Consider the following 55,380-nt stretch of genomic DNA (forward strand, 5'->3'; position numbering starts at 1 on the left):
CGATCACGTTCAGTTTGCTGTCGACGACCAGGTCCTTCTTCACGACCCCGAACAGACCCCGCAGCTTGCCCAGGTCGTCGAAGACGCCCTGGGCCTTGAGCTTGTGGGTGACGGAGGAGAGGAACGCCTGCTGCCGGTGGGTCCGGTCCAGGTCGCCGCCGTCCAGCCCGTGCCGCTGGCGGACGAAGGCCAGCGCCTGCTTGGGGTCCAGCTCCTGGAGGCCGGCGGGGAAGTCGGCGCCGGAATAACGGTCGCGCACCGGGTGCTTCAGGCACACCTGGATCGGCTGGAGCACCTTGGCGATGTCGTAGAAGCCCAGCAGGTTGACCTCGGCGAAGTGGTCGATCGGCACCCCGAGGAACTTCTGCACGGTGGCCAGGGTCGCCTCCCGGCCCGACTCCCTGCTCCCCGCCTCCAGATCACTGCCGCGTACGCCCTCCCGGTAGAGCCGCTCCCGGGCACCGGTGTAGGCGTTGGAGTACGCCTCCTTGATCTTGAAGTGTCCCTGGGACGAGCCGTCGCCGTTGAAGGTCTGGACGTAGTCGTCCCGGGGGATGGAGAACGCCTGGACCTTTCCGCCGTCGGCGGGGATGTGCATCAGGATCAGGGTGTTGGTGTTGTAGTAGCCGATGTCGCTCGACCCCGCGTGGAGCTGGTCCTGGACGAATTCCTTCGGCAGGTCGTCGCCATTCATGTCCTTGCGGGAGTCGAGGCCTATGAGCAGCAGGTTGACGGAGTCGTCGAGGTGCCTCGGCGCGTTCCGCCCGACTCTGTCGAGGGCGTCGGAGGTGTGGAGACCGCCTGTGATCCAGCGGTACGCGGCCCAGGAGACCCCGCTGGTCGCCAGGACGGCGGCGGAGGCGAGGCCGGCGACGATCCGCCCCGCGACGACCGCGCGGGGCGTACGTCCGCCGCCCCGGTGCCGGGCAGATCGTCGACGGCCTCGCCTCCGCCCACCGACCCCGTCGACGCCGTGCCGCGCGTTGGCACCCTGCTCTTCACGCACCGTTCCTCCTCGTGCTCCGCCGGGACCGGATCCATCGCGCTGCCAGCACGGCAAGGAGGGCGGCCTCGGCCGCCGCCATCGCCGGGAAGGCGTCGACGGACCAGTGCACGGCCGAGGTCGCGAGCCCCTTGCCGTGGCCGCCCACCGCCCCGCCGGTCAGCCCCTCGGCGACCGCCGTGATCGGCGCCACCACCAGTGGCGGGGCGTACGCCACCCACCAGGCGCCCGCCCGCGAGCAGGTCACGGCCCCCAGAATCGCGGCGACGACCGCTGCCACCACGAAGGCCGGGCCGGGCGCGGAACCGGTCAGTCCGTCCACGGCGATCCCGGCCACCGGCAGCGCGAGGGCGGTGAGGGTGACAGTCAGAGGCCTTCTGCGGGACCGCGCCCGCGATCCGCCGCGTCTCCTGCCGTGCTGGGCGACCGCCGCACGGCCCCGAGGGGTCGGCACCCGCCGCGTCGTCCGTATGCGGGGGCGTGGCGGATCGGCCCTTTGACCTGCCGTCGGCATTCCGGATTGCATAGTTGCGCAATATAGCAAGTGTTGGTGCCGCCGAAGCGGACGGGTCCTGCCGCCCGCGTCAGACGTGCCGGGCGCACGGCCGCGGCTTCTTCAGAGCGGCCCCTTCAAGCAGGTGTGGACCGGGCCGGCGGGAACGCCTGTCGCATGCGCGCGAGGAGAGCCTTGGCCGCCGGGGCGGCGGGGCCGTCCGCCGGCCAGGCGAGGGCGACCCGGCCACGGAGCGCCGGATCGGTGACGGCGAGGGTGCGCAGGCCCAGCGCGGCGGCCTCCTCGGGCGGCAGCTCGGGGAGGACGGCCACCCCGAGGCCACGGGCGGCGAGCCGGGCCAGCAGCTTCGGCGCGGCGCCCTCGAAGGCGATGCGGGGCTCGAACCCGGCCTGCTCACAGGCGTGTTCGAGCACCGCGCGCAGGCCCGTCCCGCGCGGCAGGCTGATCAGTGAACGGTCGGCGAGCGCCCTCAGCGGGAGCGCGGCGCGACCGGCGGACGCGAGCAGCGGATCGTCCGGGGCCATGGCAGCGACCAGCGGCGTGTCGACGACGACCTGGAGGTCGACGCCCGGCAGGGGGCCCTGGCCGGCGAGGCCGACGACGGCGAGGTCGAGTTCGCCGAGGCGCAGGCCCGCGAGCATCCGCTCGGACGTGTCCTCGGTGAGCGCTATCTCGACCTGCGGGTGGTCCTCGTGGAAGTCGGCCAGCACGGAGGCCACTTCGAATCCGTCGGCGACCGCGCCCGAGACGAGCCCGATGGTGACCTGTCCCCGCATGAGCCCGGTGAACTCGTCCACCGTCTGCCGCAGTCCCTCGACGGCCGCGAGCGCCGCCCGCGCGTAGGGAAGGACCGCCTCGCCCACGGCGGTCGTGGTCACGGTGCCGCCGGTGCGGTCCAGCAGGGTCTGTCCGAGCTCTCGTTCCAGCTGCCGGATCTGAGCGCTCACTCCCGGCTGGGCGAGGTGGAGGCGGGCGGCGGCGCGGGTGAAGTTGGCCTCCTCGACGACGGTGAGGAAGTACTTCAGCTGGCGGAGCTCCATAAGCGGGGATTCTAGCGGCGAGAAGTACCCGCTCTTGGACTTCTGACCGGGGGCTCGCACAGGCTGGTGGTCATGACGAGCGTGACGATGGATGTCCGTACGGCGATAGCGTCGGAACGGCGTGAACTCGCCGATGTCCTCGACGGTCTGACCGAGGATCAGTGGAACGCGCCCTCGCTGTGCGCGGGGTGGCGGGTGCGGGAGGTCGCCGCCCATATGAGCCAGGGTTTCCGGTACTCGTTCGGCAGGACGGCGCTGGAACTCGTCCGGTCGGGCGGCGGTCTCCACAGGATGACGGACCGCCTCGCGCGCCGCGACGCCGCCGCCCTGTCCCGGCGCGAGATCGCCCAGGCGCTGCGGGACAACGCCCATCACCCCTGGACGCCTCCGGTGGGCGGGCCGCCGGCGGCGCTCGGGCACGACGTGGTCCATGGCCTGGACATCACCGTGCCCCTCGGCCTCGGCCGCCAAGTTCCCGAGGAGCGTCTGCGGATCGTGTTCCGGACCGTCCAGCCGAGCACGCTCCGGTTCTTCAAGGCGAAGCTCGAAGGCGTCGAACTGCGCGCCACCGACCTGGAGTGGTCGTACGGCTCGGGCAGGACGCTGACGGGACCCGCTCAGGAGCTCCTGCTGCTCGCGTACGGGCGCGAACTCCCGGCAGGTCGGTAACAGACCGTCACATCGACTCGCCTCGCAGCGGGTTGGGGACCCTCCAGGAAGGGTGGGTGAATGCCGTAAAGGTGACGCATCACATTTAACCCGTCACCCTTCCACCGGTCGGCAGTTAACTCGAAGTGAAAGTACGCCGGTCATACGTGCGCCGGCGTCGACTGGAGGGGAATCCTGTGAGCATCATCCAGCGGGTCGCCGCGGCCGCCACGCTCGTCGTCACCACCATGGGTGTCGGCTGCGGAACCGCCTCGGCCGCTTCGGCAGCTTCGGGGCACGGCGAGGGTTACACGAACATCTACTGCAACAACCCGTACAACGCCAGCCTGGTCGACGCCTCCGGCGGCACGGCGGTGGTGCGGCAGGCGCAGGACCTCCTGGGTGTCGGCGTGGGCGGTGACGGGACGGGCGGCTCCGGCGCCGGCGGCACGGGCTCGGGCGGCAACGCCTCCAGCGGTGACGCCAGCGGCGGTTCGGCGGGGGCCGGCGGTGGCGGCAGCGTCTTCGGCGGCGGCAGCCCGGACGCCTCGGGCGGCAGCGGCACCAGCGGCCCGGCCTCGGGCGGTCCCGGCACGGGCGGCGTCGGCGCCGGAGGCCCGGGCAGCGGCGGCTCCGGCTCGACCAACGGCGCCCAGCACCAGGGGGCGACGGCCAACGGCGGCAAGGGCGGCACGGCGGACCTCTCCAACGTGCAGCAGGCCAACCACAACCGTTGCGGGCAGACCTCGGAGTCCCAGGTCAGCAACACGGTCGACAGGAGCACCACGATCGACAACAGCACGTCGATCGACAAGTCCGTCAGGACGAACAACCAGCGCTACGACCGCGTCGGCCGCCACCCGCAGCACTGAGGCAACGCGCTGAAGCATCGCGCTGGGGCAACGCGCTGAGACGCGGCTGACGGGTCGACAGCGCTCCCCCGGGGGGTGTTCCGCCGTGACGAACACGGCGGAACACCCCCGCCTTCGTGGTCAGGCCGCGTCGACCCGCCACCACTGCTGGGACTGGAAGTTCTTGGCCCACAACTGCGCCTGGGCGCCGTTGCCGGGCACGTTGGTGTCCCGGTCCAGGACGGTGTTGCCACCGTTGTAGAACAGGTCGTTGTAGAGCGCGAGGTCGTTCCGGAAGCCGAACCAGCGTTGTTGTGCGGTTCCGTTGCACTGCCACAGCTGCACCCTGGTGCCGTTGCGGCCGCCGCCGTTGGTGTCGGCGTCGAGGCACATGCCCCGGAACCGGACGCTCTCCAGCGCCCCGTTGTCCCAGGAGATCCACGCCTGCTGGCCACTGCCGTTGCACGCCCAGACCTGCACCTTGGTGCCGTTGCCGCCCGCGTTGGCGTCCGCGTCGAGGCACTGGCCGGGAGTCCGCCCGTAAAGGCTGGCGATCCTGACGACCCCGGCCTGGACCCGTGCCCCGAGAGTGAGGGCGCCTTGATGGGCTCTCTGGAGCGAGGTCGCGGCGGCGGTGCCGGTGTCCGCCGGTCGTGTGTCGCGAGGTGCGGCCGTGGCCGTGGCGAGGCCTGTTCCGGTGAGCAGCGTCGTCGTCAGCGTGAGACCGATCACCGCGTGGCGAGGTGACATGGACGATCCCCTTCCTGATTCCGTCACGATTCCTGATTCCGTCACAGTTCCTGGTTCCGGCACGAGCGCGCGTCATGTCGTGGTCATGACTAGCCGCGCGGGCGGCGGCCGTCCATACGCAGAACCGGCCACCCGCGGAACCCGGCCGCCCCTAGCGCCCCGCCCGCAGCGTCGCCGCGCCCGCCAGAGCCGCGGCGGCGGCGAGGGTGAGGACGGGGAGCGGCGGCAGGACCGAGCCCGCGCCACGGCCGTCGCCCAGTTCGAGGGTGAGGGTGACGACGGCGATACCGAGGGCGGTGCCCAGGGCCCGGGCCGTGTTGACCATGCCGCCACCCGTGCCGGACAGCTCTCGCGGCACGGCCCGCATCAGGGTCTCGTTGTTGGACGGGGTGAACAGGCCGAGGCCCAGACCCAGCACGGCGAGCCAGCAGATCAGCCACCGGTCCACGGGGGTGGCGAACGCCAGTCCCAGCAGCCCCGCCATGGACAGCGCGGCCCCGGTCAGAGCGCGGCGCCGGCCGTCCCACCGCCGGGGAAGCAGGTGTTCCTGGAGGTTGGAGGCGAGCGCGAACGCGGCGGGCAGCGCGCCCAGCAGCAGGCCGGCCCGCATCTCGCTCTCCCCGTGCCGCGTCAGCACCAGGGGGACGAGCACCAGCGGCCCGAACAGGACGAGGTACCCGGCCAGGGCCCCCACGAGCCCCCACCCGACCCGCCGGTCCCCCAGCAGCGACAGCGGCACCAAGGGTTCGGGGGCGCGTGCCTCGCGCCGGGCGAAACCCCGGAACGCCGCCGCCGACACCGCGAGCAGCACCACGCCGGACCAGCCCGGCAGCGGCGTGCCGGAGAACACCGAGACCCCGCCCAGCAGCGCGGCCGACGCCACCGCGAGCCAGACCGTCCCCCGCAGATCGAAGCGGGCGCCGCCGGCCCTTTCGACGGTACGGGGCAGCAGGTAGCGGCCGAGCAGCGTCGCCAGGACGCCGACCGGCACGTTGATCCAGAACACCCAGCGCCAGCCCACCGTCGACACCAGCACCCCGCCCAGCGTCGGCCCGACCGCCAGGCCCAGCGCCTGTCCGCCCGCCTGCATGCCCAGCGCGGTGCGCAGCTTCTCGCGCGGGGCGACCAGGCTGACCAGGGCCACGCTGTTGCCCGCGAGCATGGCCGCTCCCAGCGCCTGTACGCCGCGGAAGCACACCAGGGTCGTCAGGTCGGGGGCCAGGGAGCAGGCGGCGGAGGAGAGCGCGAACAGGCCGAAGCCGTGGAGGTAGACCAGCTTGCGGCCCAGCACGTCCGACACGTGGCCGACCGCGACCAGCACCGCCGCCGTGACCAGCATGTACACCAGTGACACCCACTGGACGGCGGCCAGTCGCTCGCCGAACTCCCGCTCCAGGCTCGGGTAGGTGAGGGTGACGATGCTCGCGTCCAGCTGGCTCATAAAGCCGCCGAAACAGACCGTCAATACCGCCAACTGCCAGGAGACGGGCGACTCCCGCACCCATCGCGGCCGCGCGCGCTCACGCGGTATCCGCGTCCTCCACCCCGTGGGCCGGTCGTCCATGGAGAACACTGTCGGCGCGGGCCGGCGAGGACGGACAGCCGGGCGCACCCGTGGGCGCCGGGTTCACCGGATCGGCGCAGATACCGGTGTCGCGGCCGTCGGCTCTTCCCCCCTCGGGTGGTTCCTGGAACCCGCAGGCCACGACCACCCCGACTCTTGCTACATTGCGCAACTGTACAACTGACGAGTGGGGCGAGCCGGCCGTTCCTCCCGGTAGCCACGCGGACGAAAGCGCACATATGACAGGCACATCGGTGGCCCCGCGGCGCCAGAGCCGACAGGCCATCCGTACCCGGGAACGCCGTCGCGGCCGGGTACGGCTCATCACCGCCATATCGGCGTCCACGGTCGTACTGATGGCGGCCGCCGGGGGCTGGCTCTACTACGAGTTCGACGGCAACATCGACAGCTTCGGCGCGGAGGGCCTCTCGAAGGACCGTCCCGCCGCCGGCTTCGGCGGCCAGAACGTCCTGGTCATCGGCTCGGACTCGCGCTCCGGGGACAACGCGCGGATGGGCGGCGGAGGCGACGACTTCGGCCGCTCGGACACCGCCTTCCTGCTGCACGTCTACGGCGACCAGAAGCACGCCGTCGCGGTGTCCATCCCCCGCGACAGCCTCGTCGACATCCCCTCGTGCCGGCTCCCCGACGGCACATGGACGGCTCCGCAGACCGGTGTGATGTTCAACTCGGCCTTCTCGGTCGGGCGCACCACGAAGGGCAATCCGGCCTGTACGCAGAACACGGTGGAGAAGCTGACCGGTCTGCGTGTCGACCACACGGTCGTCGTGGACTTCGTGGGGTTCTCGAAGATGACGTCTGCCGTGGGCGGTGTCGACGTCTGCCTGCCCAACGACGTCTACCAGGGCGACCTGAATCCCAATCTCGGCTCCAAGGGCCGGCTGATCTTCCCCAAGGGCCCGCGAACGGTCTCCGGTCAGGAGGCCCTGGACTATGTGCGGCTGCGTCACGGCATAGGGGACGGCTCGGACATCGGCCGCATCAAGCGGCAGCAGGCGTTCGTCGCGAGCCTCGTCAAGAAGGTGAAGGGCCAGGGCTTCAGCCCCACCACCCTGCTGCCGCTGGCGGACGCGGCCACCAAGTCCATGACGGTCGACCCCGGCCTCGACTCGGCCCGCAAGCTCTTCTCCTTCGCGATGTCGATGAAGGACATCGACCTCCACGACACCAAGTTCGTCACCCTGCCCTGGCAGTACCAGGGCAACCGGGTCGCGATCGTCCATCCCGACGCGGACGCCCTGTGGGACGCGATCAGGAACGACCGCACCATCGACGGCCGGAACGCGCGCGGCAAGCAGCAGGACGACAAGCCGCACGCGCCGGCCACCGCCGGCCCGTCCCCCGTGTCCGGCTCGGGCATCAGCGTGGCCGTGCTCAACGGCACCGCGACGCCCGGCCTGGCCGCCCGTGCGGCCGAGATGCTCAAGGGCAGCGGATTCACCGTCACCGGCACCGCGAACAGCCGCTCCCATCAGGGGTCGACCACGGCCATCACCTACGGCCCCGGGCAGCAGGACCACGCCCGGACCGTCGCCCGCCTGTTCCCCGGGGCCGAACTGCGCCCCTCCGGCACACCGGGCGTCACCGTCACCCTGGGCCAGGCGTACGCGGCCGACCCGTCCCCCACCGGCTCCGCGCCTTCCACGCCGGTGCCCACGGCGGTGCCCAGCCAGGTGGCGGGCACGGCCCGGTCGGCGGACGACGACGTGTGCTCCAACCTGTCCTACGGGTGACCGGGAGCGCCGCCGCCCGTCGGCTCCGACGCCCCGGAACGGTAGGCGAGGCGAGCCTCGGCATGACAGGATTGCGGAGTTGCGCAACTGGGCAAGTGTTGTGCGCCGGGCACGCGATCGCACGAAGGGGGCGGCAGTTGGCGCAGGGCAGGACGACATCGACAGGGAGTACCGACTTGCGCCTCGGGTCGGTCGTGTCCGAGATCGAGGGACTGTACACCGCCCTCCGCACCACGCCCGGCGGGCCCCGACGGGACCGGATCCTCACCGACCTCGCCCAGGCGGGCCGGCGCCTCACCGCCCTCGCCCTCGATCCGCGGCGCGATCGCGGCGGCGTACCGCCCCGCTCCCGCTGGGAGCGGCGCCGTCATCTCGCCGCGCGGGGAGCCGAATTGGTCTCGGTCTTCCTCACCGGCTGGGCCGAGGGCAGGCGGGCCGGCGACAGGGAGGCGACGCACGCGCCGGGGAGCCGCCACCCCTAAGGGCGGTACGAGCACGGCGCCCCCTCCAACACGCCGCTCACACAACGTGCTCCGGGCCCATGTGCCGGGTGATGAGCTCCAGAAGGCGCCGCACGGCGGCGTCCGCGTCGGGCCGGTGCACGGCGGCGACGGTCGTGCGGAGGTACGGCGAGGAGTCCCGGAGCGGCACGAAGGCGATGCCCGGGACGGGGAAGTCGCGCAGGTCCTCCGGCAGAAGGCTGACGCACAGTCCGGCGGCCACGTAGCCGAGCAGGCCGCTGAGATCGTCCGCGTCGGCACGGCGGCGCGGCGTGAACCCGGCTTCCTGGCAGGCGCGTTGGGCCTGGAGGGCGAGCCCGGGCAGGGCTGTGGCGCTGGGGAGGACGAAGTCGTCGTCGCGCAGGTCCACGAGGGCGATCGACTCGGCACCGGCCAGGCGGTGTTCGTCCGGCACGGCGGCGACGACGCGTTCGACGGCGAAGGCGTGGGCCTCGAGGTCGTCCGGTATGGGTGAGGGGTCGCGGAGGAAGGCGAGGTCCAGCGTCCCGGCGCCGGTCATCTCCACGAGCGCGGCCGTGGAGTCCTGGCGCAGCTGGACGCGCAGGCCGGGAAGCTCGTCGGCCGCGGCGCGCAGCAGTCTGGGCAGGTGGCGGTGGCTGAGGATGCTCACGTATCCCACGCGCACATCGCCCTCCAGGCCGTGCGCGACGCGCCGCACCCGTTCGACGGCGGCGGTCCGCGCGTCGAGGAGCCGCCGCGCCTCGACGGCGAAGGCGGCCCCCGCCGGGGTGAGGCGCACGCCGCCCGGCCCCCGGTCCAGCAGCGTCACCCCGAGACCTCGCTCGAGGCGCTGCATCGCCTGGCTGAGCGGGGGCTGGCTCATCGACAGCCGTTCCGCGGCACGGCCGAAGTGCTTCTCCTCGGCGAGCACCAGGAACTGCTCGAGCAGGCGTTGGGTGAGCTCCATATGGCAGAGCATATCGAATCCGCTACAAACATATATTGGACAGAATCATGGCCGGAGGAGTGAGGTGGTTCCAGGCGCTGAAAGGAAGCCACCATGCACATGCACGACGTCGCCCGGCTGTTCACCACTCCGCTGGACGCCCCCGCCTTCGCCCCCACCCGGTACCGGTTCACCGACCGCGAGTACCTCAACATCACTTACCGCACCGACCCCGAGGCGCTGCGCCGGGTCGTCCCCGAGCCGCTGTCGGTTCCCGAGCCGCTGGTGCGCTTCGAGATCATGCGGATGCCGGATGTGACGGGGCTGGGCGACTACACCGAGGCGGGCCAGGTCGTCCCCGTCGAGTACGCGGGTGAGCGCGGCGAGTACAACCTGGCGATGTACCTCAACAGTGTTCCGGCGATCTCCAGCGGCCGCGAGCTGGGCGCCTACCCGAAGAAGGCCGGGTCGCCCAGGCTCTACACGGACTCCGACACCCTCGTCGGCACGCTCGACTACGGCTCGCTGCGGGTGGCCACCGCCACCATGGGCTACAAGCACCACCCGATGGACCTCGACGAGGCCCGCGCCGAGATCTGCGTCCCCACCTTCATGGTCAAGGCGCTGCCCGGCTACGACGGCCGGCCGCGCATCTGCGAACTGGTCCGCACGCAGATCACCGACATCACGGTCAAGAGCGCCTTTCGCGGGCCGGCGCGGCTGGAGCTGTTCGCCCACGCGCTGGCACCGCTCGCGGACCTGCCGGTCCTCGAGGTCGTCTCCGCCAGCCACATCCTCACCGACCTCACGCTGAGCCCGGCCGAGGTCGTCCACGACTACCTGACCAACTGACGAGCCCTCCCGATCGAGAAGAACGGGTGCACACCATGAACGCACACACATCGGCCCCGCGCCCCCGCGACCGCGTCACCGTCATCGGCGGCGGCGTGATCGGGATCTCCTGGGCCGGGCTGTTCCTGGCCCACGGCCTGGACGTGGTCGTCAGCGACCCGCGTCCCGAGGCGAAGGACCAGGTCCTGGCCGGGCTGGCGGAGATCGCCCCGGCCCTCGCCGAGCTCGGACTGCCCACCGAGCGGCTGACGGCCCGGCTCCGCTTCGAGCCGGACCTGGCCGCCGCGGTCGCGGAGGCCGACGTCGTCCAGGAGAACGGCCCGGAACGGCTGGACGTCAAGCGGGAGATCTGGCGGACCGTCGAAGCGGCCGCCCCGGCCCACGCGTTGCTGGCCACATCGACCTCCGGCATCCCCGCCAGCGCGATCGCCACGGCGCTGCGGCAGCCGGAACGCCTGGTCGTCGGCCACCCCTTCAACCCGCCGCACCTGGTCCCGCTGGTGGAGATCGTCCCGGGTGAGCGGACCTCTCCGGAGACCCTGCTGCGGGCCCGTGACTTCTACGCGTCGCTGGGCAAGAAGCCCCAGATCCTCCGCAAGGAGGTCCCGGGCTTCGTCGCCAACCGCCTCCAGGCCGCGCTCTTCCGCGAGTGCGTGCACCTGGTGGCCGAAGGCGTGGTCACCGAGGCCGAGCTCGACGACATCGTCACCGACTCCATCGGGCTGCGCTGGGCGGTCGCGGGCCCCTTCCGCACCTTCCACCTCGGCGGCGGCCCCGGCGGCCTGCCGCACTTCCTCCGGCACCTCGGCCGCGCGATGGAGGCGACCTGGCCCGGCCTGGGCGAGCCGTCGTTCGACGAGCCCACCGTCGCCCTGCTCACCGCACAGGCGGAGGAGGCGTTCGGCGGCGGGCCGGTCGGTGAACTCGCCGCCCGCCGCGATCGCGCGCAGCTCGCCCTGATGCGCGCCCTCGCCGCGACCGCCGACGGACGCCAGGCACAGCACGGACAGCGCGAACAGCCCGCACAGCACGGACAGGCAACAGCATGAACCTCACCGACAAGATCAATGCCGCGCTCGACAAGCCGGTCACCGGCGCGTCCGGGGACGACTTCGACATCCACGCCGCGCTCGACGACGTCCTCTGCGGCGTCGGCATGAGCGAGCGCGACGCGGGCGGCACGGTCTCCTTCACCGGGGCCGACCCGGTCGTCCCCTCCACCCTGCGACTGGCCGCCGCCCCCGCCCTGGGCCTGACCGCCAAGTCCGTCGCACTGGCCAAGCTGTGGCGGCACCGCGGCGGCCCCGGCCAGGACATCGCCATGGACCTGCGCAAGGCCCCGCACCGGCTGTGCCCCTTCTACGACGGGAAGTGGGAGAAGCTCAACGGCTACCCGATCGTCGCCCCCGACGATCCCTTCGCCCTGTCCTTCTACCGCGCGGGCGACGGCCGTTGGGTGATGCCCCTGAACGTCTACCCCGCGCTCAAGTCCCGCACCCTGAAGCTGCTGGGCACGCCCGACGACGCCCTCGCCGTCGCGAACGCCGTCTCCCGCTGGGACGGCGCCGAGCTGGAGCGGGCCGGAGCGGACGCCGGGGTCGTCATGCCCATGCTGCGCGGCACCCGGGAGTTCCTCGGCACCCGCCAGTACCGCGACGTCCTGGCCGACCTGCCCCTGATCGAGATCGAGAAGATCGGCGACAGCGACCCCGAGCCGCTGCCGCCCGGCGCCACCCAGCCCCTGGACGGTGTGCGCGCCCTGGGCCTGGGCCATGTCATCGCCGGCGCCGCCATCGGCCGCACCATGGCCCAGCACGGCGCCGACGCCCTCAACATCTGGCGCCCCGGCCAGTTCGAGAACGACATCCTCTACTACACCGCCCAGGTGGGCGTGCGTTCGTCCACCCTCGACTACGCGCGCGACCCGGAGGCCGCCGCCGTCCTGCGCGGGCTGCTGCGCGGCACCGACGTCTTCTACGCCAACCACCGCGCCGGCTACCTGGAGCGGATGGGCCTCACCCCGCAGGAGGCCGCCGCGATCCGGCCCGGCATCATCCACACCACCGTCAGCCTCCACGGGCAGCACGGGCCCTGGGCGAACCGCGTCGGCTTCGACCAGACCGCCGGCTGCGTCGCCGGCATGATGAACCTCGAAGGCACCGACGACAACCCGGCCCTCCCCCCGATCAAGGTCGTCAACGACTACCTGGTCCCCTGGCTCGCCACCACCGGCGTCATCGCCGCCCTCATGCGGCGGGCCACCGAGGGCGGCAGCTACCGCGTGCACGTCTCGCTCACCCGCGTCGCCCTGTGGATCCTCAGCCTCGGCGTCCTCGACAAGGACTACGCCCGCGAGCTCGCCGGCACCGGCGAACGCCATGCCTACCTCGACCCCGACACCTTCACCGCCGACACCCCCTGCGGCCGCTACCAGGGCGTCACCGACCAGGTCGTGATGTCCGGGACCCCCGGCGCGTTCCGCACCGTCCTCGTCCCACGCGGCTCCGGCCGCCCGGAGTGGCTCGCGCGGTAACCGACGAGCCTCAGGGGGCCGGCGATCCCGTCGCCGGCCCCCCTCACCACGCGGCCCTGCCCCGGCGTCAGTCCGGGGTCCTCGTCAGTTGCGCCACCGTGAAGGTCGTCAGCTCGGTGGCGAGCACGCTGTTCGCGAGCGGCAGCAGGCGGTGCGCCTTGCACAGCTGCGTCGGCAGCGCCGCGTACTCCTCCTCGACGATGTGCGTCCACGACGCGTCGAAGCGCACCCGGATGATCTGGTCCCGCGCGTCGTCGGAGACGATCGACGACGCCAGCAGCCACAGCACGGGTTCACGCCCGGTCCCCGGCCGTTCGAAGGCCAGGTGCAGCAGCGACGCCGAGCGGCCGCGCGCTTCGCGCAGCCGGTGCCAGGTGATGCTGCCGTCCTCGTCGATCCGGCCGAACGTGCCGGTCCCGGCCTTCTCCGTACCGAGGAGCACCACCCACACCCCACCGGGGCCGCTGATCAGCCCGACCGGGGTGCTGCCCCGCTCGGCGGGGACCGGCAGCTGCGTGGTGCGTCCGCTCCGGGGATCGATCCGCAGTACCGCGCTCGCGCCGTCCTGGCTGACGTAGAAGTCACCGCTGCCGGGGTGCCGCGCGGCGAAGATGGGATGCGGTTTCGCGTCGAACAGCCGGAAGCGTTCCGGCCGGGTGTGGTCCAGGGCCAGGACCTGGTCGCTGCCCTTCAACGTCACCCACAGCGTGTCGCCGTACTCGTTGACGTAGTGCGGGCCCCGGCCGCCGCCCGGAACGCCGATCTCCCGCTCGACGCGCGGCGCGGCGTCCGGCTCGTCCGCCCTCGGGTCGACCAGCAGCAGCCGGTTCCCGCCCTCGTGCGTGGCCCAGATCCGCCCGGGGTGACGCTCCGACACCGCCAGTCCGTGCAGCATCGCGTCCTTCGGGCCCAGCGTGAACGCCTTGACGCCGGTCACCCGCTCGGTGCCTGGATCCAGGCTCAGCTTCACCAGATGGCTGTTGGACATCTGCGACACCAGGACCACCGGCTTGTCCGGCAGTTTGACGAGCTCGTGGGTCTCCTCGGCGGGCGGCAGCTCGTACTCCACCACCGACCGCCGGGACGGCACCCCCTCGCTCCCCGGTCCGGCCCGGCGGACCGGCTCGGCAGCCGCGCCGACCGGTGTCACCGGCAGCGCCCCGGCCACCGTCAGACTCCCCAGCGCGAAAAGTCGGCTCTGAAACGTGCGGCGGTCCAACCGGCCCTCCCGGATGCGCGCCAATCCCCCACGACGCGTCCATGGAAGCGGCATCGCCCGACCATCAGATGGTACTTTCGGCGGATTCATCCGTGTGGGCGAACGAGACGACAGAAGGCCCCCACCGAACCGGTGGAGGCCTTCTGCTGTGGAGCCCCAAAACGGAATCGAACCGTTGACCTTCTCCTTACCATGGAGACGCTCTGCCGACTGAGCTATTGGGGCCGGCGACGAGAAAAAGCATACCCCAGGTCGTACAGGCTTTTGACCGCCACCGGGCCAGGCCCTCAGACGCCGCCGTCCTCCGCTTCCCGGGCCCGGCGGCGGGCCCGGCAGGCGCGGAGGTTGGCCGCGTTGCCGCAGGACTTGACGTCGTGCCAGACACCGCTGTTGTTGCGCGAACGGTCGTAGAAGGCGACGCGGCAGCGCGGGGCGCGGCAGGTCTTGAGGCGGTGCCACGTGCCGTCCCGCTGCGCCTCGAAGACCGCCACCAGGGCGAGGGCGGCCAGGCGGCGCCGGCCCGGGCCGCACGGCTCCAGGCGGACGACGCCGTCCTCGCCCAGTCGCAGCGTCACCGAGCCGTGGTGCGGGAGCGCCGCGCGGGCGCCCGCACCCGGCTCGTCCCCGGCGCCTTCCGTGATCAGCCGCCGCAGGTCGTCACGGAAGGCCCGCAGCTTCCCGGCCTCCTCGGCGTCGAGGAGCACCGGGGGCACCGGCCGCCCGGTGACGGCCGTCCACCGCGCGATGGCCGCGTCCGCCCACGCCCGCGCGTCGTCGAGGGCGGCGAGGAGGTCCACGGAACCGGGCGCCGGAGTGGCGGCCGTGTTCAGCAGGTCCTGGACGAGGCCGAGGCCGCCGGGAGCCGCCTCCAGACCGTAACGTGCCGTCGCGGGCCAGGTCATCGCGTGAACCGTCCTTCCGGGAAGCCGGCGCCCCGGTGTGCGCTCCGGTGCGTCAGACCAGTGTGCCGAGCTGCGTCACGTGGTAGGGCACGGCCTCGTGGAGCCGGTCGGTGAGGGCCTTGGCGGGCCACTCGGCGTCGGAGATGAGGGCCCGGCCGATGGCGACGGCGTCGAACTCGTCGCGCTCGAGGCGGTCCAGGAGCGGCTCGATGCCGGTCACTCCCGCGTGGTCGGGTCCGCCCGCCCGCACGCCTCTGAACTCCTGGTCCAGGCCCACCGAGCCGACGGTGATGGTGGGCTTGCCCGTGAGCTTCTTCGTCCAGCCCGCGAGGTTCAGGTCGCCGTCCTCGAACTCGGGCAGCCAGTAGCGCCGGGTGGAGGCGTGGAAGGCGTCCACGCCCGCCGCCGCGAGCGGGGCGAGCAGCCGCTCGAGCTCCTGCGGGGTCTCGGCGAGCCGGGCGTCGTAGTGGTCGGCCTTCCACTGCGAGAGGCGGAGGACGACGGGGAAGCCGGGCGAGACGGCGGCGCGTACCGCCGAGACGATCTCGGCCGCGAAGCGGGCCCGGGAGGTGTGGTCGCCGCCGTAGGCGTCGGTGCGCCTGTTGGTGCCGTGCCACAGGAAGGTGTCGATCAGGTAGCCGTGGGCGCCGTGGAGCTCGACGCCGTCGAAGCCGGCGCGCTCGGCGTCGGCGGCGGCCCGCGCGAAGGCGCCGACGACCGCGTCGATGTCGGCCCGCGTCATCTCCTTGCCGTGCGGACGGCCGTCGAGGTCGGTCCCGGACGGGGTGTCGGCCGGTACGCCCAGCGGCGCGGCGTCGTCGGGGCGCGCCACGCCGGTGTGCCAGAGCTGGGGCATGATGCGGCCGCCGGCCTCGTGCACCCGCTCGGCCACCCGCGCCCAGCCCGCCAGGGCCTCCTCGCCGTGGAAGTGGGGCACGTTGTCGTAGGCCGCCGCGGCGTCGCGGGCCACATAGGTGCCCTCGGTGATGATCAGGCCCACGCCGCCGGCCGCCCGTCGCGCGTAGTACGCGGCGACGTCCTCGCCCGGCACTCCGCCCGGCGAGAAGCGCCGCGTCATCGGCGCCATCACCATGCGGTTGGCGAGGGTGACATCGCCCAGGGCGAGGGGGCGGCCGAGCAGGCGCGCGGCTCGCGAGGGCAGTTCGGCCGGGCCGGCGGTCGTGGGTGTCGTCGTGGTCATGGGGGGATCGTCCTCCACTCGGTACGTCACATCGAATGACATAGGCGTAACCGGTGTTGGTTGTGTCGCATTCCCGGGGGGAGCGGAAAAATGCGAGGCGGGGCACGATCCCCCCCTTCGCCCGGCTCCTAGCCCTGGGTGCCGTTCTGGTCGACGGGGTACAGACCGAGCTTGCCCTCGGGGTCGGCCGGGTCGGCGCCCTTGACGTCACCGACGTAGAGGCTGATGCGCGCCTTGAAGCGGTCGAGTGCGGCGCGGTCGCTCATGAACCGGCCGAGGCCGAGCGGGTTCATGTTGTCGTAGTCGAAGATGTTCTTGCGGCCGGCCGGGGTGGCGACGTCCGTGCGGGCGCTCCAGCGGCCCTCCTGTCCCTGTTTCGACAGGAGCCAGCTCAGGTACAGCTTGGCCGCGGACTTGTGGGGGGCGTCCTTGAGGATGGCGCCGGTCTGCGGCCAGGCGACCCACGGCGACTTCTGCGGGGTGCTCGTCTTCGACAGGCCGCTGGAGCTGCCCGAGCTGCCGAAGTTCGCCACGTAGCCGTTGGTGCCGACGGTGGCGGAGGCATCCGCGGTGCCGCGCACGAACTTGGGGTTCTGGGCGAGCAGCTTGTTCAGGTAGTCGAAGCCGTACTTGTCCGTGAGCTGCTTGAAGTAGTAGAGGACGGCGTCGTCGTCGTTGGGGTAGGTGAAGACGAGCTTGTTCTTGAACTCGGGCTTGAGGAAGTCCGCGGCCTCGACGGGCGCGTTGTCGCCGAGCGTGGTGGCCGTGACGTTGGCGAAGGCGATGAAGAACAGGCCGGTGTAGTAGCCGTCCTTGTCCTTGATCTGGTCGTAGACCTTGTTCCAGCCCACCGGCTTGTACCGCATCAGCGCCCCCTCCTTCTTCCAGCGGGGGAAGTCGTCGAGGGTCTGGAGGTGGACGACGTCGGCGACGACCTTGTGCTCGGCTATCTGGTTGTCGAGGCGGGCGTCGTGGTTCTTGCTGAAGTCGACGACGGTGTCGACCTTCATCTTGGGGAACTGCTTGAGGAAGGCGTTCTTGAGGTAGTCGGCCTGGCCCGGCTTGTCGCCGCCGGCGTAGACGACCAGGCGACCGCCCTCGGCCAGAGCGTCCTTGTACAGCTTCTGCAGCTGCTCGTCCTCGCTCGCGCTCTTCGCCGCGGGGTGGGCGGAGGGGGTGGCGGCGGCGACGGTGGCTCCGCTCGCGGCGAGCACGCCGAGGGCGACTGCCGTGGCCCATGCCTTCCGGGTGGACTTCACAACGACTCCTTCGTGAGGGGGGAAGCCAGAGTTCTTGAAGTTTCAAGAACCGGCTCGCGGCTCACTCTAGGCCGATGTTCTTGAACTTTCAAGAAAAGGCTTCGCCACGCTCCGCGACGCGGCGGCGGACCTGGTCCTCCTGCGCGAGGCGGCGCAGCAGCTCCAGCACGGGGGCGGAGAGGGCGAAGACGATGACCGCCCGTTCGGCCACGGCCTCCGCGTCGTCACCGAAGGTGGCCGCGCGTTCGAGGTCCAGCCGGGCGATGGAGTTGGCCAGCTCCGCGTAGGCGGCGAGCTCACCCGGCCGGTAGTCCGCGTCGACCCGCCTGAGCGCCTTCAGCGCCTCGGTCAGCCCCCGTACGTGCGGGGAGGCGTCGGGCGTCTGCCAGTGCATGGCCGCGATCAGCTCGGCCACCTCCGCTTCGGCGGCCGTCTGGTCCGCCGCGCCCTGAGCGGAGTCCGCGACGGGCGAGTCCGCCACGGGCACCGGCAGGGCGTAGCTGATGGCGCCGAGCTTCCCCTCGGTGGTGTGGGCCTCGCCGACGGCCGCCAGCACGTCCCGGGTGGCGGCGATGGACAGCCCTCCCAGCGTGGTCAGCGCCTTGATCAGCCGCAGCCGCTGGACGTGCTCCTCGCCGTACTCGGCCAGCGTCGCGGCCGTCGCCCGGCCGGCGGGCAGCAGGCCTTCGCGCCGGAAGTACTTGATGCTGGCGACGGGCACGCCGGCCCTGCGGCTGAGCTCGGAGATCTTCATGCGGCTTCCTCGCTGGTGATGCGAACCGGGTATCCGGGTTCAACGATTGGACACCCCTGTTGGATACTGCCACTATCTAGCACCTGGATACCTTCGATATCTAGCTACTCTGCGTCATCACCCCGGAGCGATCATTGTCTTCCCTCCCGTCCTCGTCCGTGCTCCGCAGCCCACGGCTGTGGATCGGCTCGGGCCTCATCCTCGCGGTGGTCTCCACCTTGTTCGCCCTGCTGTACGTGGGCGGCAACGTCAACCCCAAGGGCAACCTGCGCGACCTGCCCGTCGCCCTGGTCAACAGTGACAAGGGGCTCGACGCCAACGGCAAGCACATGAACCTCGGCGAGCAGGTCGTCTCCGGCATCAAGAAGTCCGCCGAGGGCAACAAGAGCTTCGACTGGCAGGTCCTCAGCCGTCAGGAGGCCGACAAGAAGCTCGGCCAGGGCAAGCTCTACGGCGCGGTCGTCGTTCCGCAGAACTTCACCGCCGCGGTGACAGGGCTGACCAGCCCCCAGCAGACCCAGCCGGCCCGTCCGACGATGACGGTGCTCACCAACCAGTCGGCGGGCAGCTTCGGCTCCTCGATGGCGAGCCAGGCCACGCAGAAGGCCGCACACGCCGCCTCCGCGCAGCTCGGCAAGCAGCTCCTCGACCGCGCCGCCGCCCAGAAGGCCCCGCTCGCCCCGGCCGCCAAGCTGCTGCTCGCCGACCCGGTGTCCGTCCAGGTCGCCGACGGCCACCCGCTCGGCACCCACAGCGCCATGGGCCTGAGCGCCTTCTACTACGCGCTGGTGCTGGTCGTCTGCGGCATGCTCGGCGCCAACGCGCTCACCAACCAGGTGGACACCGCGCTCGGCTACCTCCACTCCGACTTCGGCCCCTTCCGCCTGCGGCAGCCCCTCCAGCACACCAGCCGCGTGCGCACGCTGGCCATCAGCTCCGTCCTCATGCTGGCCTTCTCCCTGGTGATGGGCTCCATCGTCGAGGCCGCCACCGTCGGCATCCTCGGCATGGACGCCTCCCACCTCGGTCTGCTGTGGGTCTACTCCGTGGCCACGATCGCCGTCGTCGGCATCAGCGCCCTGACGCTCCTCTCCGTGTTCGGCGTCCCCGGCATGCTGCTCTCGGCCATCGTCTTCGTCGCCATGGCCGTCCCGTCCTCCGGTGCCACCGTGCCACTGGAGGCGCTGCCCGGCTTCTTCCGCTGGCTCTCCGAGTTCGAGCCGCTCCGCCAGATCACCGGCGGCATGCGCTCCATCCTCTACTACGACGCCCAGGCCGACGCCGGCCTGACCCGCGCCTGGGTCTCCATGGGCATCGCCCTGGTCGTCGCCCTGCTCTTCGGCTTCGGCGTCACGCGCCTCTACGACCGCAAGGGCCTCCACCGGGTCCCCCGCCCCACCGAGCCGGCCGACGAGGCCGTGCCGGCGACCGCGGCGGCCTGATGTAGCCGACAGCACATGAAGTGAGGGCGGGGTCCATCCGGACCCCGCCCTCACTTTTTTCACGCCAACGGGAGGTTTTTCCAAGGCGGTTGAGAACGGGCCAAACTGTGTCGAAGGCGGCGGACCCCTTAGCTGCGCGTGTCCTCCGGCGCGCCGGTCCGGTACCGCCACGGCGGTGTCCTGTTCCCGGCACCATCCCCATGGCGCGGGGTTGAGCCGTCTCGGCGGGATCCGGGAACCTGGTCGGCCGCAGCCGAAGGAGGAGGCATCCATGCCCCGTACCACCGGCACGACCTTCAGCGCACAGCAGCTCGAGACCCGCTACCGGAATTCGTTCGGCCGGGCCGCCGGCTATCTGCCGAAGAACCGGGCGGCGCTCGACGCGTGGCTGGAGGACTTCAGCCGCGGCGTCCACGAGAGGCGCGCCCGGAACGCGATCGTACGGCGCCGTTCCGTCGACGACCTGGCCCGGCTGATCGAGCGGGACGGGATCGTCCGCATGTATGTGAGCCTGATGATCGACAAGGCGAACGAGCTCCACCCCGACGCCAAGCACCGGGTGAACGACATCCCCGACCTGCTCGATCACCTGGACTGTATCGTCACGTCCACTCCCGAGTACCACCCCCAGGGCGACCCGGACCGCAACTTCTTCCCCCTGTCGTCCCTGTTCGTCTACATGATGATGACGGAGCCCGGGTACGCGGTCTTCCGCGACCAGGGGTTCAACAGGGCGCTGCTCGGCATCCTGCGCGAGTGGTGCGCGCACCTCGACAGCGACGACAGCCAGGAAGTGGTGAACCGCACGGACGGCTGGCTGTCGCCGGCCGCCTGGGACGAGCTCGGCCTCGACCAGTTCCGGATCGACCCGGACGACCCCCACGGCGGGTTCCCCTCCTACAACGCGTTCTTCCACCGCGAGCTCAAGGACGACGCCCGTCCCATCGACGGCGACCCGAACGTGGTGGTCTCGGCGAACGACGGCAGGGTGGTGCGGATCCGGCGGAACATCGAGCACCGCGACGAACAGTTCTGGGCCAAGGGGCAGCTCTACTCCCTCGCCGACATGCTCGACGGCAGCGATCTGACCGACTCGTTCATCGGCGGCGACGTCTTCCAGTCGTTCCTCTCGGGCGGCGACTACCACCGGTGGCACGCACCCGTCACCGGCGTCGTCCGCAGCGCCCGGGTGGTGGAGGCCCTGATGTTCACGGAGCTGGAAGGGGTGGAGGAGCCCAACGCCGGTACGCAGTCGCAGGTCTACGGCGCCTCGGTCAACACCCGGGGGCTGGTGTTCATCGAGGCCCCCGCGCCGATCGGCATGGTGTGCGTCATGCCGCTGGGCATGACCGAGATCTCATCGGTCACGCTCACCGTGCGCCCCGGTGATCAGGTGACCAAGGGCGACCAGCTCGGCTACTTCAGCTACGGCGGCTCCAGCATGTGCCTGCTGTTCCAGAAGGGGGCCATCGGCGAGTTCCTCGTACCGGACAACACCACCGGCGACATGGAGAAGGGCGACCCGATCAAGGTCAACGCCGGGATCGCCCGCACCACCGGCAGGGCCTGAGAGCGGACGGGAGAGGAGACGGCCAATGGAAGCGAACGGCTGCGGCCGCCCGGCCACGGGCGAGGAACTCCACGTCTGCATGGGCCTCAACTCCTGCGCGGGCCAGGACGCCGACAGGACCGCCACCATGGCGGGCACCGGCCGGTGCGCCACCGTCCAGCACGTGTGCCACGGCGAGGGAGCATGCCGGGGGCAGGGCGGATGCGGTTACGCCGGTGACGACTTCGAGCAGTTCCACCCCGGCGAACAGGCCTGCTGCTACAACGGCAGTTGCGCCAGCCCCATCAACGAGAGCCGGGTCTTCTCCGGCGGACCGATGAAGGGCAGGAGCGTCTGGCAGCAGGCGCGCCGTCTCTTCGAGGCACGGATGTACGCGGCGGGCAAGGCGTTCGGCCCCTCCCCCGGGCAGGGCGTCCCGGACGAGCACATCCCCGCCTACGACCATCTCACCACCCCGACGGTCGGGGCCTCCGACAAAGTCACCGCACTGTTCCGCGCCTCCGCCGACAACCCTCGCCGGCACGAGGGGGTGCGGTTCCCGGACTTGCAGGCCATCGCCCGCAACAGCGTCGGCCGGCACCTCCCCGGCACGGAGATCACCTTCACCGTCCCCGACGGCGACTCGGCCCTCCTGTACTTCAAGCCCGACAGCGGGCCGCAGAGTGCGGCCTGCACGGTCACCGCCGACGACCAAGGGGTGGCCACGGCCGTCCCGCTCTACGCCGGGCACACGGCCACCGAGGACCAATGGGTCACCGTCACCGCCACGAGCTCCGACGGGGCCGCGCGGTGCGAGTTCCATGTGAGGGTCCTGTCGCCCGAGGGGCAGCGATAAAGCCGGGGAAGGCGGCCGGCACGGCGACGCGGACGGACACCGCGGCCCGACCCCCGACACCCCACCTGGGGTTCGGGCTCGGGCTGCGGGGGCCGCACATCCCCTACATCCGCGCGCACCGGCCGCCCGTCGACTTCTTCGAGATCATCTCCGAGAACCACCTCCGGCCCGGCACCGACCGCAGGCGCGTCCTGGACGAGATCGCCGAGCACTACCCGATCGTCCTCCACGGGGTGTCGCTGTCCATCGGCAGCACCGACCCGCTCGACCTCGACTACCTGCGTCGGCTGAAACGACTGGCCGACGCGGTGGACACCCCGTGGGTGTCGGACCACGTGTGCTGGACCGGAGTGCTCGGCGTCCACACCCACGACCTGCTGCCGCTGCCCTTCACCGAGGAATCGCTGCGCCACGTCGTACGCCGCGCCCGGACCGTACAGGAGGCGCTGGAGCGTCCGCTCGCCCTGGAGAACCCCAGCAGCTACGTGGAGTTCCGCGCCTCCACCCTCACCGAGTGGGAGTTCCTGAGCCGGCTGGCCGAGGAAGCGGACTGCGGGCTGCTCCTCGACGTCAACAACGTCCACGTCTCCGCCGTCAACCACGGCTACGACCCCGAGGTGTACCTCAAGGCCCTTCCGCACGACCGGGTGTGGCAGATGCACCTGGCCGGGCACACCGACTACGGCACCCACCTGGTCGACACCCACGACGCCGAGGTGCCCGACCCGGTCTGGGACCTCTACCGGCTCGCCGTGGAGCTCACCGGGGGTGCCGCCACGGTCATCGAACGGGACGACAGCCTGCCGCCCTTCCCCGTCCTCCAGGCCGAACTCGACAAGGCCAGGGCGGTGGCGGCGGAACGCGCCGGCCCGGAGGGCGACCGTCGTGACTGACGTACCGCGCTCGCTCGACGCGATCCAGCAGTGGATGCAGACCGCCCTGCTGGCACCCGGCGGGGCCGCGCACGTGGCGGAGGTGATCACCGCCTCCGGGCGGATGTCGGCCGAGGAACGCCTCCGCGTCTACCGCCGGGGCTACCGGCTCCGGCTGCTGGGCTGCATGCGCGGCCAGTACCCCGCGATGGCACACTTCCTGGGGCGCGAGCTCTTCGACGGGTTCGCCATGGAGTACCTGGACGCGCATCCGTCCCGCTCCCCCACGCTGGACGATCTCGGCGCCGGCTTCCCCGATCACCTGGCCCGCACCCGGCCGGACGCCGGCGCGGACGACACACCGCCCGAGGCGTGGATCGACCTGCTGATCGACCTGGCCAGGTTCGAACGGGACTTCGCGGCGGCCTTCGACGCACCCGACGCCGACACCAGCACCGGCGCCGACACCGGCACCCGGTTCTTCGAGGCCCGGTTCCCCGTCCACCGCTACGCGGCCGCCGTCCGGCGCGGCGAGGAACCCGAGCCGCCCGAGGCCGAGCCGGTCCGCCTCTCGCTGACCCGCCGTGACGGGACCGTCGTCGTCCACGACCTGACCGCGCCCCGGCCACCACAGGCCGGCTGACACCGCTCCGTCGCGAATCGGAGGAACCCCATGCCCCACCTCACCGCCCGCTCCGCCGTCCGGGCGACCGACGGCATCACCACCCTCGACGAACTGGCCCGGCACCTGACGGACGCGGCGCGCATCGAGCTGTCCACCATCCCGCCCTACCTCTACGCCGCCTACTCCCTCAAGACCTCCGGCTACTCCCAGTGGGCCCAGGGCGCGTCCGCGCAGCGCACCCTCATCGGCATCGCCATCGAGGAGATGCTCCACATGGCCCTGGTGCGCAACGTGATGGTCGCCACCAAGTGCGAGACGGTCGACGGGAAGGAGTTCCGCTTCTACGACACGGACACGATCCCCGCCTACCCCGGTGACATGCTGCACCGCCTTCCGCCGCTGACGCTGCACACGCAGCGGATCTCGACGGCCGCCATCGAGGGGTTCATGGAGGTCGAACTCCCCGAGAGCAAGCAGCAGCAGACCCGCAAGCCCTCCGACGAGTACCACACGCTCGGCGAGCTGTACGACGCGATCGGCAAGGGCATCGTCGCGCTGAGCGGTCGGATCGCGTGGGGGCTGGACAACACCCGCTGGCGGCAGCAGTACCGGCGTGGCTATTGGAACCAGTGGGGCGGCCCGCCCAAGCCCCTCCCCGTCGTGGACCAGGGCAGCGCCCTCGACGCGCTCTACGTCATCGTCGAGCAGGGGGAGGGCGCCCCGGACGAGCAGGAGGACTCCCACTACCAGAAGTTCACCCGCGTCCGCGATCACGTGGACGGCATCGGCGTCGTGGACGAGTCCGGCCAGCAGAAGTACACCATCGACAGCGGGGACGAAGCCGTCTGGCCGGTGGTGACGGACCCCAAGGCGACGGACTTCACCGGGCCGGTGCGGACGCTGGCCGAGCTCTCCGACGCCGCCTACTGCTACGTACTGGCGCTGCTCGACAAGCTCTACCGGACGCCGGCGGACGACCCGATGGGCAACGACGCTGGGCCGGAGTCCGTGCGCTACGGCCTGGAGCGCGGGTTCGTCGCCGCCATGCAGGGCGTTCTTTCCCCCGTGGCCGGTCTGCTGGTCGCGACGCCCGTCGGCGGCGGGAAGAACGCGGGCCCCACCTTCGGGTACTACGACCTGGGTGCGCGGCCCAAGCAGGCGCTGCAGGACCTGTGCGTCCGGCCGGAGCTGATGGCGGCCTACCCCCAACTGGGTGGCGGCGACGGCGTGCTGCACCAGATCTCGCTGCTGCCCGACTTCACGCTCTAGCGGCCCGGCGGCTCACGTCCCGATGTCCTCGCCGAACTCGGCCACGGGCTCGTCGGGCACGACGTGCATCGCCGCCTCCTCGGCGGAGGCCGCGCCGCCGTCGATGCCCACGTCCCGGGCGAAGACGTCGTTGCGCCGGGGCGGCATGGCGTCGATGGTGGCGGTGAGCCGGCCGGCCCGCACGTCACCGACCTCCTCGTCGATCGGCTCGCCGTCGCCGCCGGGCTGATCGCCGATGCCGTCCCCGTCGGGCACCGGGAGGTCGGGGACCTCCTCGGCGAGCCGCTGGTCGAGGCTCTCGCGCTCCCGCTGCTCCCGGGCCGTGGTCCCGTGGTGGCCCACGCCCAGCGGCTTCTCAGGAGGCGAGTAGCCCTCGTCGAGCACCTCGTCGAGAAGGTCACCGTCCAGGGCGTTCTCCAGGTCCAGATCACCGGGGTTGTCCCGGCGGTCCGAACGGGCCGGCTGATAGACCTCGTCACCCATCACGTCGTCGGACATGATCCCCTACCCTTCCTCCTCCCGCGCGCTCCCGGGACTACGGCACACCTCCAGTCTCCCCTGTCCGGCGGCACCGCGCTCTTCGGAGGGCGACAGCGAGTAAGTACCTTTTTCAACCACCGGCTGTTCTGCCACGGAAGGTGCGGCGGTAGGTGTCCGGGGGCACGCCGACCGTCCGGTTGAAGTGCCGGCGCAGCGAGGCGGCCGTGCCCATGCCGGTGGCCTCGGCGATGGCCTCGACGCTGTCGTCGGTGGTCTCCAGGAGCTCCTGGGCGCGGCGGATCCGGTGGGCGCGCAGCCAGCGCAGCGGAGTGGTGCCGGTGACGGCGTTGAAGTGGCGGGCCAGGTTCCGGGAGCTCATGTTGGCCTGGCGGGCGAGGTCCTCGACCGTCAGCGGCCGGTCGAGCCGCCGCAGCGCCCAGGTGAACAGGCCGGAGAGCGCGTGGGAGCGGGGGTCGGGCGCCGGGGTGGCGACGAACTGGGCCTGTCCGCCCTCGCGCTGGGGAGGCACGACCAGGCGGCGGGCCACGGCGTTGGCGACGGCCGAGCCGTGGTCGAGCCGGACCAGGTGGAGGCACAGGTCCATGGCCGCCGCCTTGCCCGCCGAGGTGAGGACGCTGCCGTCGTCGACGTAGAGCACGTCCGCGTCGACCCGTACCCCGGGGTATTTGGCGGCCAGGGCGGGGGCGTGCAGCCAGTGGGTGGTGGCCCGGCGGCCGTCCAGCAGGCCGGCGGCGGCCAGGACGAACGCCCCCGTGCACAGCGAGACGATCCGCGCGCCGGCCCGGTGTGCCGCGCGCACGGCGTCGACGAGCTCGGCGGGCGGCTCCTCGTCGAGGTCCGCCCAGGCCGGGACGATCACCGTGTGCGCTCGCACCAGCCCGTCGAGCCCCTCGTCGGGTTCGAGCCGGAACCGGCCGCCGACCCGGGCTCCGGCGGGTCCGCAGACGGTGAGCTCGTACCACGGGTCGGCGAGGTCGGACCGGTCGACGCCGAACACCTCGCAGGGCGCGGCCAGTTCGAAGTGGCTCACCCCGTCGGTGACGGCCAGGGCGACGGTAGTCATGTCCGAAACTGTACGAGGCGTGGCACTCCCGACACTCGTCGGCCCCACCCGCCTCGGGGGAGCCTGTCCCGGTCGATGGATCAAGCAGTCGTGGATCGGCACGTCATGGATCGGAGAGCACTCATGGGAACGAGCGGACAGGTGGCCGTCCTCGGCGCCTACGGACACACCGGGCGCTTCGTGGTGGCCGAACTCCTGGAGCGCGGCCTGCGGCCGGTCCTCTGCGGACGCGACACCGGCCGGCTCGACGCGCTGGCCGGCCGCCACTCCGGGGTCCGCCCCGGGCTCGGCGTCCGGCCGGCGACGGTCGGCGATCCGGCCTCGCTCGACCGGGCGCTGGCCGGCGCGGACGCCGTGATCAACTGCGCGGGCCCCTTCGCCGGGACGGCCTCCCCCGTGATCGAGGCGGCGCTGCGCGCCCGGATCCCCTATGTGGACGTCGCGGGCGAGGTGGAGGCCGTCGCCGACACGTTCACGCAGTTCGCGGAACGGGCGGAGGCCGCGGGGGTGACGGTCGTCCCGGCGATGGCGTTCTTCGGCGGGCTGGGCGATCTGCTGGTGACCGCCGCGCTGGGCGACCGGCGGTCGGCCGACGAGGTGTTCCTCGCCTACGCGCTGAGCAGCTGGCACCCCACCGCCGGGACCCGCGCCTCGTCGGCGGTCTCCAGGGAACGCCGCGAGGGCCGTCGCCTCGTGCACGCGGACGGCCGGCTGGAACTGCGGACCGACAAGGCGCCGACCGGCCGGTGGTCCTTCCCGGCGCCGGTGGGGAACCAGGCCGTGGTGCGGGAGTTCACCACGGCGGACAGCGTGACGATCTCACGGCACGTCAGCGTGCCCGTCGTCGACACCTGTATGACGTCCGGCGCCGTCCAGGACGTGCTGGCTCCCGGCGCCCCCGCTCCGGCGCCGGTGGACGACCTCGGACGGTCGGCCCAGACCTTCCTGGTCGAGGCGGTCGTCCGCTCCGGTGGTACCGAACGCCGGGCCGTGGCCCGGGGCCGGGACATCTACGCCGTCAGCGCGCCCTTGGCAGTGGAGGCGGTCCTGCGTGTCCTCGGCGGGCGGGCGAGGAGGGCCGGGGTCGCCTCAGCCGGGGAGTTGTTCGACGCGCGGGACTTCCTGGCCTCGCTCGCCCCGCACGTCTCGGTCGAGTTCGCTCACTGACCGGTGGGCGCCGGCAGCACGCCGTCGGCCACCAGCCCCGCCAGGACCGCCTCGCCCATGGTGTGGACGGCCGACCGGGGCCGGACCATGACCGTGAACTCCTCGATCCTGCCGTCGTCGCCGAAGTGCAGCAGGTCGATGCCGTGGATCTCCTTTCCCTCCACGGTGGCCCGGAAGAGCAGGACGGCGGAGGGGCGGGTCTTCCCGTCGGCGCTCGTCTCCGCCTCCCCCGCGTAGTGACCGATGTAGCGGAAGTCCTCGAAGGTGCGCAGGAGGACCTGGAACAGGGCGAGCACCGTCGGCTTGCCCTCGAACGGCCGGAACTTCACGGGGCTGTAGAAGCGGATGTCGTCCGTGAACAGGTCGTCCAGCGCGGCCAGGTCGCGGTTGTCGACGGCGGCACGGAAGCGGTCTGCGGTGGTCACGGTTCCTCCTCGATACCAAATGCTCGCTATACTCATTTTGATGAGTAATCAGTTTCATGAGTAGTAGCATGCGGAGGTCGCCGGTGGAAAGAGGCGGACGGAACAAGGAGGCGATCCGATGGCGTTGCGGCACGCGGTCCTGGCGGCCCTGCTCGACGAGGAGCTCAGCGGGTACCAGCTGACGAAGGCGTTCGATCTCGGTGTGGCGAACTTCTGGCACGCCCAGCCCCAGCAGCTCTACGCCGAGCTGGCGCGGCTGGAGAAGGAGGAGCTGATCGCGGGGCGCGAGGTGGTCCAGGACACCCGGCCCACCAAGCGCCTGTTCCGGGTCACGGACGCCGGCGCGGCCGAGCTGGAGCGCTTCACGGCCGCCGCCACCAAGCCGTCCTTCATCCGTGACGACCTTCTCGTCAAGGTCCAGGCCGCCGATCACGTCGACGGCCGGACGCTGATCGCTCGGCTCACCGAGCGCGCCGCGTTCGCCCAGGCCAAGATCGACCTGTTCGGCGAGCTGCTGCGCGCGATGCGGGGCGACCGTGACGAGGAGGAGTTCCTGCGCCACGGCGAGCGCGTCGGCCCCTACCTGACGTGTCTGCGCGGCCTCGCCTTCGAGCAGGGCAACCGCGACTGGTGCGAACGCGCGGCCGCCGCCCTCCGGGAGCGGGCCGCGGCCCGTTCCGGGCGCTGACGGCCGTGGCAGCCGTGACGGCCGCACCGGATTCCGGTGCGGCCGTCAGGCCAGGGATTCACGCCTCAGCAGGCGCGGGCGATCTGCGAGCGCGCGAAGACCGCCGGACCGTCGTCCGGGTGGGTGTGGGGGTCGTTCTGGGGAACGGTGAACTCGTCGACGACGCCCTGCTCGAAGACCAGGGCCATGCTGGAGCCGCCGTAGCTGAAATACCCCAGCTCCTGGCCCCTGTGCACCGTGTCGCCCACGGCGACCGACCAGGTGACCGACGAGACCTCCTCCATGCCGATCACCACGGCGCACACCATGCGCCGGCCGAGTTCCTCGCCGCACTCGATGAACGCCAGCCCGCGGGTGTTCACATGCGCCTGGTAGCTCTGCGAGTGGGTCCACGTCGTCGGGTCGGGCGACTCCCGCCAGGCGGCGCTGAACATCAGGCCGGGCACGATCTCCAGGTGCTTGACCGTCCCGTCCACGGGCACGGTCCACCGGTGGAAGCTGTTCACGGACAGGAACGACTGGTACACGTCACCGCCGACGAAGGTGCTGACGTATTCGTCCCCGCACTCCGGCCCGCGCAGCATGTCGCTGAGCGAGTACTGCTCCTTGAGCCAGAAGTCCGTCTCCCTGGCCGCTCCGCGCTGGATGTTGTAGACCGTTCCGTCGTTCGGGGCGACGATGACACTGGGATCGCCGTTCCCGGCCAGCGGCCGGAGCTCGTCCTTGATTCGGCGGTGGAAGAAGTCGTTGAAGGACGCGAACCCCCAGTGCTTCTCGTCGCGCCGCTCCCAGCATTCGTACTCGTACAGCTTGTTCATCTCGACGGCGGGCTGGGAGAACCAGCCGCTCTCGCGGGAGTTCAGCACGTGGGCGCTCTCTTCGCTGTTCAGGTAGGCGCACCACTTCCGCAGGACCGGCCGGAGCTTGTCGTTGAACTGCGGCATGCGGAACACGACGGAGCCCGACGGCGTCAGCCGCATATAGCCGAACAGCGCCGACATCGGCAGGAATATCTGGTGGAGCGGGTTGCGGTTGTACGCGGGCGCCCACCTGACGACGACGTTGAGGTGCTCGATGAGGTCGTCCACGGTGTGGATGTGGCGGTGCTCCTCCGGAACCTCCAGGAGCATGTTCGTCACATACATCCGGACGGTGAGGTCGGAGTGGATGAAGTCCGCCAGGTCCTGCACGGTGGGGTCGAGGTCCTTCTTGAGGTCCGCCGCCCGCGGGGCGATGCCCCGGTGGAACTCGTCGACCGCCAGCGGGTTTCTCGGCAGATAGCCGCCTGCCCGGCCGAAGGTCTTCTGGTAGCGCGCGTGGAGTTCCTGCGGGGTGATGACAGCGGTCATGACCGCACTCCCTTGTGCTCCTGGGTCTCCGGATGGGCGGGACACATCATCCAGGCGCCGGGAATCGTCTGCGAACCAGTAATCAAGCCATCTCGGGCATGGCCGTTCGGTGGCGGCGGCGCCCGCCGCGCCGGATCGCGACGCGGCGGGCGTCTTCGGGCCGCGTCAGCCGCCGAGGGATCCGGTGGCGGGCAGGATCCGGGTGGCCGCGCTGGGATCGCCCATCAGGCCGGTGACCGTCCGCGTGAGCCCGGAGAGCACGCGGTCCCCGGGGTTGACCTCACGTGTCTTGCCCGCGCCGTCGGTGGCCGTCGAGGACCCTCCGGCCGCGCTCGCGCTCGTCGTCATGCCGCCGCACAGCAGACCGGCCGTGAGCGCGGTGAGAGCCAGCGCGCGGATGCGGCTCGCGCGCCAGAAGCTGAACATAGGAACCTCCGTGACATGCCGGTGAATTCTTGGCAAGCGAGAGTTCCACGGGCCCGTCCGGCCGTGTGCGGGCTTTCCCGGAAACCACCCTCAACGGCGAACGGACGGACACATGAGCTCCGAAGCACCCCCGGTTCTCCGGGCTCTCCGGCTCCGGCCGGGCACCGGTGCGTTTGCGACCTTCCCGTACGCGTCCCAGCCTGGATCTGTGACCGCGTTCGCGTGACCGGCCGCCTCCTCCGCGTCGGCGACCGCCGAAGGCGACCGCGCAGGAGGGAGAGCGCCCATGCGCGTCGACGTGCACGCCCACGTGTGGACCGACGAGTATCTCGACCTGCTCGAGGGCTACGGGAAGACCGACACGGCGGACCAGCGCGGCATGGGCGCGGGACTCGGCGAGCAGGAGCTCGAGGCGCGTCTGACGCTGATGGACTCGGCGGGCGTCGCCTGCCAGGTGCTCTCCGCCCCGCCCCAGTCACCCCACTTCGCCGACCCCGCCCACGCGGTGCGCGCGGCCCGGTTCGTCAACGACCAGTACGCCGAGGTGGTGGCGCGCCGGCCGCGGCGGTTCCTGGCCTTCGCCTCCCTGCCCTTCCCCCACACCGACCTCGCGCTGGCGGAGCTCGCCCGGGTCCTGGACGAGCTGGGCATGGCCGGGGTCTGTGTGACCACCTCGGTCCTGGGCCGTTCGCTCGCCGACCCGGCGTTCGAGCCGGTCTTCGCCGAACTCGACCACCGCGGCGCCGTCCTCTTCGTCCACCCGGCGGGATGCGGCGCGGGCAGCGCGCAGATCACGGACTTCCGTCTGACGTGGTCCGTCGGCGCTCCCGTCGAGGACACCGTGGCGGTCATGCACCTGATCCGCGCGGGCGTCCCCAGCCGCTACCCCCGCATGAAGATCCTCTCCACGCACCTCGGCGGGGCGCTGCCCATGCTGCTCCAGCGCGTCGACAACCAGTACGCCTGGGAATGGGGGACCCCGGACCTCCCCGAGAAGCCCAGCGCGACCGCGCGCCGGCTCTGGTACGACAGCGTCGGCCACGGACACGCGCCCGCGCTGTGGGCCGCCGTGGAGACCCTCGGCGCCGACCGGATCGTCCTGGGGACCGACTTCCCCTACGAGGACGGCGACCTCTTCCGGACCGCCGTCGCCTACATCGAGAGCTCCGGTCTCCCGCCCCCTCAGGCGCAGCGCGTCCTCGACACCAACGCGACCGCTCTCCTCGGCCTGCCGACGGCGTCCTCGTGACGGAGATGCGGGGATATGTTCTTCCTGTAATACGCCGCGAGTAGAGTCCCACCGTGATACAGATCCGTCCCGGGACCGAAGGTCACCTGAAGCAGCTCACCGACATCTACAACCACTATGTGACCACCACCCCCATCACCTTCGACATCGAGCCCCTCACCGTCGAGGACCGCAGGCAGTGGCTGGCCGACCACCCCGCCACCGGACGCCACAGGCTGCTCGTCGCCGAGGAGGCCGGCACCGTGCTGGGGTACGCCACCAGCAGCCCGCTGCGTCCCAAGCGGGCCTACGAGACATCGGTCGAGACTAGCGTCTACCTCGCCCCGGAACACACCGGACGCGGCCTCGGCGGCCTGCTCTACCACGCCCTCTTCGAGGCCCTGGCCACGGAGGACGTCCACCGCGCCTACGCGGGCATCACCCAGCCCAACGAGGCGTCGACGCGGCTCCACGAGCGCTTCGGCTTCCGCCCGGCGGGCGTCCACCACGAGGTGGGGCGCAAGTTCGGCACGTACTGGGACGTCGCCTGGATGGAGAAACCCCTGCGTCACCCATGACGCACCCATACGGCCGCCCCACCGCTGGCACCCATGATCGGACCCGGGGATGCTGGAGTGACGTAGGGCTCGTACTCGCGGGAGAGCGGAGCGGCCACGTGAAGGCACCGAGCGCGGGGCTCACGGAGGCGGCGCGGTGGTTTCTGCGCCACCTCCAGGCGCTGCCCCTCCTCCTGCTGATCGGTGGTGCCGCACTCGACTACAACACCCCTCCCCGGTTCAGCGCCGAGGCCTTCTACACCGCCGCGCCGATGTCGGCCGCCGCGCTGCTGTCGCTGCGCGCGACGATCCTGGCGGGCATCGGCGCCCTCGCCGCCGACTTCGCCCTGCTCGCCCATTTCGGCTTCATCGACGACGCGAGCGGGCTGAGCGAGCTGGCCACGGTGGCGACCGTGTCGGCGTTCGCCGTCGTCGTCAACCGCCTCATGCACTACCGCAACGTGCGGCTGGAGTCGGCGCGGGAGGTAGCTCTCGCCGTCCAGCGTGCCGTGCTCCCCCACCCGCCGACCTCCATCGGCTCGCTGCGGATCGCCGTGCGCTACCAGGCGGCCGTGAAGGAGGCGCAGATCGGTGGCGATCTGTACGGCGTGCAGGACACCCCGTACGGCGTGCGCTGTGTGGTCGGCGACGTGCGGGGCAAGGGCATGGGGGCGGTCAAGGCGGTGGACGTGGCGCTGGGGGTGTTCCGGGAGGCGGCCGAGGACGAGCCCACGCTCGCCGACATCGCGGCCAGGCTCGAGAAGGGGCTGGTCCGGGAGGCGGAGCGGCGGGCGGGGCTCGAGCGCGCGGAGGGGTTCGTCACCGGTGTGCTCGCGGAGATCCCTCACTGCGGTGACGAACTGCGCGTCTTCAACCGCGGCCATCCGCCGCCCCTGGTGCTGCGTCCCACGGGCGAGGTGTGCAGCGCGGAGCCTTCCGTGCCGGCGCTTCCGCTGTGCCTGGCGGAGCTGGGCCCCGGTGACGGCGTGACCGATACGGTGCCGTTCCCGCCCGGGTCCTGTCTGCTGCTGTACACGGACGGCCTCACCGAGGCCAAGGACCGTTCGGGGGCCTTCTACGACCCCGTCGCGGCCCTGACCGGGCACGCCTTCGCGGGGCCGGAGGACCTGCTGGACGCGCTGCTGGCCGATGTCGGCCACCACACGGGCGGCCGTATCACCGACGACATGGCGCTGCTGGCGATCGCCCGGACCTACGACCGGTGCGCGAAGACGTAGTGCCCGTCCCGTTCGGCGAACTTGGGTGACAGCGGGCGCCCGTACTCCGTCGCCGCCCGCGTGGCGGGTACGTCGTGCACGTTCCACCCCAGGCCGGTCAGGCGGGCCGCCGGCGTGGGCCGTTGTCCGGTGTGGATCAGGTCGAGGACGTTGACGCCCAGGGTGCGGACGCTGTCGTCCGCGGCGTTGTCCGCCAGAGCCGCCGACATGTTGCCGAAGTCCTCCACCGCGAGCCGGCTTCCGGGGGCGGAGAGCCGGTGGATCTCCTGGAAGAGCCTTTCCTCGGCCTCCGGGGGGAGGTAGGGCAGCAGGCCCTCGGCGAGCCAGGCGGTGGGTCGCGCGCGGTCGAAGCCCGCCGCTTCCAGCGCCGCCGGCCAGTCCTCGCGGAGGTCCGCGCCCACCGGCCGGTGGGCACCACCGGCGGTCGCCCCGTGCTCGCGCAGGACGCGCAGTTTGAAGTCCAGGACGAGGGGCTGGTCGATCTCGTACACGACGGCGTCCTCGGGCCAGGGGAGCCGGAACGCCCGGGTGTCCAGCCCCGACGCCAGCAACACGACCTGGGTGACACCGACTTCGGCGGCCCGCCGGAAGTGGTCGTCGAAGGCCCTGGTGCGCACGGCGACGTAGGTGGCCGCCTCCGACCAGTACTCCCGCCCGTCGGACGCCGCCGCTTCGGCTTCGGTCGTGGGCAGTTTCGCCGGCGCCCGTGCCGCCTCGACGAAGCGGAGCGCGTATGGGTCCTCGATCAGGGCGTCGGGACGGCTGGTCTCGACGGCCCGGGCGGCCGCCACCGCCAGCGCGGTGATACCGACTCCGGATACCACGTCCCACTGCTGATCCATGGTCACGACCTTAACCAAGCCCCCAGCCACCCCGCCAGACCCGTCCGGCACACAACCATTATTCTGGTACAACGTACGGGAATCAATCGCAGGGACTCATTCCCAGGGGGATCGATGACAACATCCGCGCACAGCATCATTTCCGGGACCGCCTGGTCGCCGCCCGCCGGACGGCCTCCGCTGTCCGCACGGATGATGCGGGCGACCTGGCGGCGCCTCCCGGCCGGGCCGTACCGCGCCGGATGGGAGCCGGGGCTGGTGGTCCCGGCCGCCGACGGCAGCCCGTTGCTCACGGACCACTACTTCCCGCGCGCCGAGGGCGACTTCCCGACCCTTCTCGTACGCTCCCCCTACGGCAGGGGCCTGCCGTGGTCACCCATGTACGGCGTCCTCTTCGCCGAACAGGGCTTCCACGTCGTCGTCCAGAGCTGTCGCGGCACCGGCGGCTCGGGCGGCCGGTTCCACCTGTGGCGCAACGAGGCGGCCGACGGCCGGGCCACGGTGGCGTGGCTGCGGGAGCAGCCCTGGTTCGACGGAACACTGGGCACGGTCGGCCCCAGCTACCTGGGATACACGCAGTGGGCCCTCGCCCTGGACCCGCCGCCGGAGCTCAAGGCGATGGTGGTGCAGGCGGGCCTCCACGACCCCCACGCCTACTTCCACGCCCACGGCGCGCTCCATCTGGAGAACGCCCTCATCACCTGCCTCGGCATGACCCACCAGCACCGGGGCCTCGCCCCCTTCCTCAAGGCCACGCTGCGGCTCCAGCGCCACATGCGCCGCGTCACCACCGCTCAGCCGCTGCGCGGCGCGCACATATCCGCCCTCGGGGACGAGGCGTCCTGGCTGGACGACGTGTTGGCGCACCCGGACGCCGAGGACCCCTACTGGTCGGGTGCCCGCCTCGGCAAGGTCGCGGACCGGCTGAAGGTGCCCACCGCCCTGATCACGGGGTGGCACGACGTCCTGGCCGACCAGACCCTCGACCAGTACGCGCGGCTGCGCCGGGCCGGCTGCGAGACGTCCCTGCTCGTCGGCCCCTGGACGCACAACTCCGCGTTCCAGCAGGGCTGGCCGGAGACGTTCGCCGAGACCCTGGCCTGGTTGCGCGCCCACCTGTGCGCCGACCGCTCCGCCCTGCGCACCGCGCCCGTGCGCGTGCACGTCGGCGGAGAGGACGCCTGGCGCGAGCTCGACGCCTGGCCGCCACCCCCGGCCGCCACGTCATGGTTCCCCGCCACAGGCGGCCATCTCGTGCGGCAGGCCCCCACGGACCGTGCCCCGCTGGCGTCCTTCCGGTACGACCCGGCCGCGCCCACCCCGTCCCTCGGCGGCCGCCTCCTCTCCCCCACCGCCGGACCACGGGACAACGGCACCCTCGAGGCCCGGGACGACGTCCTGACCTTCACCGGCCCGCCGTTGGACGAGCCCGTGGACGTCCTCGGCCCGGTCTCCGCACGGCTGACCGTCTCCTCGGACACCGGTCACGCCGTCGTCTTCACCCGCCTGTGCGACGTGGACGCCCAGGGCCGTGCCATCAACGTCTGCGACGGGATCGCGCGGATACGGACCGCCGGGCACACCCCCATCGAGGTCACCGTGCCGATGAGCGCCACCGCCCACCGCTTCCGCGCCGGGCACCGCCTCCGCTGGCAGATCAGCGCGGGCGCCCATCCCCGCTACGCCCGGGACCCGGGCACGGGCGAATCGCCGCTCGACGCCACCGCGTTCGTACCGGTCGTCGTCACGCTGCACGCGGACTCGGCGCTGACGCTGGGGAGTTGACGGCCCGGTCAGCCAATCGCCGCGAACCGGTCGAGGGCCGCGAGCACGTGGTCGCGTGTCGTGGCGCCGCCCAGGTGGCCCTCGTCGTCGACGACGACCAGCTCCGCGCCGGGCCAGGCCCGGGCGAGTTCCCAGGCCGTGCCGAGGGGGCCGGCGAGGTCGAGCCAGCCGTGGACCAGGACGCCCGGGATGCCGGCCAGCCGGTGGGCGTCGCGCAGCAGCGCGCCCTCCTCCAGCCACGCGCCGTGGGAGAAGTAGTGGGAGCAGACGCGCGCCAGCGCGATCCGCGCCCTGGGCGGGCGGTCGCCGTACGGGCGGGCGGCGCTGCCTCGTGTCTCCCCCGACAGGACCGTGTCCTCCCACGCGCACCAGTCGGCCGCCGCCTTCTCGCGCACCTCGGCGTCGGGGTGCTCCAGCAACCGCGCGTACGCCCCGACGACGTCCCCGCCGGGCGGGGTGCCCGGGGCGCCGGCGAGGAAGCGTTCCCACTCCTCGGGGAAGAACCGGCCGGCGCCCCGGTAGAGCCAGTCGATCTCCGAGCGCCGGGTGGTGGTGACACCGGAGATGACGATCTCCGAGACGCGTTCGGGGTGTTGCTGGGCGTAGGCCAGGATGAGCGTCGATCCCCATGAACCGCCGTACAGCAGCCAGCGGTCGATCCCGAGGTGCCGGCGGAGCCGCTCCATGTCGGCGACGAGGTGCTCGGTGGTGTTGTGGCGCATGTCGGTCGTGGGGTCGGCGGCGTGCGGGGTGCTGCGGCCGCATCCTCGCTGGTCGAACAGCACGACGCGGTACCGGTCCGGATCGAAGTACTGGCGCGCTCCCGGGCCGCAGCCGGAGCCGGGTCCGCCGTGGACGACGACGGCGGGCCTGCCTTCCGGGTTGCCACAGGCCTCCCAGTACAGGACGTTGCCGTCACCCACGTCGAGCATGCCCTTGTCGTACGGCTCGATCGGCGGGTACAGGTCCCTCATGGCGGGGCTCCCTCGGATCCGGCGTCAACGACGTGTAGACGTTACGGCATCCCCGGCACACCACCGGCCCCGCGAGCGACGCCGAGGAACAGCGGGGACGGCGGGCCGGGCGGTCGGACGGGTAAGGGCACGAGTCGCCCGTGGGTGGAGGGCCCTCGGTGGAGTCGCGTCCGTATCCGGAGAGGCCCGGGCCGAGCCCTTCCCCGGGAAGGTAGCGGCCGGGGAGGTGGAGGGGCTCGTTGGCGACGTCCGGGGAACCGGCCGGGCGGTGCACGACGCTGCGGCGTTGCTGACGCTGGTTCATACGGCGGTCGATGCTGTCGGCGGGCCAGTCTCGGCTGACCTTGTCGGCGGAGATGTTGCGGGCCGCCGCGATGTCGGCGACCTTGACGCCCCGGTCGCGGGCCTGCTGGACGATGGCGGCGTCCAGGTCCTGGAGGTCCTTGCATGCCTCCGCGCTGCCCTTGAGGAGGGCGAGGGCCTGGGAGCGCGGGGAGTCGGCTCCGGTGAGCCCGGTGCGGTCGGCGTGGGCGAGGTCACGCAGCCGGTCGACGCGCTGCCAGAGCTCGTCGAGGATCTGCTGGACGTACCGGTCGTGGCGCTCGGTGTCGGGCGAGCCCCGGCGGGCGGTTCCGGCGCGGTAGTACGCCCGGCGGCAGGCGTCGCTGCAATATATCCGGGGCCTGCCGTGCCGGGTGGGGGGTACGGGGTCGGAGCACGCCGGATTGCGGCAGATCACCGTACTGCCCGCGCCGTTGGTCATCTCGGGGGTAGCCCTTTCGGGGTGCTGTCCTGTGGAGTTCTGTGCCGGCCGTCGCCGGTGGCGGTGCGCGGGGTGCCGCCCGGACCGTGCGTCCCCTCCCGCCGGCCCGGGCGACTGACGGGGCCTCACATACCGCTCAGGCGCCGGTAGCGCAGGAGGGAGCCGCCCGTGCGAGACAGCGTGGTCAGCACGGCCGCCGCGGCGGCGGGCAGGACGCCGGGCGAGACGCCGGGCGAGAAGATGAGCACCAGTCCGGTCACCACCAACGCCACGAACGCGCTTGCCTGGAGGTCCACCGTCAGGTCACGGACCATCCAGACTCCGGCGACGCCGGAGCGCGGGATGTTACCGTCGGTCGAGTGCCGCGCCGGGCCGCGAACGGCTCGTCGTGGCATGTGGTCAGGAGGCATGACGCCCTCCGGGATCGAAGCGAACAAGAAAAGGGGCTCTGGCACTGGTTGACGGCCAGCCAGGGCTCCCTCGTTTCCATTGGACGCTACCGGGCCATCGCTTCGAAACGCCAACATTACGAAGCGTAATGGGCAGCGTTGCCCGAACGAGCGAAAAATTCCCAAAACAGGGCACGACCAAGGTCCGTTTCGATCTCCGGCCCACCACTTCACGCCAATAGTGGCCATTCCCCCTCGATCCGGCGACGATTCCGAGCACCCGTCAAGGGAGCCACCATGACCGACTGGATCTCCACTCCCCTCGACTCCCGCGTCCTGCGCGGCGCCCTCGACCTGGAGCGCACCGCGTCCGGCGTACGGCCGCACCGGCTGCCCGCGTGGGCGCGCGAGCAGTTCCCCGATCCGTTCCTGTCGCTGGTCGAGGCCCAGCCCTCCGGGGTGCGGCTGGTCTTCCGGAGCGCCGCCACGGCCGTCGAGCTGGACGTCCTGCCCACGAGAACCGTCTTCCAGGACACCCCGCCCCTCCCGGCCGGCGTGTACGACCTGCTCGTCGACGGCCGGCTCGCCGGACGGGCCGGCGCCCCGGGCGGCAACGTCCTCAGCGTCGACACGACCACCTGGTCCACGGCGCTCCGGACCGGGCCGGCCGGCACCGTGCGGTTCGCCGGACTGTCCTCCGGCGTCAAGGACATCTCGCCGAGCTCCCGCTCCCCGACCGGCTCCACCCGGACTCCGCCGGTCATCGCCGCATCGGCGAACGCTTCGCCGAGCTGGTCTTCGGCGCCGACGGCCCGTTCACCCGGACAGGAAGTTAGGTTAGCCTAAGCTCCTCTTCGGTCGAACGGCTCTCCCGAACAGCTCACCGGATCCGCTTATGAGGACGGACGGACACCATGCAGCGACAGCACAGCCAGGGCACACCCGGCACCGCACGCACCCGCGACGGCCGCGAACTCTTCCTCATGGAGCTCGCGGGCCCCGCCGACGCCGGCCCGGTCACGGTGGTGTTCGAAGGCGGTCTCGCGGCGACCCGCTCGTACTGGGCGCTCGTCCAGCGGGACGTGGCCCGCTCGGCGCACACGGTGGTCTACGACCGGAGCGGCCTCGGCCGCAGCGCCCCCGACCCGTCGGGGGCACGCGACCTCCGGCGGCTCGCCGACGACCTGGGCGATCTCCTCGACCACCTCGGCCCGGGGCCCTTCGTGCTCGTCGGGCACAGCTGGGGCGGCCCGGTCGTCCGCCTCGCCGCCGCGGACCGGCCGGGGCGGATCGCCGGGCTGGTGCTCGTCGACCCCACCGACGAGGCCTGCGAGCTGCTCTTCGACCCGTCCATCCGCAAGCTGGAGAAGAGCCGTCTCCGGATAGCCCTGCTGCTGGCCCGTCTCAAGGTGTTCGGACTCCTCTTCCGCAAGGTGACCACCGCCCTGCCGGCGGACGCCGCCGCCGACATGCGCGCGGAGGCCTTCACCGTCGCGGCCGTACGCGCCATGGGCGCCGAACAGGCGCGTATCGAGCCCGACTTGCGATACCTGCTGGAGCACCCGCCGGCCCTCGGCGACATCCCGCTCACGGTCGTCTCCGCCATGCGGCGCACCCCCGGCATGAGCGCGAAGGCCCGCGCGTCCGTCAACGCCTCGCACGCCCACCGGGCCGCGCAGTCGCCGCGCGGGCGGCACGTCCTCGCCCGGCGGGCCGACCACATGGTCCCGACGACCGAGCCCGAGGTGATCGTCGCCGAGGTGCGGCGCCTGCTCGCCGCGCGGGAATCCGCCGCCGAATCCGCCGCCGAGACCACTCCCGAGACCACTCCCGAGACCGCTCCCGAGGCCGCCCCGGAGCGCTGAGCCCGCCACGGCGTGTCCTATCGTCGGACCGCAGACTGCCGCGTTCCGGGGGGCTCCTATGACGTTTCCGTCGCGCTCCACCGTGCCCCGGGCGTCGTCGAGGCCGTCCTGGGCGGACGTCGCGGTGGCCGCGGCGGTGCTGGTGGGGATGTACCTCCTGCTGCGCGTCGGCGAGGAGGCCACCGTCTCCTTCGACCCGGCCCATGTGACGAAGGTGGACACCTCCCCGGCGGAGCTGCCGTACTACGCGGCGCGGAGCCTGCTGCGGATGTTCGCCGCGCTGGCGGTCTCCGTGACCTTCGCCGTCGGCTGCGCGTACGCGGCGGCGCACAGCCGGCGGCTGGAGCGGGTGCTGATCCCGGCGCTGGACATCCTCCAGTCCGTGCCCGTACTGGGCTTCCTGACCGTGGCGGTGGCCGGCTTCGTCTCGCTCTTCCCCGGTTCCACGCCCGCCCTGGAGTGCGCGTCGATCTTCGCGATCTTCACCTCGCAGGCGTGGAACATGGCCTTCGGCTTCTACCACTCGCTCATCACGCTCCCCCGCGAACTCGACGAGGTGTCCCGGTCGTTCCGGTTCACCCGCTGGATGCGGTTCTGGAAGGTGGAGCTGCCCGCCGGGGCGATCGGGCTGGTGTGGAACGGGATGATGAGCTTCGGGGGCGGCTGGTTCTTCCTCGTGGCGTCCGAGGCCATCAGCGTCTCCGGCCACAAGCACTCCCTGCCGGGTGTGGGCTCGTTCGCGGGCACGGCCATCGCCGACGGCGACCTGGGCAAGGTCGGCTGGGCGGTGGTCACCATGGCCGTCATGGTCGTCGGGGTGAACTTCTTCTTCTGGCGGCCGCTGACCGCGTGGACGGAGCGGTTCAAGAACGAGCAGTCCGAGGCGGCCGACGTCCAGCGGTCGCTCGTGCTGGACGTCGTACGCCGCTCCTCCTGGCCGACCCTGCTGGGGCGGCTGCTCCGGCCGGTGGCCGAACTGCTGGGGCGGGCCGGACGGGTCCTCGGCGTCGACGACCGGCCGCTGACGGCCCGCGGCCGGCGCGGGCGCGCCGGTGACCTGGTCCTCGCCGTGGTGGCGGGCGGGCTGCTCGCCTGGGGGCTGGCCGATCTCCTCGGCTACCTCCGGCACCGCACCGGCCTGGGCGCCCTCGGGGAGCCGTTCCTGCTCGGCCTGGCGACGCTCGCCCGCGTCGTGGTGCTGGTGGCGGTGGCCATGCTCGTCTGGGTGCCCGTCGGCGTACGGATCGGCTTCTCGCCGCGGCTGGCCCGGATCGCCCAGCCGGTGGTGGAGGTCCTGGCGAGCTTCCCCGCCAACTTCCTCTTCCCCCTGGCCACCTGGCTCTTCCTCAGGACGGGGGTGTCGCTGAACGTCGGCGGCATGCTGCTGATGGCGCTGGGCGCCCAGTGGTACATCCTGTTCAACACCATCGCCGGCGCGTCCGCCATCCCCACCGATCTGCGCGAGGCCATGGACGACCTGGGCGTCCGCGGTTGGCAGCGGTGGCGGCGCCTGATCATCCCGGGTGTCTTCCCCTACTGCGTCACCGGTGGGATCACCGCCTCCGGCGGCGCCTGGAACGCCTCGATCGTCTCCGAGACCGTCACCTTCGGGGGCACCACGCTGTCCGCCGACGGTCTGGGCGCCTACATCTCCAGGGCCACGGCGGAGGGCGACCACCCGCGGCTGATCGCGGGCGTCGCGGTGATGGCCGTGTACGTCGTCGGCCTCAACCGGCTGCTGTGGCGCAGACTCCACCGCCTCGCCCGGACCCGCTACTCCCTCTGACCCCGACGCGTCTCACTTCAGGAAGGAGCCCCGCCATGGCATCCGACATCGGACCGGCCCCGGCCCACCACCGGCCTCTCCCCCGTCCCGCCGACGGCGAGGTGCTGCTCGCCGCCCACGGGCTGACCAAGTCCTACGCCGGGGCCGACGGGGAGCTGCCCGTCCTGGCCGGCATCGATCTGGAGGTGCGGGCCGGGGAGATCGTCGCCCTGCTGGGACGCTCCGGCTCCGGGAAGTCCACCCTGCTGCGCTGCCTGGCCGGGCTGATACCCGCCGGTTCGGGCACCGTCACCTATCGCGGCAGGCCCCTGGACGGCGCCAACCCCGGCACCGCCATGGTCTTCCAGACGTTCGCGCTGCTGCCCTGGCTCACCGTCCAGCAGAACGTCGAACTCGGCCTGGAGGCGCGTGGGGTGCCCGCCCGTGCCCGGGCGGCCGCCGCGCTCCAGGCCATCGACCTCATCGGGCTCGACGGCTTCGAGTCCGCCTACCCCAAGGAGTTGTCGGGCGGCATGCGGCAGCGCGTCGGCTTCGCCCGCGCCCTGGTCGTCGAGCCGGACGTCCTGATGATGGACGAGCCGTTCTCCGCCCTGGACGTGCTCACCGCCGAGAACCTGCGCGGCGAGCTGATGGAGCTGTGGGCCTCGGGCCAGTTCCCCACCCGCGCCTTCCTCGTGGTCACCCACGACATCGAGGAGGCCGTGCTGATGGCGGACCGGATCGTGGTGCTCGGCTCCCGCCCCGGCTCCCTCAAGGCCGCCTTCGACGTGCCCATGGCACACCCCCGGGACCGTGGCGCGCCCGAGTTCGAGGCCCTCGTCGACGCCGTCTACCGCGTCATGACGGGGCGTGAGAAGACCACCGCCCCCGCTGTGCCGGGGCGGCCCGGGCACGAGGCGGGCGGGCCCGCGAGGCGCACGGTCGCCACCGCCCCGCTGCCGAGGGCCGGGGTCGACGGGCTCTCCGGGCTCGCCGGGATCCTGGCCCGGCACGGCGACCGCTGCGACCTAGCCGACCTGGCCGAGGACCTCGGCCTGGCGACGGACGACCTGCTGCCGCTGGTCGACGCCCTGGACCTGCTCGGCTTCGCCGTCGTCCGCGACGGCGACCTGCTGCTCACCCCGATGGGCCGGGGCTTCGCGGAGGCGGACGTCCAGGAGGCCAAGAAGATCTTCGCCCTGGCCGTCCTGGACACCGCGCCGCTGGTCCGGCTGATCCTGACGAGCCTTCAGCGCGGCGACGGCAGGCTGCGCGCCGGTTTCTTCCGTGACCTGCTCGCCCACCACTACACCGGCGAAGAGGTCGTCCAGCAGCTCGAGACGGCCACCGACTGGGGCCGTTACGCCGAGCTGTACTCCTATGACGCCGGTCCCGAGCAGTACGCGCTCGACGAAGGCGCCGCAGGCTGAGCACCATCGCGCGGGAGTACCGGTCTCAGCCGCCCGTCGCCCGGGGCCGCAGGCGGCGCACCGCGCGCCCGGCCGGGGCGGTCTCGGCCGCCGGGGCGGTCTCCACCGGGGCCGGGCCGTCCTCGGCTCCGGTCAGCGGCTCGGCCCGGGCGACCAGCACCGCGCCCTCCAGCAGCGTCCGTACGTGGTCCCCGGCGGCGCGGTAGAAGATGCGGGTGCCCTCGCGGCGCGAGACGACCAGGCCCGCGCTCCTCAGCCGGGCCAGGTGCTGCGAGACCGCGGCCACGTGGGCGCCCGCCAGCTCGGCCAGTTGCCCCACGGAGTGCTCCCGCTGGGCCAGCGCCCACAGCACATGGAAACGCGTCGGGTCGGCCACGGCCTTGAGCACGGCGACCGCCTGCTCGAACACCGGGCCGACGTCGGGTGAACCATGCGCGTCCATGCGAGGAGTCTAGAGGCCCGCGTGTTCACCGGCGATGGGGAAGATCACGCGCTTCCGTGCGGGGTGTCGAGGCGCCAGTGGAGGTCGCGCACGCCGGGTTCCCGCGACAGTTGCTCCACCAGTCGTTCCAGGGCGACGAGTGCCGGGCCGCCCTCCGCGAAGGTCAGCCGGACGGTCACGACGACGTCGGCGGCCTCGTCCGGGTCGAGGATGTGGAGGCTGCTCAGGCGGGCGCCGGGGCCCGTGAGCCCGATGACGCACAGGGCGCGGACCTTGTTCTCCACGCGCCGGTCGCACCGGGCGTGGAGGGTGGCGGTGGCCGGCGCCGGTCGCGGCGGCAGGGGGCGGCGGGAGGGGGAACGGGGCAGCAGTCTCATGACGCACCTTCCGGACGGTGAGCGGCGGCAGTGGCGGGGCCGGGGTCTCCGGGGCGGCGGACGGGGTCGCGCCGCCCCGGAGACGTGGGGGGCCTCAGTGGCCGAGGGCGAGCTGCGCGATGCGGACGACCACCAGGATCGTCGCGGCGAGCAGATAGCCGCGCAGGGCGGTGAGGCCGATCTTGCGGCCGGTGGAGACGATGGGCTCGGGCAGTTCGTCGAGCGGCGGCATCCGCCAGTTCTCCTTGCCCGCGCGGTCGACGGGCCCGGCCAAAGCCCAGCCCTTGCGGCGGCGGCGCGTCTCGGCGTAGCCGAGGGCGAGGATGCCGGCGACGCCGCAGATCCCCATGATGTCGAGGATCGCCCCCGAGGTGATGCCGGGGAAGACGACGGCGGCGGTCAGGATGACGGAGAGGGTGACGAGGACGGCGACGACGACGGACGTGAAGATGTTCATCGCGCGCCCGTTGACCCAGGGGCCCAGGACGGACTTGTCGTTGCAGAGCAGGAGCAGGAAGACCGAGGCGGAGGGGAGCAGGACGCCCGCGAGGGTCTGGACCCCCTCGGTGAGGAGGCCGAGCGGTGAGCCGGGGACGACCACGACGACGGCGGCGGTGAGGATCAGGCCGGCGAAGACCGCGTAGAAGCCCTTGGCGCCCCTGATGCCGCGGTGCAGCGAGTGTTTGAGGCCCATGACGTCGCCGATGGCATAGGCCGTCGACAGGGAGACGGCGCAGGCGCCGATGACCGAGGCGTCGAGCAGCGCGATGGCGAACAGCACGCCCGCCGTCCGGCCCGCGTACTTCTCCAGTCCGGCGGCGACGCCGGCGGCGTCGGTGAAGCCGCCGGATTCGGCGTGGCCGGCGAACGCGGCGGCGCAGAAGCCCGTCATGGCGGCGGCGCCGATGACGACGATGCCGATGCCGAGCCACAGGTCGGCCTTCTCGTAGCGCATGAAACGGGGGGTGATGCGCTTGTCGATGACGTAGGACTGCTGGAAGAACAGCTGCCAGGGGGCGACGGTGGTGCCGACGATGGCGATGATCAGCAGCATGACGTCGGCGAGCTGGGCGTGGTGCGGCATGCCGGGGACGACGAAGTCGTGTGCCATGCGCCCGGCCGGCGGGTGGACGATGAGGTAGATGGGGATCAGCAGCAGCGAGCCGGCGCACAGGAGGATGGCGGTGCGCTCGAAGCGGCGGAACGAGCCGGTCGACGCGGCGGCGACGACGATCGCGGCGGCGAGCAGGACGCTCGGCACCTTGGGGAGCCCGAGGTAGCCGACGGCCAGGGTGATGCCGATGAACTCGGTGACGATCGTCAGCGCGTTGAGGAGGAAGAGGTCGATGACGGAGAACGCGCCCCAGAACTTCCCGAACCTCTCCAGGATCAGCCGCGCGTGCCCGACGCCGGTCACCGCGCCCAGGCGCAGCACCATTTCCTGGTTGACGTAGAGGACGGGTATGAGCAGGAGGAGGGTCCACAGCAGGCTGGTGCCGTAGTTCTGGCCGGCCTGGCTGTAGGTGCCGAAAGCGCCGGCGTCGTTGTCGCCGACCATCACGATGAGGCCCGGTCCGACGATGGCGAGGAGCGTCTTGAACTTGGCGGGCAGGCCGCGGCGGGGTGCGGTGTCGTCGCTCTTGATGGTGCCCAGGGCGCCGCGGATGTCGCCGGTGTGGGCGTCGTCGAGCACGGCGGTGCGGGGTGCGGGAACAGGTGGTGCGGACTCGGTGGGCGCGGTGGTGGTCAGGTCGGTCATGACAGCCTCCCGGTCCCCCGTCGGGGGAGGTTTGGGGCGCGCGGCAGCGATCCTCCCTGCGAGCGGGCAGCACGAGGCCCCGAAGCGGCGGATGGCCGCGCGGGTGCCGGCCGCGGGGCTGTGGCGGGGCGCGGGGCGCGCAGGGAAGGTGGTTACCGCGTACCGGAGGTGGACGAGGACACGCGGATGAGGGGCCTACTGTGACCCGGACTGTGACTACTGCCGTCCATGTCTCTCGCCTCCTCCCGGCCGGGGCGCGCGGGGGCGCGGTGACCATGACGAACGTGGAGAGCATAGCGCGCTACTTGCGTATCGACGCAAGTACTTGACGCAAGCTTGACGCCCACCCGACGGCGAGCCGCCCTTCCGTAATTCCGTTGACGGGTCCGATGGTTCCCCGTACGTTGCTCCTGCCCTTGTCGTCGTCGAACGGAGCAGGACGTTGCTCGTCTGAGGTCTGGAGACACCGCGCCACGCAGCCGCGCCGCCATCAGTGCCGCCGCTGCGCGCGTTCCGTGTGCGACCTCGACGCTCTGAGCCGTCCTCCCGCCGGTACCGGGTTCCCCTGTCGTCCCCTCCCCGGCTTCGGTCGCACAGCGGTGTCCCCACGCGTCGCCCTTGACCCACCTTTCCAGCGACCGGCGGAGGCCCGTATGACTGTTTCGTCTTCCTTCATCACCTGCACATCGCTCTCCTACGCCTGGCCGGACGGCACCGCCGTCTTCGACGACCTCCAGGTCTCCTTCGGCCCCGGCCGGTCCGGGCTCATCGGGCTCAACGGCTCGGGCAAGTCGACGCTGCTGAGGCTGATCGCCGGGGAACTCGCCCCGGCCGAGGGGGCGGTGCGCGTCGCCGGTGACCTCGGCTATCTGCCGCAGAACGTCACCCTCGGCACCGCGCTCCGCGTCGACGAGGCCCTCGGCATCGCCGCCACGCGCGCGGCGCTCCACGCCATCGAGGCGGGCGACGTGCGCGAGGAGCGCTTCGCGGAAGTCGGCGACGACTGGGACGTCGAGGAACGCGCCGTCGCGACGCTCGACGGACTGGGCCTGGGCCACATCGGCCTGGACCGCACCATCGGCGAGCTGTCCGGCGGCGAGTCGGTACTGCTGCGCCTGGCGGCGCTGCTGCTGCGCCGCCCCGACGTCCTCCTCCTCGACGAGCCCACCAACAACCTCGACCTGTACGCGCGCCGACGGCTGTACGCGGCCGTCGACGCGTGGCCGGGCGTCATGGTCGTCGTCAGCCACGACCGTGAACTCCTCGACCGCGTCGACCAGATCGCCGATCTGCGGGGAGGCGGGATCACCTGGTACGGGGGTGGCTTCTCGGCGTACGAGGAGGCGCTGGCCGCCGAGCAGGAGGCGGCCGAGCGCATGGTCCGGGTGGCCGATGCCGATCTGCGCAGGCAGCGGCGCGAACTGTCCGACGCCCACGTCAAGCTGGCCCGCCGCAAGCGGTACGGCCAGAAGATGTGGGACAGCAAACGCGAACCCAAGGTCGTCATGGGTGAGCGCAAGCGGCAGGCCCAGGTCGCCGCCGGCAAGCACCGCGTCATGCACGAGGAGCGGCTCGCCCAGGCGAGGGAACGGCTCGACGAGGCGGTGGAGGCCGTGCGCGACGACGACGAGATCCGCGTCGACCTCCCCCACACGGCGGTCCCGCCGGGCCGGTCCGTCCTGACCCTGCGCGACGTCGTCCTCGCGTGCGGGGCGCGGGTGGAGGGCGGGTTCGAGCTGCGCGGCCCCGAGCGGATCGCGCTCGTCGGCCGCAACGGCGCGGGCAAGACGACGCTCCTGCGCACCGTCGCGGGAGAGCTCGACCCGCTCTCGGGCGAGGTCACGGCCCATGTGCCGCTGCGGTTCCTGCCGCAGCGACTCGACGTGCTCGACGAGGAGGCGACCGTCGCCGAGAACGTGGCGCGGTTCGCCCCGGAGGCCACCGACAACCGGATCCGGGCCCGCCTGGCCCGCTTCCTGTTCAAGGGCGACCGGGCGGGACAGCGGGTCGCGACCCTGTCGGGCGGCGAGCGCTTCCGGGCCACCCTGGCGGCCCTGATGCTCGCCGAGCCCGCGCCGCGCCTCCTGCTCCTCGACGAGCCGACCAACAACCTGGACATGGCGAGCGTCCGCCGGCTGACCACGGCCCTCGAGTCGTACGAGGGAGCGCTGATCGTGGCCGGCCACGACATTCCGTTCCTCGAGTCCATCGGCGTGACACGCTGGCTGCGCCTGGACGGCGAGCTGCGGGACACGACGGCGGAGGAGATACGGGCGGAGACGGCCGGCGCCTGAGCGGGCACATCCCCTTACCCATCCTTCACTTCACACGATCGGAACCTCATGACCGACGACACCTTGCTCGACGACACCTTCCTCGCCCCCGTCGCCGACCGGCTCGCCGCCCTGCCCTCCGTACGCGCCGTCACCCTCGGCGGCTCGCGTGCCCAGGGCACCGCGACCCCGGACAGTGACTGGGACCTGGCCCTGTACTACCGGGGCGCCTTCGACCCGGCCGGCCTGCGGGCCCTCGCCGGCACCCTCGGATGGGACGGCGAGGTCTCCGGCATCGGCGACTGGGGCGGCGGCGTCTTCAACGGAGGGGCCTGGCTCACGGTCGACGGCCGACGCGTCGACGTCCACTACCGCGACCTCGACGTGGTGGAACACCAACTCGCCGAGTCACGGCGGGGCCGCTTCCACTGGGAGCCGCTGATGTTCCACCTCGCGGGCATCCCCAGCTACCTCGTGGTCGCCGAACTCGCCCTCAACCGCGTGCTGCGGGGCACGCTGCCCCGGCCCGCGTACCCGGAGGCGCTGCGCGAGGCCGCCCCGCCCATGTGGCGCGGCCGGGCGGCCATGACGCTCCGCTACGCCACGGGCGCGTACGTCCCACGCGGCCAGGTCACGGAGGTCGTCGGCGCGGTGGCCACCGCCGCCCTGGAGACGGCGCACGCGGTACTGGCGGCGCGCGGCGAGTGGGTCACCAACGAGAAGCGCCTCCTCCAGCGGGCGGGACTGCGCGACGTCGACGCGATCGTCGCCGGGCTGCGGCCGGATCCCGATGCCCTGGCGGGGGCGGTGACCGAGGCGGAGAGGCTGTTCGAGAACGCCGCCTGACGGGTCACCGTGGCCGGATGCGGACCCCGGGCCCGTCGCCGGGTGGCCCGCCCGCACAGCGCTGGGTAGCGTCCGGCCCACCCGTACGGAAAGGCGCGCCATGCACGAAGGACAGACCCGCGAGAAGCCCGCCCTGCGGCCCGTCGTCTGGCGGCCTCCGCGCCGCCCCGCGCGGGCCCGGGCCGCGTACAGCCGCGTTCCCCTGCCGCCCGTCCGCCGCGTTCCGCTCGACGGCACGGGCCCGGAGGACGTGCGGGTCGACGCCGAGGGGCGGATCCTGACGGGCGTTTCGGACGGGCGGATCCTGCGGCTGGACCCGGCCGGGCACCGCGCGAGCGCCGTCGCCGACACCGGCGGGCGGCCGCTGGGCCTGTGCCCGCTGCCGGACGGACGGCTGCTGGTGTGCGACGCCGAGCGCGGGCTGCTGCGGGTGGAGCCCGGCTCGGGGCGCGTCGAGACGCTCCTCCGGGAGGCGGCGGGCCGTCCTCTCGGGGTGTGCAGCAACGCGGTCGTGGCACCGGACGGCGCCGTGTACGTCACCGACGCCAGTGGCCGCTTCCCGCTGCGCCACTGGATGGGCGATCTGCTGGAGCACTCCGGCACCGGCCGGCTCATCCGGTACGAGCCGGGCTCGGGCACGGCGGAAGTGGTGCTCGACAGGCTCCAGTTCGCCAACGGTGTGGCTCTCGCGCCCGACGGCTCGTTCCTCGTGGTCGCCGAGACCGGTGCCTACCGGCTGACGCGGCTGTGGCTCACCGGCCACAGGGCGGGCGAGAGCGATGTCTTCGCCGACGGTCTGCCCGGCTTTCCGGACAACCTCTCCACCGGTCCCGGCGGGCTGATCTGGGTGGCCATGGCCGCCCCGCGACAGCCGGCGCTCGACCTGCTGCACCGCACCCACCCCGCGCTGCGCCGGGCGGCGTGGGCCCTGCCGGACGCGCTCCGGCCGGGACCGAAAGCCACCGCGTGGGTGATCGCTCTGGACTCCTCCGGCCGCCTGGCGCACGACCTGCAACGCCCCGGCAGGGATTTCCGCATGGTGACGAGTGTGTGCGAGCACGACGGCCGCCTGTATCTGGGCAGCCTGACGGAGAGCGCGCTGGGCGTCGTCCCGGCGGTCCCGGAGCCGTCCGTACGGCTCAGCCGTGGCCGCTGACCACGCAGAAGAGGCCGCCTTCCGGGTCGCGCAGCGTGGCCGTGCGGCCGAAGTGGGTCGGGCTGGGCTCACCGATGGTCTGCCCGCCCAGCTTCCGCGTCGTCTCCATCGTGTCGTCGACGTCGACGACGGAGAAGAACACGTGCCACCGGGGCCGCAGCCGCGGATCGACCGTGCCCTCCACGGCTCCCCCGTACAGCGTCGCCACCGTCCGCTTGTCGATGTCGAGGATGACGCGGTCTTCTTCCCAGCGGACGGTGTAGGGCGGGGAGGGCCTGCGGTCCCAGTCGAAGACGCCGCCGTAGAACAGCGCCGCCTCGAACGCGTCCCGGGTGCGCAGCTCCACCCATACGGCGTTTCCTCCCACACCGGGCGGCCGGGGCCACCCGGGCTCGGTCCGGCACTCCCACAGGCCGAAGGAGGCTCCGGCCGGATCGGCCGCGAGCGCGAGGCGCCCCTCGTCGGACGACAGCGGCCCGACGGCGACGGTGCCGCCGCGTTCCTGTACGCGGCCGACGGCGGTGTCGGCGCTCTCCGTGCCGAAGTAGGTGGTCCAGGTGACGGGGAGCTCCCACTCGTGGGCCGTCGCGTTGATACCGGCGACCGCCGTCTTGCCCGCCATCGCGTGGACGTAGGAGCCCCGCCGGCCGGCCACGGTCTCGAACCGCCAGCCCAGCAGTGGCCCGTAGAAGTCCTTGGCCCCGTCCAGGTCCCGCGTGGCCAGGCTCACCCAGCAGGGAACACCCGGCAGACACGCGCATCTCGTGCCGGTCATGTCCCCAGCTCACTCCCCGTTCCCGGCATCTGCAACCGGGGCCGGGATCCGGGAAGACCGCCTACGGAATTCCCCCACTCCGCATTTTCAGCCTATAGCTTTCCTTCACTATTGTCCATTTTGCAAAAATTCCACCTGTTCGTATTTTCAGTCGCTTTAAATGCAGGTATGTTCATGTCTCCACTCGACTGATCTCCACTCGAACCGAGGAGACGTTGCGGCTGTGAGCGAAGAGAAAGCTCTGAATGTCGGCCCGTCGGCCATCGAAGTGGTCTACGAGCGCTTCGGCGACCCCAAGGCACCGCCCGTGCTGCTGGTGATGGGCGGCGGCGCGCAAATGATCCACTGGCCGGAGGGATTCTGTACCGAACTCGTCGACCGCGGTGTGCAAGTGATCCGGTTCGACAATCGGGATTCCGGCCGGTCGTCGCATTTCCCTCACGTGCCACCGCCGGATCTCCAGGCCGCGATGGCCGGTGATTTCTCATCGGCCTCCTACACGCTGTCGGACATGGCGGCCGACGCCGTCGGGCTGCTCGACGCCCTCGGATTCGACAGCGCCCATGTCGTCGGCGCGTCCCTGGGCGGCATGATCGCCCAGATGATCGCCATCGAGCACCCGACCCGGATCCGGTCGCTGACGTCGATGATGTCCACCACCGGCGACCGGGCCGTGGGCCAGCCCGACTTCACCGTCCTGGCCGGACTCGGGGCGCCGCCGGAGGACCGGCAGTCCTTCATCGGCTGGCAGGTGCGGGCCATGAGGGCGATCGGGTCCCCCGGGTTCAAGCCCGACGACGCCGGAGTGGCCGAGCGGGCCGGCCGCGCCTACGACCGGGGCCACGACCGCGTGGGCATGCTGCGCCAGGCCATCGCCGTCCTGGCCTCCGGAGACCGCACCGAGCGGCTGCGGACGCTCTCGCTCCCGACTCTGGTGATCCACGGCGCGGACGACGCCATGTGCGACGTCAGCGGCGGGCGGGCCACCGCGGCGGCCGTCCCCGGCGCCACGCTCGAGATCTTCGACGGCCTGGGCCACAACTTCCCCCGCGAGCTGTGGCCGGGCATCGCGACGCTGATCGCCGATCTCGTCCACCGCGCCGAGGCGGACCCGCCCGGCGCCTGACCCGGCTACCCCCTGTCGCCGGCACCGCCGCCCGCGGCGGCGAGGCGGTCGTACTCGGGCAGGGCGATGTTCCCGGCCTTGGCGAACTGTGCGGCGAGCACGTTCTTCATGGGCCAGTGGTTCATCGCCCGCATCGACAGATTCCGCAAGCCGATGGCCAGCGCACTGGAGGGCGCGTACCCGGAGGCTCCGCCGGGTGGCAGTTGCTGGGCCTGGTCGACGTAGGGGCGCATGACCTCGTCGTACTTCCGGAAGGCGATCCGGTGGTCGCCGCCGGCGGAGGCGAGTTCACCCGCCAGGACATAGGCGCCGACCAGGGCCAGGCTGGTGCCCAGGCCCGTGAGCGGCGTCGCGCAGTAGCCGGCATCCCCGACGAGCGCGGCCCGGCCGCGGGACCAGCTGTCGAGCCGGACCTGTGCCATGGAGTCGAGGAAGAAGTCGGGCGCGGCGCGCATCGCCCGCAGCAGGCGCGGCACTTCCCATCCCGCGCCGGCGAAGCGCCGGGCCACCAGGTCCTGTTGCGCGGAGATGTCGCGCCGGTCGTAGGCGAGGGGTGCCGAGCGGAAACCGAGGCCCGCCTTGATCTCGCCGGGGAGCCGGCCCGGGCGGGCCGAGGCGACGAGTCCGCCGGGCTCGTTGTACATCAGCATCCAGCCGTCGAGCCTCAGGTCCTCGGCGGCCGTGAACCAGGCGGTGTAGGCGTTCAGCGGACGCACGCAGTCCGGCTCCGGCCCGAAGGCCAGCGCGCGGACGGCGGAGTGGAGTCCGTCCGCGCCGAAGACCAGCCCGAACCGGCGGGGGGCGGCCTTCTCGAAGGTGACGGTGACCCCGTCGTCGTCCTCGTCGAGACGGGTGACGGTGTCGTCGAAGAGGTACTCGGTGTCCGGCAGGGTGGCGTCGTACAGCAGACGGGCGAGGTCGCCGCGGAGGATCTCGATCTCCGAGATGATCCCCTCGCCGCCGAAGCTGTCCGCCGGCATCCGGGCGGTGATACGGCCGGCCCCGTTGACGTACGCGAAGCCGCGCTGGTCGACGGCGAGCGCTCGCGCCCGGTCCATCAGGCCCATCCGCGAGACCACGGTACGGCCCGCGCCCCGCAGGTCCACGGTCTGGCCGCCCGGCCGGGGTTCCGGCGCCCGCTCGACGACGGTGACGGCGAAGCCCGCCGCGCGCAGCCAGTACGCCAGGGCGGTGCCGCCGATACCGGCACCGGAGATGAGTATGTCGGTGTTCCGCATGGCACTGAATGTACGCCGTACACAGCGCACTACGCAAGGCCAATCACCCTCCCGAGCAGGTCATTTGGCCTGGCAAGTGCACTAGTACGCGGGCGCGGCGGCTAGGATGGCGGGGATTAGGTGCACTAGTGCGGAGGGAAAACGGTGAACGGGCAGGCAGCACCCCGCTATACGCGGATCGCCGACGAACTGCGGCAGCGGATCGAGGCGGGCGAGCTGGCGCCGGGCGACCGGGTGCCCTCGACCCGGGAGATCACCCGGCAGTGGGGCGTCGCAATGGCGACCGCGACCAAGGTGCTCACCGAGCTCCGCGACCAGGGCCTGGTCCGCGCCGTCCCGGGCGTCGGGACGGTCGTCGAACCCGCCGTGCGACGACCGGAACAGCCGGCACAGCCTCAGCCGGCGCCCCCGCGCCGCAAGGGCACCGCGGACCAGGCACTCACGCCGGCGCGGATCGCCGAGGTGGCCGTCGCGGTGGCCGATGTGGAGGGGCTGGCGGCCGCCTCGATGCGCCGGGTCGCGGCCGAGCTGGAGGTGGCGACCATGTCGCTGTACCGGCACGTGGCCGACAAGGACGCCTTGTTGCTGGAGATGATGGACGCGGTGTTCCGCCGGTGGTCGTTGCCCGAGAACCCCTCCGGGGGCTGGCGGGAGCGGCTGGAGCTCGTCGCCCGGACGCTGTGGCGGATGTTCCGCCGCCACCCCTGGCTCGCACCGGCCCTCTCGGTCACCCGGCCGCAGATGGTCGCCGGCGCGCTGCCGTTCAGCGAGTGGGCGCTCGCGGCTCTGGAGGGGCGCGGTCTCGATCCCTCGACCGCGTTCACCGCCCACCTCACGCTGTTCACCTATGTGCGCGGCACCGCCGTCAACGTCGAGATGGAAGCGGAAGCGGAGGCGCTCAGCGGCCTGGACAGCGAGGAGTGGATGACCAGTCAGGAGCCCGCGCTCCTCGCCGCGCTGACCGGCGACCGGTTCCCGAGGATGCGGCACCTCGCCACGACCGGGTACGACTTCGACCTCGACGACCTGTTCGAGTTCGGTCTGCAGCGCCTCCTCGACGGCCTGGCCGTGTTCTTGGGCGAGGCGCCCTGACCCGCCGTCTCCCTCGGACCCGTACGGGTGAGGTGGGGTGTGCCCGGGCCGGTTCCCGGAAACGGTGCCAGTGTCCGTGCCCGCGCCCGTTTCCGAGAGGTCGCTTCATGCGTACGCGCGCTGTCGTCGCCACCATGGCACTCGCCCTCGCCGGTGGTGGGTTCCTCGGAACCCCCGCCTCCGCCATCGCCGCGTCCCCGGCCCAGGAGTGGGTGGTGAACAATCCGCGCGCCGTCATCGTGCAACGGACCAGCGGGCTCTGCCTGACGGCCACGGGTGGCGCCGACAGTGCCGTGACCACCCGGGGGTGCAGGGACGCACCGGGGCAGCGGTTCATGATGGAGGGAGGGGACATCCGCAACCAGGCCGGCGGCCTGTGCCTCACGGCCACCGGCCTGGACCAGCCCACGGTGATGCGGCCCTGCAACGGATCCGCCGGCCAGCGGTTCTTCGTTCAGGGCCCGGACATCCGCAGCCAGGCCAGCGGTCGGTGCCTGACGGCCACCGCCCCCGAGAGGCCCGTGCTGCTGACCCCGTGCCGGGCCTGACGCCCGGGTCGTACGCCGCCGTGCTATCGGTCGAACGTGCCGGGCACGGGCAGGGTGGCCCACCGGGAGACGGGCCAGGCGACGACGACGGCCCGGCCGATCACGTTGTCCACGGGCACGAACCCGCCGCCCGGCTCGTGGACATGGGCGCGGGAGTCGCGTGAGTCGTCGCGGTGGTCGCCCATGACCCACAGGTGGTCCTTGGGCACCTTCACCGTGCCGACCGGCATGTCGTCGCACGGGGTGGCGCCCGGGTGGATGTACGGCTCGTCCAGGGGCTTGCCGTTGACCTTCACGGGCTCGCCGCGCCTGCACTCCACGGTGTCACCGCCGACCCCGATCACCCGCTTGATCAGGTCCTTCTCGTCCGCCGAGGGCATCAGGCCGACGAAGGCGAGGGACTTTCGCACCCCGCGCTGGAAGGCGTTG

At 72.0% G+C, this 55,380-nt stretch carries 54 protein-coding genes, 1 tRNA gene and 1 pseudogene (2 of these 56 only partly in view); 29 read left to right on the forward strand and 27 right to left on the reverse strand.

The annotated features are described in order from the left end of the window. From EKH77_RS00770 to EKH77_RS00780, 3 genes are all read right to left on the reverse strand, one after another. Positions 1 to 1,006: the 5' portion of an LCP family protein gene (locus EKH77_RS00770; protein ID WP_206279784.1), read on the reverse strand. It extends 281 nt beyond the left edge of the window; only the first 1,006 of its 1,287 coding nucleotides appear in the window; the start codon lies at positions 1,004 to 1,006; its stop codon lies off the left edge, out of view. Beyond that, positions 999 to 1,457, reverse strand: a complete 459-nt coding sequence (locus EKH77_RS00775) for a DUF6542 domain-containing protein (RefSeq protein ID WP_126912508.1) — start codon at positions 1,455 to 1,457, stop codon at positions 999 to 1,001. Before EKH77_RS00775 ends, EKH77_RS00770 begins: the two co-directional genes overlap by 8 nt. A 176-nt stretch (positions 1,458 to 1,633) precedes the next feature. Next, entirely contained in the window at positions 1,634 to 2,557 is a 924-nt protein-coding gene (locus EKH77_RS00780) for a LysR family transcriptional regulator (RefSeq protein ID WP_126912509.1), read from the reverse strand. Positions 2,558 to 2,629: 72 nt separating this feature from the next. Here EKH77_RS00780 and EKH77_RS00785 point away from each other — a divergent pair, with 72 nt between their 5' ends. Both EKH77_RS00785 and EKH77_RS00790 read left to right on the forward strand, forming a co-directional pair. Further along, positions 2,630 to 3,226: a maleylpyruvate isomerase family mycothiol-dependent enzyme gene (locus tag EKH77_RS00785; RefSeq protein WP_240667154.1), complete on the forward strand. Its 597-nt coding sequence runs from the start codon at positions 2,630 to 2,632 to the stop codon at positions 3,224 to 3,226. A 176-nt stretch (positions 3,227 to 3,402) separates the two neighbouring features. After that, the gene (locus EKH77_RS00790) at positions 3,403 to 4,077 is read left to right on the forward strand and encodes a hypothetical protein (RefSeq protein WP_126912510.1); all 675 of its coding nucleotides are present in this window, start codon (positions 3,403 to 3,405) and stop codon (positions 4,075 to 4,077) included. 120 nt (positions 4,078 to 4,197) lie between these two features. Here the strand turns inward: EKH77_RS00790 and EKH77_RS00795 are convergent, their stop codons facing one another. Both EKH77_RS00795 and EKH77_RS00800 read right to left on the reverse strand, forming a co-directional pair. Then, positions 4,198 to 4,806, reverse strand: coding sequence for an RICIN domain-containing protein (locus EKH77_RS00795; protein ID WP_126912511.1), 609 nt, complete (start codon positions 4,804 to 4,806; stop codon positions 4,198 to 4,200). 151 nt (positions 4,807 to 4,957) lie between these two features. After that, positions 4,958 to 6,370, reverse strand: coding sequence for an MFS transporter (locus EKH77_RS00800; RefSeq protein ID WP_126912512.1), 1,413 nt, complete (start codon positions 6,368 to 6,370; stop codon positions 4,958 to 4,960). 239 nt (positions 6,371 to 6,609) lie between these two features. Here EKH77_RS00800 and EKH77_RS00805 point away from each other — a divergent pair, with 239 nt between their 5' ends. Beyond that, positions 6,610 to 8,124: an LCP family protein gene (locus tag EKH77_RS00805; RefSeq protein ID WP_126912513.1), complete on the forward strand. Its 1,515-nt coding sequence runs from the start codon at positions 6,610 to 6,612 to the stop codon at positions 8,122 to 8,124. A gap of 176 nt (positions 8,125 to 8,300) precedes the next feature. Further along, positions 8,301 to 8,606, forward strand: coding sequence for a hypothetical protein (locus tag EKH77_RS00810; RefSeq protein WP_240667155.1), 306 nt, complete (start codon positions 8,301 to 8,303; stop codon positions 8,604 to 8,606). A 37-nt stretch (positions 8,607 to 8,643) separates the two neighbouring features. Here EKH77_RS00810 and EKH77_RS00815 read toward each other — a convergent pair whose 3' ends face one another. Then, entirely contained in the window at positions 8,644 to 9,552 is a 909-nt protein-coding gene (locus EKH77_RS00815) for a LysR substrate-binding domain-containing protein (protein WP_126912515.1), read from the reverse strand. A 93-nt stretch (positions 9,553 to 9,645) separates the two neighbouring features. Here EKH77_RS00815 and EKH77_RS00820 point away from each other — a divergent pair, with 93 nt between their 5' ends. The 3 genes from EKH77_RS00820 to EKH77_RS00830 are packed head-to-tail and all read left to right on the forward strand — an operon-like array spanning position 9,646 to position 12,916. Then, positions 9,646 to 10,383 carry an acetoacetate decarboxylase gene (locus EKH77_RS00820; RefSeq protein ID WP_126912516.1) on the forward strand — a complete coding sequence of 246 codons (738 nt, stop codon included), beginning with the start codon at positions 9,646 to 9,648 and terminating at the stop codon, positions 10,381 to 10,383. A 35-nt stretch (positions 10,384 to 10,418) separates the two neighbouring features. After that, entirely contained in the window at positions 10,419 to 11,432 is a 1,014-nt protein-coding gene (locus tag EKH77_RS00825) for a 3-hydroxyacyl-CoA dehydrogenase NAD-binding domain-containing protein (protein WP_126912517.1), read from the forward strand. Continuing rightward, a complete protein-coding gene (locus tag EKH77_RS00830; protein WP_126912518.1) occupies positions 11,429 to 12,916 on the forward strand; it encodes a CoA transferase in 1,488 nt (495 codons plus the stop codon). The genes EKH77_RS00825 and EKH77_RS00830 overlap by 4 nt, the downstream gene beginning before the upstream one ends. 67 nt (positions 12,917 to 12,983) lie before the next feature. Here EKH77_RS00830 and EKH77_RS00835 read toward each other — a convergent pair whose 3' ends face one another. The 6 genes from EKH77_RS00835 to EKH77_RS00860 form a co-directional block, all read right to left on the reverse strand. Beyond that, positions 12,984 to 14,084, reverse strand: coding sequence for a hypothetical protein (locus EKH77_RS00835; protein WP_126912519.1), 1,101 nt, complete (start codon positions 14,082 to 14,084; stop codon positions 12,984 to 12,986). Between the two features lie 200 nt (positions 14,085 to 14,284). After that, positions 14,285 to 14,360: transfer RNA gene (locus EKH77_RS00840), tRNA-Thr, on the reverse strand. Between the two features lie 62 nt (positions 14,361 to 14,422). Continuing rightward, complete coding sequence (locus EKH77_RS00845) at positions 14,423 to 15,037, reverse strand: CGNR zinc finger domain-containing protein (RefSeq protein ID WP_126912520.1); 615 nt, start codon at positions 15,035 to 15,037, stop codon at positions 14,423 to 14,425. 52 nt (positions 15,038 to 15,089) lie between these two features. After that, entirely contained in the window at positions 15,090 to 16,238 is a 1,149-nt protein-coding gene (locus EKH77_RS00850) for an NADH:flavin oxidoreductase (protein WP_126912521.1), read from the reverse strand. Positions 16,239 to 16,366: 128 nt separating this feature from the next. Beyond that, the gene (locus EKH77_RS00855) at positions 16,367 to 17,497 is read right to left on the reverse strand and encodes an ABC transporter substrate-binding protein (protein ID WP_126912522.1); all 1,131 of its coding nucleotides are present in this window, start codon (positions 17,495 to 17,497) and stop codon (positions 16,367 to 16,369) included. A gap of 88 nt (positions 17,498 to 17,585) precedes the next feature. After that, the gene (locus tag EKH77_RS00860; protein ID WP_126912523.1) at positions 17,586 to 18,251 is read right to left on the reverse strand and encodes a MerR family transcriptional regulator; all 666 of its coding nucleotides are present in this window, start codon (positions 18,249 to 18,251) and stop codon (positions 17,586 to 17,588) included. 134 nt (positions 18,252 to 18,385) lie between these two features. Between EKH77_RS00860 and EKH77_RS00865 the strand changes: the two genes are divergently transcribed. The 6 genes from EKH77_RS00865 to EKH77_RS00890 all read left to right on the forward strand — a co-directional run bounded on the left by EKH77_RS00865 (position 18,386) and on the right by EKH77_RS00890 (position 24,864). Beyond that, positions 18,386 to 19,693, forward strand: coding sequence for a YhgE/Pip domain-containing protein (locus EKH77_RS00865; RefSeq protein ID WP_240667156.1), 1,308 nt, complete (start codon positions 18,386 to 18,388; stop codon positions 19,691 to 19,693). Between the two features lie 271 nt (positions 19,694 to 19,964). Further along, positions 19,965 to 21,263 carry a phosphatidylserine decarboxylase family protein gene (locus tag EKH77_RS00870; RefSeq protein ID WP_126912524.1) on the forward strand — a complete coding sequence of 433 codons (1,299 nt, stop codon included), beginning with the start codon at positions 19,965 to 19,967 and terminating at the stop codon, positions 21,261 to 21,263. Positions 21,264 to 21,288: 25 nt separating this feature from the next. Further along, positions 21,289 to 22,098 (forward strand): hypothetical protein, encoded by an 810-nt coding sequence (locus EKH77_RS00875; protein WP_126912525.1) that lies wholly within the window; start codon positions 21,289 to 21,291, stop codon positions 22,096 to 22,098. Beyond that, positions 22,053 to 22,991, forward strand: coding sequence for an MNIO family bufferin maturase (gene bufB / locus EKH77_RS00880; RefSeq protein WP_206279785.1), 939 nt, complete (start codon positions 22,053 to 22,055; stop codon positions 22,989 to 22,991). Before EKH77_RS00875 ends, bufB begins: the two co-directional genes overlap by 46 nt. Continuing rightward, positions 22,984 to 23,613, forward strand: a complete 630-nt coding sequence (locus tag EKH77_RS00885) for an HvfC/BufC N-terminal domain-containing protein (RefSeq protein WP_126912527.1) — start codon at positions 22,984 to 22,986, stop codon at positions 23,611 to 23,613. Before bufB ends, EKH77_RS00885 begins: the two co-directional genes overlap by 8 nt. A gap of 30 nt (positions 23,614 to 23,643) precedes the next feature. Then, complete coding sequence (locus EKH77_RS00890) at positions 23,644 to 24,864, forward strand: ferritin-like domain-containing protein (RefSeq protein WP_126912528.1); 1,221 nt, start codon at positions 23,644 to 23,646, stop codon at positions 24,862 to 24,864. 12 nt (positions 24,865 to 24,876) lie between these two features. On the opposite strand, the gene EKH77_RS00895 is transcribed toward EKH77_RS00890, so the two are convergent. Beyond that, positions 24,877 to 25,362, reverse strand: coding sequence for a DUF5709 domain-containing protein (locus tag EKH77_RS00895; protein WP_126912529.1), 486 nt, complete (start codon positions 25,360 to 25,362; stop codon positions 24,877 to 24,879). Positions 25,363 to 25,474: 112 nt separating this feature from the next. After that, a complete protein-coding gene (locus EKH77_RS00900; protein WP_126912530.1) occupies positions 25,475 to 26,428 on the reverse strand; it encodes a helix-turn-helix domain-containing protein in 954 nt (317 codons plus the stop codon). Between the two features lie 123 nt (positions 26,429 to 26,551). On the opposite strand from EKH77_RS00900, the gene EKH77_RS00905 reads away from it, so the two are divergent. Then, complete coding sequence (locus EKH77_RS00905) at positions 26,552 to 27,595, forward strand: saccharopine dehydrogenase family protein (protein ID WP_126912531.1); 1,044 nt, start codon at positions 26,552 to 26,554, stop codon at positions 27,593 to 27,595. Here the strand turns inward: EKH77_RS00905 and EKH77_RS00910 are convergent. Next, a complete protein-coding gene (locus tag EKH77_RS00910) occupies positions 27,589 to 28,056 on the reverse strand; it encodes a nuclear transport factor 2 family protein (protein WP_126912532.1) in 468 nt (155 codons plus the stop codon). The genes EKH77_RS00905 and EKH77_RS00910 overlap by 7 nt on opposite strands. 82 nt (positions 28,057 to 28,138) lie before the next feature. Here EKH77_RS00910 and EKH77_RS00915 point away from each other — a divergent pair, with 82 nt between their 5' ends. Further along, positions 28,139 to 28,708 carry a PadR family transcriptional regulator gene (locus EKH77_RS00915; RefSeq protein WP_126912533.1) on the forward strand — a complete coding sequence of 190 codons (570 nt, stop codon included), beginning with the start codon at positions 28,139 to 28,141 and terminating at the stop codon, positions 28,706 to 28,708. A 65-nt stretch (positions 28,709 to 28,773) separates the two neighbouring features. Here EKH77_RS00915 and EKH77_RS00920 read toward each other — a convergent pair whose 3' ends face one another. Beyond that, positions 28,774 to 30,057 (reverse strand): phosphatidylserine decarboxylase family protein, encoded by a 1,284-nt coding sequence (locus tag EKH77_RS00920; RefSeq protein WP_126912534.1) that lies wholly within the window; start codon positions 30,055 to 30,057, stop codon positions 28,774 to 28,776. 165 nt (positions 30,058 to 30,222) lie between these two features. Next, positions 30,223 to 30,483 carry a hypothetical protein gene (locus EKH77_RS00925; protein WP_126912535.1) on the reverse strand — a complete coding sequence of 87 codons (261 nt, stop codon included), beginning with the start codon at positions 30,481 to 30,483 and terminating at the stop codon, positions 30,223 to 30,225. Positions 30,484 to 30,769: 286 nt separating this feature from the next. On the opposite strand from EKH77_RS00925, the gene EKH77_RS00930 reads away from it, so the two are divergent. The 3 genes from EKH77_RS00930 to EKH77_RS00940 all read left to right on the forward strand — a co-directional run bounded on the left by EKH77_RS00930 (position 30,770) and on the right by EKH77_RS00940 (position 33,506). After that, entirely contained in the window at positions 30,770 to 31,732 is a 963-nt protein-coding gene (locus tag EKH77_RS00930) for an amidohydrolase family protein (protein ID WP_126912536.1), read from the forward strand. A 56-nt stretch (positions 31,733 to 31,788) separates the two neighbouring features. Continuing rightward, on the forward strand, positions 31,789 to 32,289 hold the full coding sequence (locus EKH77_RS00935) for a GNAT family N-acetyltransferase (RefSeq protein WP_126917802.1): 501 nt from the start codon (positions 31,789 to 31,791) through the stop codon (positions 32,287 to 32,289). 98 nt (positions 32,290 to 32,387) lie between these two features. Next, positions 32,388 to 33,506 (forward strand): PP2C family protein-serine/threonine phosphatase, encoded by a 1,119-nt coding sequence (locus EKH77_RS00940; RefSeq protein ID WP_240667158.1) that lies wholly within the window; start codon positions 32,388 to 32,390, stop codon positions 33,504 to 33,506. On the opposite strand, the gene EKH77_RS00945 is transcribed toward EKH77_RS00940, so the two are convergent. Next, on the reverse strand, positions 33,482 to 34,348 hold the full coding sequence (locus EKH77_RS00945) for an SAM-dependent methyltransferase (RefSeq protein WP_240667159.1): 867 nt from the start codon (positions 34,346 to 34,348) through the stop codon (positions 33,482 to 33,484). The genes EKH77_RS00940 and EKH77_RS00945 overlap by 25 nt on opposite strands. A 114-nt stretch (positions 34,349 to 34,462) precedes the next feature. Between EKH77_RS00945 and EKH77_RS00950 the strand changes: the two genes are divergently transcribed. Beyond that, on the forward strand, positions 34,463 to 36,133 hold the full coding sequence (locus tag EKH77_RS00950; RefSeq protein ID WP_430980967.1) for a CocE/NonD family hydrolase: 1,671 nt from the start codon (positions 34,463 to 34,465) through the stop codon (positions 36,131 to 36,133). An 8-nt stretch (positions 36,134 to 36,141) separates the two neighbouring features. On the opposite strand, the gene pip is transcribed toward EKH77_RS00950, so the two are convergent. From pip to EKH77_RS00965, 3 genes are all read right to left on the reverse strand, one after another. Continuing rightward, entirely contained in the window at positions 36,142 to 37,107 is a 966-nt protein-coding gene (pip, locus tag EKH77_RS00955) for a prolyl aminopeptidase (protein ID WP_126912539.1), read from the reverse strand. Beyond that, a complete protein-coding gene (locus tag EKH77_RS00960) occupies positions 37,049 to 37,870 on the reverse strand; it encodes a hypothetical protein (RefSeq protein ID WP_126912540.1) in 822 nt (273 codons plus the stop codon). The genes pip and EKH77_RS00960 overlap by 59 nt, the downstream gene beginning before the upstream one ends. A 125-nt stretch (positions 37,871 to 37,995) precedes the next feature. After that, entirely contained in the window at positions 37,996 to 38,184 is a 189-nt protein-coding gene (locus tag EKH77_RS00965; protein ID WP_126912541.1) for a hypothetical protein, read from the reverse strand. A 372-nt stretch (positions 38,185 to 38,556) separates the two neighbouring features. On the opposite strand from EKH77_RS00965, the gene EKH77_RS34700 reads away from it, so the two are divergent. From EKH77_RS34700 to EKH77_RS00985, 4 genes are all read left to right on the forward strand, one after another. Next, positions 38,557 to 39,105: a hypothetical protein gene (locus tag EKH77_RS34700; RefSeq protein ID WP_126912542.1), complete on the forward strand. Its 549-nt coding sequence runs from the start codon at positions 38,557 to 38,559 to the stop codon at positions 39,103 to 39,105. A 68-nt stretch (positions 39,106 to 39,173) separates the two neighbouring features. Next, on the forward strand, positions 39,174 to 40,124 hold the full coding sequence (locus tag EKH77_RS00975; protein ID WP_126912543.1) for an alpha/beta fold hydrolase: 951 nt from the start codon (positions 39,174 to 39,176) through the stop codon (positions 40,122 to 40,124). Between the two features lie 58 nt (positions 40,125 to 40,182). Further along, positions 40,183 to 41,910 carry an ABC transporter permease gene (locus EKH77_RS00980; protein ID WP_126912544.1) on the forward strand — a complete coding sequence of 576 codons (1,728 nt, stop codon included), beginning with the start codon at positions 40,183 to 40,185 and terminating at the stop codon, positions 41,908 to 41,910. 35 nt (positions 41,911 to 41,945) lie between these two features. Beyond that, a complete protein-coding gene (locus EKH77_RS00985) occupies positions 41,946 to 43,319 on the forward strand; it encodes an ABC transporter ATP-binding protein (RefSeq protein WP_126912545.1) in 1,374 nt (457 codons plus the stop codon). 25 nt (positions 43,320 to 43,344) lie between these two features. On the opposite strand, the gene EKH77_RS00990 is transcribed toward EKH77_RS00985, so the two are convergent. From EKH77_RS00990 to EKH77_RS01000, 3 genes are all read right to left on the reverse strand, one after another. Further along, on the reverse strand, positions 43,345 to 43,761 hold the full coding sequence (locus EKH77_RS00990; protein ID WP_126912546.1) for an ArsR/SmtB family transcription factor: 417 nt from the start codon (positions 43,759 to 43,761) through the stop codon (positions 43,345 to 43,347). Between the two features lie 44 nt (positions 43,762 to 43,805). Continuing rightward, positions 43,806 to 44,138, reverse strand: coding sequence for a hypothetical protein (locus tag EKH77_RS00995; protein ID WP_126912547.1), 333 nt, complete (start codon positions 44,136 to 44,138; stop codon positions 43,806 to 43,808). Positions 44,139 to 44,232: 94 nt separating this feature from the next. Next, the gene (locus EKH77_RS01000; RefSeq protein ID WP_126912548.1) at positions 44,233 to 45,897 is read right to left on the reverse strand and encodes an NRAMP family divalent metal transporter; all 1,665 of its coding nucleotides are present in this window, start codon (positions 45,895 to 45,897) and stop codon (positions 44,233 to 44,235) included. A 653-nt stretch (positions 45,898 to 46,550) separates the two neighbouring features. Between EKH77_RS01000 and EKH77_RS01005 the strand changes: the two genes are divergently transcribed. From EKH77_RS01005 to EKH77_RS01015, 3 genes are all read left to right on the forward strand, one after another. After that, positions 46,551 to 48,191 (forward strand): ABC-F family ATP-binding cassette domain-containing protein, encoded by a 1,641-nt coding sequence (locus EKH77_RS01005; protein WP_126912549.1) that lies wholly within the window; start codon positions 46,551 to 46,553, stop codon positions 48,189 to 48,191. 48 nt (positions 48,192 to 48,239) lie between these two features. Further along, positions 48,240 to 49,016: a nucleotidyltransferase family protein gene (locus tag EKH77_RS01010; protein ID WP_206279786.1), complete on the forward strand. Its 777-nt coding sequence runs from the start codon at positions 48,240 to 48,242 to the stop codon at positions 49,014 to 49,016. A gap of 100 nt (positions 49,017 to 49,116) precedes the next feature. After that, a complete protein-coding gene (locus EKH77_RS01015) occupies positions 49,117 to 50,172 on the forward strand; it encodes an SMP-30/gluconolactonase/LRE family protein (RefSeq protein ID WP_126912550.1) in 1,056 nt (351 codons plus the stop codon). Here the strand turns inward: EKH77_RS01015 and EKH77_RS01020 are convergent. After that, on the reverse strand, positions 50,156 to 50,947 hold the full coding sequence (locus EKH77_RS01020; RefSeq protein ID WP_126912551.1) for a VOC family protein: 792 nt from the start codon (positions 50,945 to 50,947) through the stop codon (positions 50,156 to 50,158). The genes EKH77_RS01015 and EKH77_RS01020 overlap by 17 nt on opposite strands. Positions 50,948 to 51,170: 223 nt before the next feature. Between EKH77_RS01020 and EKH77_RS01025 the strand changes: the two genes are divergently transcribed. Beyond that, positions 51,171 to 52,073, forward strand: coding sequence for an alpha/beta fold hydrolase (locus EKH77_RS01025; RefSeq protein WP_126912552.1), 903 nt, complete (start codon positions 51,171 to 51,173; stop codon positions 52,071 to 52,073). 5 nt (positions 52,074 to 52,078) lie between these two features. Here the strand turns inward: EKH77_RS01025 and EKH77_RS01030 are convergent, their stop codons facing one another. Continuing rightward, positions 52,079 to 53,311, reverse strand: a complete 1,233-nt coding sequence (locus tag EKH77_RS01030) for an FAD-dependent monooxygenase (protein WP_126912553.1) — start codon at positions 53,309 to 53,311, stop codon at positions 52,079 to 52,081. Positions 53,312 to 53,455: 144 nt separating this feature from the next. On the opposite strand from EKH77_RS01030, the gene EKH77_RS01035 reads away from it, so the two are divergent. Both EKH77_RS01035 and EKH77_RS01040 read left to right on the forward strand, forming a co-directional pair. Further along, positions 53,456 to 54,403: a TetR/AcrR family transcriptional regulator C-terminal domain-containing protein gene (locus EKH77_RS01035; RefSeq protein ID WP_126912554.1), complete on the forward strand. Its 948-nt coding sequence runs from the start codon at positions 53,456 to 53,458 to the stop codon at positions 54,401 to 54,403. 107 nt (positions 54,404 to 54,510) lie between these two features. Further along, entirely contained in the window at positions 54,511 to 54,951 is a 441-nt protein-coding gene (locus tag EKH77_RS01040; protein WP_126912555.1) for an RICIN domain-containing protein, read from the forward strand. Positions 54,952 to 54,977: 26 nt separating this feature from the next. Here the strand turns inward: EKH77_RS01040 and lepB are convergent. Further along, positions 54,978 to 55,380: pseudogene (gene lepB, locus EKH77_RS01045) on the reverse strand (signal peptidase I); its annotated part runs 320 nt beyond the window's last position; the annotation flags it as partial.

This window comes from Streptomyces luteoverticillatus, from assembly GCF_003970715.1.
In the GTDB taxonomy this organism is placed as follows: domain Bacteria; phylum Actinomycetota; class Actinomycetes; order Streptomycetales; family Streptomycetaceae; genus Streptomyces; species Streptomyces abikoensis.

Bases quoted from the DNA above. Each gene is read 5' to 3' on its own strand.
- EKH77_RS01005 (WP_126912549.1), top strand. From the start codon at position 46,551: ATGACTGTTTCGTCTTCCTTCATCACCTGCACATCGCTCTCCTACGCC.
- EKH77_RS01010 (WP_206279786.1), top strand. From the start codon at position 48,240: ATGACCGACGACACCTTGCTCGACGACACCTTCCTCGCCCCCGTCGCC.
- EKH77_RS00825 (WP_126912517.1), top strand. From the start codon at position 10,419: ATGAACGCACACACATCGGCCCCGCGCCCCCGCGACCGCGTCACCGTC.
- EKH77_RS01030 (WP_126912553.1), bottom strand. From the start codon at position 53,311: ATGCGGAACACCGACATACTCATCTCCGGTGCCGGTATCGGCGGCACC.
- EKH77_RS01020 (WP_126912551.1), bottom strand. From the start codon at position 50,947: ATGACCGGCACGAGATGCGCGTGTCTGCCGGGTGTTCCCTGCTGGGTG.
- EKH77_RS00785 (WP_240667154.1), top strand. From the start codon at position 2,630: ATGACGAGCGTGACGATGGATGTCCGTACGGCGATAGCGTCGGAACGG.
- EKH77_RS00945 (WP_240667159.1), bottom strand. From the start codon at position 34,348: ATGGATCAGCAGTGGGACGTGGTATCCGGAGTCGGTATCACCGCGCTG.
- EKH77_RS00800 (WP_126912512.1), bottom strand. From the start codon at position 6,370: ATGGACGACCGGCCCACGGGGTGGAGGACGCGGATACCGCGTGAGCGC.
- EKH77_RS00950 (WP_430980967.1), top strand. From the start codon at position 34,463: ATGACAACATCCGCGCACAGCATCATTTCCGGGACCGCCTGGTCGCCG.
- EKH77_RS00895 (WP_126912529.1), bottom strand. From the start codon at position 25,362: ATGTCCGACGACGTGATGGGTGACGAGGTCTATCAGCCGGCCCGTTCG.
- EKH77_RS00890 (WP_126912528.1), top strand. From the start codon at position 23,644: ATGCCCCACCTCACCGCCCGCTCCGCCGTCCGGGCGACCGACGGCATC.
- EKH77_RS00965 (WP_126912541.1), bottom strand. From the start codon at position 38,184: ATGGTCCGTGACCTGACGGTGGACCTCCAGGCAAGCGCGTTCGTGGCG.
- EKH77_RS00995 (WP_126912547.1), bottom strand. From the start codon at position 44,138: ATGAGACTGCTGCCCCGTTCCCCCTCCCGCCGCCCCCTGCCGCCGCGA.
- EKH77_RS00780 (WP_126912509.1), bottom strand. From the start codon at position 2,557: ATGGAGCTCCGCCAGCTGAAGTACTTCCTCACCGTCGTCGAGGAGGCC.
- EKH77_RS00925 (WP_126912535.1), bottom strand. From the start codon at position 30,483: ATGTTCAGCTTCTGGCGCGCGAGCCGCATCCGCGCGCTGGCTCTCACC.
- EKH77_RS01000 (WP_126912548.1), bottom strand. From the start codon at position 45,897: ATGACCGACCTGACCACCACCGCGCCCACCGAGTCCGCACCACCTGTT.
- EKH77_RS00795 (WP_126912511.1), bottom strand. From the start codon at position 4,806: ATGTCACCTCGCCACGCGGTGATCGGTCTCACGCTGACGACGACGCTG.
- EKH77_RS00820 (WP_126912516.1), top strand. From the start codon at position 9,646: ATGCACATGCACGACGTCGCCCGGCTGTTCACCACTCCGCTGGACGCC.
- EKH77_RS00975 (WP_126912543.1), top strand. From the start codon at position 39,174: ATGCAGCGACAGCACAGCCAGGGCACACCCGGCACCGCACGCACCCGC.
- EKH77_RS00985 (WP_126912545.1), top strand. From the start codon at position 41,946: ATGGCATCCGACATCGGACCGGCCCCGGCCCACCACCGGCCTCTCCCC.
- EKH77_RS01040 (WP_126912555.1), top strand. From the start codon at position 54,511: ATGCGTACGCGCGCTGTCGTCGCCACCATGGCACTCGCCCTCGCCGGT.
- pip (WP_126912539.1), bottom strand. From the start codon at position 37,107: ATGAGGGACCTGTACCCGCCGATCGAGCCGTACGACAAGGGCATGCTC.
- EKH77_RS00910 (WP_126912532.1), bottom strand. From the start codon at position 28,056: ATGAGTATAGCGAGCATTTGGTATCGAGGAGGAACCGTGACCACCGCA.
- EKH77_RS00920 (WP_126912534.1), bottom strand. From the start codon at position 30,057: ATGACCGCTGTCATCACCCCGCAGGAACTCCACGCGCGCTACCAGAAG.
- EKH77_RS01015 (WP_126912550.1), top strand. From the start codon at position 49,117: ATGCACGAAGGACAGACCCGCGAGAAGCCCGCCCTGCGGCCCGTCGTC.
- EKH77_RS00875 (WP_126912525.1), top strand. From the start codon at position 21,289: ATGGAAGCGAACGGCTGCGGCCGCCCGGCCACGGGCGAGGAACTCCAC.
- EKH77_RS34700 (WP_126912542.1), top strand. From the start codon at position 38,557: ATGACCGACTGGATCTCCACTCCCCTCGACTCCCGCGTCCTGCGCGGC.
- EKH77_RS00860 (WP_126912523.1), bottom strand. From the start codon at position 18,251: ATGAAGATCTCCGAGCTCAGCCGCAGGGCCGGCGTGCCCGTCGCCAGC.
- EKH77_RS00980 (WP_126912544.1), top strand. From the start codon at position 40,183: ATGACGTTTCCGTCGCGCTCCACCGTGCCCCGGGCGTCGTCGAGGCCG.
- EKH77_RS00815 (WP_126912515.1), bottom strand. From the start codon at position 9,552: ATGGAGCTCACCCAACGCCTGCTCGAGCAGTTCCTGGTGCTCGCCGAG.
- EKH77_RS00900 (WP_126912530.1), bottom strand. From the start codon at position 26,428: ATGACTACCGTCGCCCTGGCCGTCACCGACGGGGTGAGCCACTTCGAA.
- EKH77_RS00830 (WP_126912518.1), top strand. From the start codon at position 11,429: ATGAACCTCACCGACAAGATCAATGCCGCGCTCGACAAGCCGGTCACC.
- EKH77_RS00805 (WP_126912513.1), top strand. From the start codon at position 6,610: ATGACAGGCACATCGGTGGCCCCGCGGCGCCAGAGCCGACAGGCCATC.
- EKH77_RS00870 (WP_126912524.1), top strand. From the start codon at position 19,965: ATGCCCCGTACCACCGGCACGACCTTCAGCGCACAGCAGCTCGAGACC.
- EKH77_RS00960 (WP_126912540.1), bottom strand. From the start codon at position 37,870: ATGACCAACGGCGCGGGCAGTACGGTGATCTGCCGCAATCCGGCGTGC.
- EKH77_RS00905 (WP_126912531.1), top strand. From the start codon at position 26,552: ATGGGAACGAGCGGACAGGTGGCCGTCCTCGGCGCCTACGGACACACC.
- EKH77_RS00930 (WP_126912536.1), top strand. From the start codon at position 30,770: ATGCGCGTCGACGTGCACGCCCACGTGTGGACCGACGAGTATCTCGAC.
- EKH77_RS00850 (WP_126912521.1), bottom strand. From the start codon at position 16,238: ATGACCACGACGACACCCACGACCGCCGGCCCGGCCGAACTGCCCTCG.
- EKH77_RS00915 (WP_126912533.1), top strand. From the start codon at position 28,139: ATGGCGTTGCGGCACGCGGTCCTGGCGGCCCTGCTCGACGAGGAGCTC.
- EKH77_RS00990 (WP_126912546.1), bottom strand. From the start codon at position 43,761: ATGGACGCGCATGGTTCACCCGACGTCGGCCCGGTGTTCGAGCAGGCG.
- EKH77_RS00845 (WP_126912520.1), bottom strand. From the start codon at position 15,037: ATGACCTGGCCCGCGACGGCACGTTACGGTCTGGAGGCGGCTCCCGGC.